General features: G+C 41.4%; 52 protein-coding genes (2 of these 52 cut by a window edge). 35 read left to right on the top strand and 17 right to left on the bottom strand.

The genetic code is table 11. The annotated features are described in order from the left end of the window. The 4 genes from BUB11_RS17130 to BUB11_RS27855 all read left to right on the top strand — a co-directional run. A protein-coding gene (locus BUB11_RS17130; protein WP_073030975.1) for an L-lactate permease crosses the window boundary here: on the top strand, positions 1–461 show its 3' portion. 1201 nt of this gene lie to the left of the window's left edge; the window shows 461 of its 1662 coding nt (coding positions 1202–1662); its start codon lies off the left edge, out of view; it ends in the stop codon at positions 459–461. A gap of 20 nt (positions 462–481) precedes the next feature. Continuing rightward, on the top strand, positions 482–2140 hold the full coding sequence (locus BUB11_RS17125) for an L-lactate permease (RefSeq protein WP_073030974.1): 1659 nt from the start codon (positions 482–484) through the stop codon (positions 2138–2140). A gap of 48 nt (positions 2141–2188) precedes the next feature. Next, positions 2189–2536, top strand: coding sequence for a cupin domain-containing protein (locus BUB11_RS17120; protein ID WP_073030973.1), 348 nt, complete (start codon positions 2189–2191; stop codon positions 2534–2536). A 352-nt stretch (positions 2537–2888) separates the two neighbouring features. Further along, positions 2889–3035 (top strand): hypothetical protein, encoded by a 147-nt coding sequence (locus tag BUB11_RS27855; RefSeq protein ID WP_200797943.1) that lies wholly within the window; start codon positions 2889–2891, stop codon positions 3033–3035. A 196-nt stretch (positions 3036–3231) separates the two neighbouring features. Here BUB11_RS27855 and BUB11_RS17115 read toward each other — a convergent pair whose 3' ends face one another. From BUB11_RS17115 to BUB11_RS17100, 4 genes are all read right to left on the bottom strand, one after another. After that, positions 3232–4149 (bottom strand): ribonuclease Z, encoded by a 918-nt coding sequence (locus BUB11_RS17115; RefSeq protein ID WP_073030972.1) that lies wholly within the window; start codon positions 4147–4149, stop codon positions 3232–3234. A 74-nt stretch (positions 4150–4223) separates the two neighbouring features. After that, entirely contained in the window at positions 4224–5348 is a 1125-nt protein-coding gene (locus BUB11_RS17110) for an NAD(P)/FAD-dependent oxidoreductase (RefSeq protein ID WP_073030971.1), read from the bottom strand. Positions 5349–5584: 236 nt separating this feature from the next. Continuing rightward, positions 5585–5758 carry a CDIF630_02480 family spore surface protein gene (locus tag BUB11_RS17105; RefSeq protein ID WP_073030970.1) on the bottom strand — a complete coding sequence of 58 codons (174 nt, stop codon included), beginning with the start codon at positions 5756–5758 and terminating at the stop codon, positions 5585–5587. Positions 5759–6104: 346 nt separating this feature from the next. Continuing rightward, on the bottom strand, positions 6105–6923 hold the full coding sequence (locus tag BUB11_RS17100; RefSeq protein WP_073030969.1) for a ParA family protein: 819 nt from the start codon (positions 6921–6923) through the stop codon (positions 6105–6107). 653 nt (positions 6924–7576) lie between these two features. On the opposite strand from BUB11_RS17100, the gene BUB11_RS17095 reads away from it, so the two are divergent. Beyond that, positions 7577–8071 (top strand): rubrerythrin family protein, encoded by a 495-nt coding sequence (locus BUB11_RS17095; protein ID WP_073030968.1) that lies wholly within the window; start codon positions 7577–7579, stop codon positions 8069–8071. A 325-nt stretch (positions 8072–8396) separates the two neighbouring features. On the opposite strand, the gene BUB11_RS17090 is transcribed toward BUB11_RS17095, so the two are convergent. Then, complete coding sequence (locus BUB11_RS17090; RefSeq protein WP_073030967.1) at positions 8397–8600, bottom strand: small acid-soluble spore protein Tlp; 204 nt, start codon at positions 8598–8600, stop codon at positions 8397–8399. A gap of 91 nt (positions 8601–8691) precedes the next feature. After that, positions 8692–9303: a spore protease YyaC gene (gene yyaC / locus BUB11_RS17085; protein ID WP_242947584.1), complete on the bottom strand. Its 612-nt coding sequence runs from the start codon at positions 9301–9303 to the stop codon at positions 8692–8694. A gap of 221 nt (positions 9304–9524) precedes the next feature. Between yyaC and spoVB the strand changes: the two genes are divergently transcribed. The 9 genes from spoVB to BUB11_RS17040 all read left to right on the top strand — a co-directional run bounded on the left by spoVB (position 9525) and on the right by BUB11_RS17040 (position 17931). After that, positions 9525–11108, top strand: coding sequence for a stage V sporulation protein B (spoVB, locus tag BUB11_RS17080; RefSeq protein ID WP_073030966.1), 1584 nt, complete (start codon positions 9525–9527; stop codon positions 11106–11108). Between the two features lie 136 nt (positions 11109–11244). Continuing rightward, complete coding sequence (locus tag BUB11_RS17075; RefSeq protein ID WP_073030965.1) at positions 11245–11880, top strand: HD domain-containing protein; 636 nt, start codon at positions 11245–11247, stop codon at positions 11878–11880. A gap of 94 nt (positions 11881–11974) precedes the next feature. Next, positions 11975–12295, top strand: a complete 321-nt coding sequence (locus BUB11_RS26635; RefSeq protein WP_084110358.1) for a DnaJ family domain-containing protein — start codon at positions 11975–11977, stop codon at positions 12293–12295. A 262-nt stretch (positions 12296–12557) separates the two neighbouring features. Then, the gene (locus BUB11_RS17065) at positions 12558–12767 is read left to right on the top strand and encodes a hypothetical protein (protein ID WP_073030964.1); all 210 of its coding nucleotides are present in this window, start codon (positions 12558–12560) and stop codon (positions 12765–12767) included. Between the two features lie 29 nt (positions 12768–12796). Continuing rightward, the gene (locus tag BUB11_RS17060; protein ID WP_073030963.1) at positions 12797–13003 is read left to right on the top strand and encodes a hypothetical protein; all 207 of its coding nucleotides are present in this window, start codon (positions 12797–12799) and stop codon (positions 13001–13003) included. Between the two features lie 107 nt (positions 13004–13110). Further along, positions 13111–15423 (top strand): acetate--CoA ligase, encoded by a 2313-nt coding sequence (gene acs / locus BUB11_RS17055; RefSeq protein WP_073030962.1) that lies wholly within the window; start codon positions 13111–13113, stop codon positions 15421–15423. A gap of 202 nt (positions 15424–15625) precedes the next feature. Next, positions 15626–16291: a hypothetical protein gene (locus BUB11_RS17050; RefSeq protein ID WP_073030961.1), complete on the top strand. Its 666-nt coding sequence runs from the start codon at positions 15626–15628 to the stop codon at positions 16289–16291. Between the two features lie 66 nt (positions 16292–16357). Beyond that, positions 16358–17095 carry a tRNA pseudouridine(38-40) synthase TruA gene (truA, locus tag BUB11_RS17045; protein WP_200797942.1) on the top strand — a complete coding sequence of 246 codons (738 nt, stop codon included), beginning with the start codon at positions 16358–16360 and terminating at the stop codon, positions 17093–17095. 203 nt (positions 17096–17298) lie between these two features. After that, positions 17299–17931 carry a fumarylacetoacetate hydrolase family protein gene (locus tag BUB11_RS17040; RefSeq protein WP_073030960.1) on the top strand — a complete coding sequence of 211 codons (633 nt, stop codon included), beginning with the start codon at positions 17299–17301 and terminating at the stop codon, positions 17929–17931. Positions 17932–18141: 210 nt separating this feature from the next. Here the strand turns inward: BUB11_RS17040 and BUB11_RS17035 are convergent, their stop codons facing one another. The 10 genes from BUB11_RS17035 to BUB11_RS16990 form a co-directional block, all read right to left on the bottom strand. Next, positions 18142–19116: a 2-hydroxyacid dehydrogenase gene (locus BUB11_RS17035; RefSeq protein WP_073030959.1), complete on the bottom strand. Its 975-nt coding sequence runs from the start codon at positions 19114–19116 to the stop codon at positions 18142–18144. Positions 19117–19285: 169 nt separating this feature from the next. Then, a complete protein-coding gene (dapA, locus tag BUB11_RS17030) occupies positions 19286–20185 on the bottom strand; it encodes a 4-hydroxy-tetrahydrodipicolinate synthase (protein ID WP_073030958.1) in 900 nt (299 codons plus the stop codon). 64 nt (positions 20186–20249) lie between these two features. After that, a complete protein-coding gene (locus BUB11_RS17025) occupies positions 20250–21422 on the bottom strand; it encodes a UxaA family hydrolase (protein ID WP_073030957.1) in 1173 nt (390 codons plus the stop codon). Between the two features lie 44 nt (positions 21423–21466). Beyond that, complete coding sequence (locus BUB11_RS17020; RefSeq protein WP_073030956.1) at positions 21467–21748, bottom strand: UxaA family hydrolase; 282 nt, start codon at positions 21746–21748, stop codon at positions 21467–21469. Positions 21749–21781: 33 nt separating this feature from the next. Continuing rightward, complete coding sequence (gene ilvD / locus BUB11_RS17015) at positions 21782–23431, bottom strand: dihydroxy-acid dehydratase (protein ID WP_073031010.1); 1650 nt, start codon at positions 23429–23431, stop codon at positions 21782–21784. 245 nt (positions 23432–23676) lie between these two features. After that, positions 23677–24948, bottom strand: a complete 1272-nt coding sequence (locus BUB11_RS17010; protein WP_073030955.1) for a nickel pincer cofactor-dependent isomerase, group 22 — start codon at positions 24946–24948, stop codon at positions 23677–23679. A gap of 18 nt (positions 24949–24966) precedes the next feature. Beyond that, positions 24967–26463: a tripartite tricarboxylate transporter permease gene (locus BUB11_RS17005; protein ID WP_073030954.1), complete on the bottom strand. Its 1497-nt coding sequence runs from the start codon at positions 26461–26463 to the stop codon at positions 24967–24969. A gap of 16 nt (positions 26464–26479) precedes the next feature. Next, the gene (locus tag BUB11_RS17000; RefSeq protein WP_073030953.1) at positions 26480–26926 is read right to left on the bottom strand and encodes a tripartite tricarboxylate transporter TctB family protein; all 447 of its coding nucleotides are present in this window, start codon (positions 26924–26926) and stop codon (positions 26480–26482) included. Between the two features lie 66 nt (positions 26927–26992). Next, complete coding sequence (locus BUB11_RS16995) at positions 26993–28012, bottom strand: tripartite tricarboxylate transporter substrate binding protein (protein ID WP_084110355.1); 1020 nt, start codon at positions 28010–28012, stop codon at positions 26993–26995. A 278-nt stretch (positions 28013–28290) separates the two neighbouring features. Beyond that, entirely contained in the window at positions 28291–30147 is a 1857-nt protein-coding gene (locus BUB11_RS16990; RefSeq protein ID WP_073030952.1) for a sigma 54-interacting transcriptional regulator, read from the bottom strand. A gap of 374 nt (positions 30148–30521) precedes the next feature. Between BUB11_RS16990 and BUB11_RS16985 the strand changes: the two genes are divergently transcribed. Continuing rightward, positions 30522–32468, top strand: a complete 1947-nt coding sequence (locus tag BUB11_RS16985) for a methyl-accepting chemotaxis protein (RefSeq protein ID WP_073030951.1) — start codon at positions 30522–30524, stop codon at positions 32466–32468. Positions 32469–32702: 234 nt separating this feature from the next. Here BUB11_RS16985 and BUB11_RS16980 read toward each other — a convergent pair whose 3' ends face one another. After that, entirely contained in the window at positions 32703–33575 is an 873-nt protein-coding gene (locus BUB11_RS16980) for a LysR family transcriptional regulator (protein WP_073030950.1), read from the bottom strand. A 246-nt stretch (positions 33576–33821) separates the two neighbouring features. Between BUB11_RS16980 and BUB11_RS16975 the strand changes: the two genes are divergently transcribed. The 20 genes from BUB11_RS16975 to BUB11_RS16880 all read left to right on the top strand — a co-directional run. Beyond that, positions 33822–35234: an NAD(P)H-dependent oxidoreductase gene (locus BUB11_RS16975; protein ID WP_073030949.1), complete on the top strand. Its 1413-nt coding sequence runs from the start codon at positions 33822–33824 to the stop codon at positions 35232–35234. A gap of 299 nt (positions 35235–35533) precedes the next feature. Next, the gene (locus BUB11_RS16970) at positions 35534–36565 is read left to right on the top strand and encodes a 4-hydroxythreonine-4-phosphate dehydrogenase PdxA (protein WP_073030948.1); all 1032 of its coding nucleotides are present in this window, start codon (positions 35534–35536) and stop codon (positions 36563–36565) included. Positions 36566–36595: 30 nt separating this feature from the next. After that, positions 36596–37477 carry an NAD(P)-dependent oxidoreductase gene (locus BUB11_RS16965; RefSeq protein WP_073030947.1) on the top strand — a complete coding sequence of 294 codons (882 nt, stop codon included), beginning with the start codon at positions 36596–36598 and terminating at the stop codon, positions 37475–37477. 42 nt (positions 37478–37519) lie between these two features. Continuing rightward, positions 37520–38332 (top strand): sugar phosphate isomerase/epimerase family protein, encoded by an 813-nt coding sequence (locus tag BUB11_RS16960; protein WP_073030946.1) that lies wholly within the window; start codon positions 37520–37522, stop codon positions 38330–38332. A 195-nt stretch (positions 38333–38527) separates the two neighbouring features. Continuing rightward, positions 38528–39523, top strand: a complete 996-nt coding sequence (locus BUB11_RS16955; protein ID WP_073030945.1) for a tripartite tricarboxylate transporter substrate binding protein — start codon at positions 38528–38530, stop codon at positions 39521–39523. Positions 39524–39795: 272 nt separating this feature from the next. Further along, complete coding sequence (locus tag BUB11_RS16950) at positions 39796–40611, top strand: DUF362 domain-containing protein (RefSeq protein WP_073030944.1); 816 nt, start codon at positions 39796–39798, stop codon at positions 40609–40611. Positions 40612–40624: 13 nt separating this feature from the next. Beyond that, entirely contained in the window at positions 40625–41254 is a 630-nt protein-coding gene (locus BUB11_RS16945) for a hypothetical protein (protein WP_073030943.1), read from the top strand. Between the two features lie 28 nt (positions 41255–41282). Next, positions 41283–41735, top strand: coding sequence for a tripartite tricarboxylate transporter TctB family protein (locus BUB11_RS16940; protein ID WP_073030942.1), 453 nt, complete (start codon positions 41283–41285; stop codon positions 41733–41735). A gap of 12 nt (positions 41736–41747) precedes the next feature. Further along, positions 41748–43253 (top strand): tripartite tricarboxylate transporter permease, encoded by a 1506-nt coding sequence (locus tag BUB11_RS16935; RefSeq protein WP_073030941.1) that lies wholly within the window; start codon positions 41748–41750, stop codon positions 43251–43253. A gap of 34 nt (positions 43254–43287) precedes the next feature. Next, positions 43288–44181 (top strand): dihydrodipicolinate synthase family protein, encoded by an 894-nt coding sequence (locus BUB11_RS16930; RefSeq protein ID WP_073030940.1) that lies wholly within the window; start codon positions 43288–43290, stop codon positions 44179–44181. Between the two features lie 332 nt (positions 44182–44513). Further along, positions 44514–46358, top strand: a complete 1845-nt coding sequence (locus BUB11_RS16925; protein ID WP_073030939.1) for a sigma 54-interacting transcriptional regulator — start codon at positions 44514–44516, stop codon at positions 46356–46358. A 610-nt stretch (positions 46359–46968) separates the two neighbouring features. Further along, a complete protein-coding gene (locus tag BUB11_RS16920; RefSeq protein ID WP_073030938.1) occupies positions 46969–47691 on the top strand; it encodes a DUF362 domain-containing protein in 723 nt (240 codons plus the stop codon). A 2-nt stretch (positions 47692–47693) separates the two neighbouring features. Next, a complete protein-coding gene (locus BUB11_RS16915; protein ID WP_242947583.1) occupies positions 47694–48113 on the top strand; it encodes a hypothetical protein in 420 nt (139 codons plus the stop codon). Positions 48114–48190: 77 nt separating this feature from the next. Continuing rightward, complete coding sequence (locus tag BUB11_RS16910) at positions 48191–49228, top strand: AbrB family transcriptional regulator (RefSeq protein ID WP_073030937.1); 1038 nt, start codon at positions 48191–48193, stop codon at positions 49226–49228. 55 nt (positions 49229–49283) lie between these two features. After that, complete coding sequence (locus BUB11_RS16905) at positions 49284–50339, top strand: Ldh family oxidoreductase (RefSeq protein WP_073030936.1); 1056 nt, start codon at positions 49284–49286, stop codon at positions 50337–50339. A 55-nt stretch (positions 50340–50394) separates the two neighbouring features. After that, the gene (nuoE, locus tag BUB11_RS16900; RefSeq protein ID WP_073030935.1) at positions 50395–50898 is read left to right on the top strand and encodes an NADH-quinone oxidoreductase subunit NuoE; all 504 of its coding nucleotides are present in this window, start codon (positions 50395–50397) and stop codon (positions 50896–50898) included. A 26-nt stretch (positions 50899–50924) separates the two neighbouring features. Continuing rightward, positions 50925–54014: an NADH-ubiquinone oxidoreductase-F iron-sulfur binding region domain-containing protein gene (locus BUB11_RS16895; protein ID WP_073030934.1), complete on the top strand. Its 3090-nt coding sequence runs from the start codon at positions 50925–50927 to the stop codon at positions 54012–54014. Positions 54015–54021: 7 nt separating this feature from the next. After that, positions 54022–55806, top strand: a complete 1785-nt coding sequence (locus tag BUB11_RS16890) for an NADH-dependent [FeFe] hydrogenase, group A6 (protein WP_073030933.1) — start codon at positions 54022–54024, stop codon at positions 55804–55806. Between the two features lie 206 nt (positions 55807–56012). Beyond that, positions 56013–56519 carry a 4Fe-4S dicluster domain-containing protein gene (locus BUB11_RS16885; RefSeq protein ID WP_073030932.1) on the top strand — a complete coding sequence of 169 codons (507 nt, stop codon included), beginning with the start codon at positions 56013–56015 and terminating at the stop codon, positions 56517–56519. 33 nt (positions 56520–56552) lie between these two features. Continuing rightward, on the top strand, positions 56553–57671 hold the 5' portion of the coding sequence (locus BUB11_RS16880; RefSeq protein WP_073030931.1) for an anaerobic carbon-monoxide dehydrogenase catalytic subunit. Its footprint extends 243 nt past the window's final position; the window shows 1119 of its 1362 coding nt (coding positions 1–1119); it begins with the start codon at positions 56553–56555; its stop codon lies off the right edge, out of view.

The following is a 57671-nucleotide window of genomic DNA, read 5'->3' as shown; positions in this document are numbered from 1 at the left end:
TGTATCCGATTATTACGATGGGATCTGTACTTGGTTTTGCTTACTTAGCAAATTATTCAGGGCTATCCTTCACACTAGGGCTATTATTTGCTTCAACCGGAAAAGCTTTTCCATTCCTTTCTCCAGTTCTGGGGTGGATGGGCGTATTCCTTACGGGTTCGGATACTTCAGCTAACGCTCTGTTTGGAAAGTTACAGCAAGTTACCGCTGAACAAATCGGGGTTAATCCCGTGCTTACAGTAGCGGCCAACAGCTCAGGTGGCGTTGTTGGGAAAATGATCTCTCCCCAATCGATTGCCGTCGCAGCTGCAGCTACCTCACTTGTCGGGCGGGAATCCGATCTGTTCCGCTTCACAATCAAACATTCCCTCATATTCCTAGTTGTCGTTTGTGTGATGATAACCCTACAAGCTTATGTCTTTCCAGGGATGATACCTACGGTGGCTTCAGCACTTAAATAAATCGCAGAGGAATGAAGAATATGCAGTGGTTACAGAATTATACATCTTTAGGAAATGCTGGTTTAACCGCATTAGTTGTGGCAATTCCGATCTTTTTCCTGTTTTGGGCTCTGGCAATAAAGCGAATGAAAGGGCATGTGGCTGGACTATTGACCTTGCTCATCGCGATTATTGATGTAGTCCTTGTCTATAAAATGCCGGTTGGTATTGCCGTTTCCTCTACAATCTTAGGGGCAGTGAACGGGCTGTTTCCGATTGGTTGGATTATTATTACGGCTGTTTTCCTATATAATCTAACGGTCGAAGCTGGTCAATTTGAAATTATTAAAAGCTCTATTTCCTCTATTTCCAGTGATCGAAGAATGCAAGCGTTGCTGATTGCCTTTGCATTTTCAGCCTTTATGGAAGGGGCAGCAGGTCAGGGCGCTCCGGTGGCAATTGCTGCCGCAATGTTAGTTGGTCTGGGCTTTAATCCATTATGGGCGGCAGTTATTTGTCTCGTGGCGAACGTTCCGCCAGTCCCTTTTGGACCAGTGGGAACGCCAACGATTATGATGTCTTCGGTTACAGGAATTAACGAAAATATTTTAGCAGCAGCAGTTGGGCGTGAGGTTTCAATCATTGCTATGATTATCCCATTTGCAATGCTAATCGTTATGGTTGGCTGGAAAAAGACTGCAGAAGTTTTGCCAGCGGTACTTGTGGCCGGAATTAGCTTTACGATTCCTTTCTACTTGGTAACCAATTACCTTGGACCTACACTGCCGAGTATCGTTGCTCCCATTGTTTGTCTAATTTCTCTGACGGTGTTTCTTCGTTTTTGGAAGCCCAAATCTATTTGGCGTTTCCCAGATGATCCTGATCTTTCAAGTACTTCAGAAATCAGCTATACCGGAGGACAAATCTTCAAAGCCTGGTCTCCCTTTTTAGTGTTGACTCTCATCATGGGCTTTTGGGGTACACCCTTGTTCAAGAATTGGGTTGCTAAAGATCTGCAGTGGTTTGTTAATATTCCGCATTGGCCGGGGCTGGATGGTCTTGTTTATAAGACTGCACCAATTGTATCCGAACCTAGCGTATATGCAGCGAGCTACAAATGGGATTTCTTTGCCGCACCAGGTACGGCGATGTTATTTGCTGCTATTATTTCCATGGTTATTTTAAAAATGAGTCCTCAAACAGGAATTAAAGTCTTTACAAGAACTTTAAAACAACTGGCTTTCTCTTTGTTAACAATTGCTTCGGTTCTTGGCTTGGCTTATTTAGCGAATTACTCAGGTATGTCATATACCTTGGGCTTAGCTTTTGCTTCAACCGGTGCCATTTTCCCTGTCTTTTCTCCAATCCTAGGTTGGTTAGGCGTCTTTCTCACTGGTTCTGTTACTTCTTCAGCTGCCCTATTTGGTAAACTGCAGCAGGTTACAGCGGGACAACTTGGGTTAAATCCTATTCTAACCGTGTCCGCCAGCCTTACAGGAGGAATCATGGGTAAGCTTATTTCTCCACAGTCAATAGCAATTGCCTGTGCTGCGGTAGGGTTAGTAGGGAGAGAAACAGATATTTTTAGACGTACCTTTAAATACTCGGTTATACTTTTAGCTATAGTAATTGTTATGATCTTAATATTTGCCTATGTTATACCTGGAGTTCTACCTGTAGTTACTTCTGCAGTTGGATAAGGAATCAATCTAAAATAGTTGCTTTGGAATTAGAAGGAGGTTAAACATATGAAGGACAGGGTATTTAATTTAGACCAACTGGCACAATTTGATGAGAATGTCCCGCAAAAAGTAGCAGTATATGAATCTGATAAAACATTAGCAGCGATGTGGTGCCTTGAGCCAGGCCAAGAAGTATTTTTACATTCACATCCTAATGCGGACGATGTCTGGATCTGCTTGCAAGGAGAATCTGGTCTTTACTTTGCCGGAGAGGGACAAGAAGTAGAAATTAAAAAAGGAATGGCTATCCTGGCTAAAGCAGGCCAAACTCATGGGATGAGAAACACTGGTAAAGAACGATTTATCTTTGTTGGGGTATGTGGACCCGTTCCTCTTGAAGTTATTAGACTTTAAAATTGAAGAAAATGTGCTCAGGTCCAATAAGTTGACCAGAGCACATTTTTTTATTTTTGCTAATTCGTAGAACTCTTTACAGAGAATACTCTGAGGACCTTTGTTGTTATAGGCTGGACTATTTGAAGTATTAGCTTGTTTTTTGAGTTGACTGGTGCTGTTTCGATCAAACATAAGGCAAGGAATACTAAGGCCGTCGCCGCTAAAACAAAATTTTACAGGGATTACGGAAGTTTCTGTGTTAAATCTAAAAGAAGATTTACTTAATTCATAAAAAATCCCAAACATCTTTCCGTCAATTAAGGAAATACTGTTAAGGTTACAAGTTAAATTTTAAGGAGGTTTAAAATTAATGAGCAATAAAGATGAATCTAGAAGAGAAGTTTTATCAGATAAATTTCCTGAAATGGATCAGCATTTTCAAGAATTAAAGAAACAAGCTTATGAACCAAAAATAGAACGATTAGGGCAAACTAAAAAGGAACAACGAAAAAGTTAGAAACTGGTTAATACGAATTATAAGAGGGTGCTGCTTAACAGCACCCTCTTATAATTCGTATTAAATTTTATGGGCAATAAAAAATACAGTGGATGGCAGAAAGTATTCTCTGGCTAGGGAAGATAATAAATGTCTTAACTAGTCATATTTACCTCAAGTCAACGTGGTATACTCTCGCAATGAAAGGATTTACTTATTAATCCGTATACTTTATAGACTTAATAAGTAAATCACTTCCTGCAAGTGTATTTTTGAAGATTGTTCTCACAGGCTCAATGTATTCCTCTGGCTTTGTCAGTGACGGACTATAATGAGTTAGCCAGAGTTCTTTTACGCTTCCTTGTTTTGCGAGTAATCCGGCTTCAGAAAACATCATATGTTTTTTTTGCTCTGCTTTGCATAAGTCGTCTTCATTGCCGTACATTCCTTCACAAATAAAGAGGTCTGAGTCTTTAATAAACTCTATTAAACCTTTTGTTGGCCTTGTATCAGTACAATAGGAAACCTTAATCCCTTTCCTCGTTTCACCAATAACCATTTCAGGACTTACAGTCTTTCCTTCAAAGGTAATATTCATACCTTTCTGAAGACTGTTCCAGTAGTTTACCGGAATACTCAGTTCCTTAGCGCGTTCTACATCAAATTCGCCCTGTCTTATAAGCTCAATAGAATATGACAAGCAAGGAAGAGTATGATCAACGGGTATACCCTTAATCTCCATTTCAATATGGCTTATGCATGTTTTAGTACTTTCAATGTCTGATAGCTCAATTAATGTCAACTCATAAGGTAATTCAGGTGAAATGACAGTTAAACCCGCAACAACTTTTTTTATGCCCGGAGGCCCCATCAAAGTTAACGGTTCTTTCCTTCCTGCATTGCCTATAGTAAGAAGCAGTCCGGGTAATCCCGCTATATGATCTGCATGATAATGGGTAAATAGAATGGCATCAATAGATTTAAAACCCCATTTAAGCTTCTTCAGCGGGATTTGAGTTCCTTCACCACAATCTATTAGAAGCATTTTTCCGTTATACTTTATCAGAAGGGATGTCAGCCATCTGTTTGGTAGCGGCATCATACCTCCTGTTCCCAATAGACAAACGTTAAGCATAAAAACTCCTCAACCAAAATTCATGAGTTCTATCAGTTAATTTGTTGTACCCTCAGTCCGTGTAGAGAGTGTAATCATTGAATTAAGTCTTTAACCATCTCTGCTAAAGTTAATGACGAGGTTAAGCCAGGAGATTCGATGCCAATCAGATTAATCAACCCCTCAAATCCGCGTTCAACTTCATGACAGACAATAAAATCACGGATGGGATCACCTGGGGCTTGAATTTTAGGTCTTATACCTGCCATATCCGGATGGAAATCTGTAGATTTTAAAAATGGCATGTAGGTATTGACCGCGTTATAAAACTCTTGGGCATGATCTTCATTTACATCGTAATCCAACGTTTCTGTATAGATTGCATTTGGACCAAATCTCAATCGGCCATCCAATGCTTTGGTAGCATGAATGCCTAAACCCTTTAGATCCTTTAATGGAGGCGGATAGATTAGCCGTGACACTAAAGCCGACTTGGTATTTGAAACGGAAAAATATTCCCCCTTACAAGGGTAGATGCGGTAACCAATGTCATCTATGTTAATTCCCAAGAATGAAAAGATTTGATCGGAGTTTAATCCTGCGCAATTGATTAACCAGCGACAATGAATCGATTCAAGTTGGCCTGTGGGATTATGGTAGGTCACATGATATCCATCGCCTTTTGAATCAATTCCAATTACTTCATGATTATAGGCAACGATGGCACCTTGTTCCAGAGCAAGCCATTCAAGTCTTAACATTAACTTGTGTGAATCAATAATCCCCGTTGAGGGAGATAATAGTCCGGCCGTGGCTCTTATATTTGGTTCTAATTTTGTAATTTGATCTTTATCCAATAGTTCCAGATCATTAACCCCGTTCTTGCGACCCTGAGTCAAAACTGATTCTAATGCCGGGATTTCTTCCTCATTGCGAGCAATAATTAATTTTCCGATACGTTTATGTGGTATTTCCCATTCCTGACAAAACTGATATAGTTTTTGGTTACCCTCAACACACAATTTTGCCTTTAGGCTTCCTGTTGGGTAATAAATACCGGCATGGATTACTTCGCTGTTGCGGCTTGAGGTTTCTTGTCCAAATTTACTATGCCGTTCCAGCAAAACTACTGAACCATCATCAAATTGTTTAGATAGCTCTGCGGCAATTGCTAAGCCTACGACCCCGGCTCCTATAATGAGTATTTCAACCTTTTCCACAGTTATCGTACCCTTCATTCTTAATTAATACTAGAATATCAAAACATATTTAGTATTATAGTATTATAAGCTGTATGTCAAGATATTTGTCGAAAATCGAAAAAGTATACCATCCCACATCTAGGATTATATTAAACATCCAATTCAAATAATTATTAGCATCCGAACACACTAAACGAAATGACTCCCGGACAACTATAGTTCGGGAGTCATTTCATTTAGGTATACGTTATTTGTTATGACAAGGAATTTGTATCGACCCATTCTTTGGCACTATTTACGGATTCTTCGCTGGGGATAGGTACATTCGATTGGGGTTTAACACTTTCGATATGCCCCCGCCAAGCGGCCGTGTCATGCTTTTCAATTGGGTTTGCTAAGAACTTATCTTTTGACTTATTTTCTGCCATCACAATACCTCCTTTAAGATTCATTCTTATTATTCCCAATTCTTTGTTCTATATTTTAGAGAGCGTCTTTCCTTTATACGAATTATTGGCATTGCTCCACGCAACGACAGAGTACATCGAACCCATGGCGTCTAGAGCCTAAATTGTTAAGTGTTAAATTTTGAAGAGTGCCCTCTCTCTGCTAGAATTACGACAAACAGACCATGTCAAAATAGTAGCGGAGATTGGCAGAACTTGTCGCAAACTTTAAAGTTCAATGTGTTTTAGATAAAATTCGATGTAAAAAAATTCGGTAAAGGCTTTTAATGCCCTTACCGGATTTTGAATCTGAAATGTTCTGTTTTTCTCATGCGATGGCAAGTACTTCCTTTACAAAAGAAAGGTACTCGGGGGCTTTTTTAATGTCCGGTTCACCGTGGGTCTGGGCTAGTCCATGCCGTATGGCTCGTTTGATTACTGTGTCAAAAACCTTTATGTCTGGGGTCTCTGCAAAACGTTTCCGGAGATCTTGAAGCATCACATGATGAAGGTTAGTATGGTCTTGGACCATCGTAGGCAATATACCTAAAACATTGACCTTTGCACCTTGTTCCTGGATATTCTTGATTAATATTAGTGTGTCGAAGATCCCATCAATGGACAGTCCTTCCGGAAGGACCGGAATGATAATGTCTGTAGACGCTAACAGAGAATTCATTGTGGGTATGTCATTGCTCGGAGAGGTATCAATGAGAATGTAATCGTACCGGGTTCTTATCTGACCTATCGCATTTCTCAAAAGGTATTTAGGAGTAGGGAATTGCTTGGAGTTAAGTTGAGCCATTACTTTTGGACTGAGATCAGAAAGAGAATTGTTTGATAAGTATAGATCCACCCCAAATGCAGTTTGCTTTATGTCTCTCATTTTTACTTCACCAATTAAAACATCATAAATCGTTTTCTTTAAGTTACTTTTTTCGATCCCAAACGAAAGTGCGATATGACCTTGAGCATCCATGTCGATGACAGCTGTCTTATATCCAAGACTAACTAGCCCTACAGCCATGTTTGTGACAGTTGCAGTCTTGCCAACCCCGCCTTTTTGTGAGGCAACAGAAATTATCCGTGCAGTTTTAACATTATTTGTGATATTAGCATTATTAGCAACTTTAGAATGTTTAGCCATATAACAATAACCCCTTTCTCAAATACGTATTGGTTAATTTTACCATATTATTCCAAAGTGGTAAATACTTAACTTTTATAATATGCTTAGTTTTCTGTATTAATGATAGAGACAGAGAAAGTTATCAAAGAAAAGCCCTGTGATCCGAAGGAAAGATCACAGGGTCCATTTTAGTTTTTAAGCTCATATCTTTGTTAATCATATTAATAGGATCTAGATTACCATCGCCAAGCAATCATTCATATATAAAGAAGTCTGTCATCCTGAATTATTGCCTTATTAGCTTTGATTTTTTTTGGTCTCATTGTTTTAAATGTAAAAATTATTGGTTCGAGAGTTTCGTGGGAGCTAAAGTATCCTGATTCATGATGGTTAGTCGTCTTTATAAAATTTGCTACCTATATAATGTTGATCTGAGAAAATCAATCTTTCCTTCTCTTTAGATTAAAAAGATTAATGCTTATCCTAAATCGATGTTTCAAGAATAAAGGGGCTCGCAGTAATTAGTCTATAAAGTTCCTTTGTGGTATATTATATTTATCAATTATAGTTTAATTATTATGCAGTTGAAATATCGTTTCTACATATTAGGCAAGAAATGATGACAGATCCTGCATAATGATTAGATTGAGAACTATATGGGAGGGAACATTATGAATAACAAAAAAACATTAGAGAACTTAATGGAAGCATTTGCTGGGGAATCACAAGCTAATCGGAAATATATCGCTTACTCAAAAAAAGCTGAGGCTGAAGGCAAAAAAAATGCTGCAAAACTTTTCAAGGCAGCTTCAGATGCCGAAACCATTCATGCCCAAAAGCATTTCGAGGTTGCGGGTAAGATCATGTCAACTGTGGAAAACTTAAACGATGCTGTAAATGGAGAGAATCACGAATTTCAAAGCATGTACCCAGAATTTCTAAAAGTGGCTCAAGAAGAGGGAAATCAAGCTGCAGTAAGAACTTTTACATACGCTCTAAAGGCGGAAGAGGTCCATGCAAGACTATATAAAGAAGCACTGGATAACCTGGAACAAGAGGAAGAAGTATTTTACTATCTTTGTCCTATTTGCGGAAACCTTGAGAAGGTTGTTCCTGAAAAATGTTTTATCTGCGGTACTTCGGGAACGAAATTCATAAAGTATTAAAAATTAACTTCTATGTTTAGACCCATCATTTCATTTAGTATCTAAGCTGTTGCAATAATCCTCACCTATTATACTAGGTGGGGATTAATTAATTTTTTATACTAAGATCTATTGATGAAGCTTCTTTATGATGTCAGCAAAGGATATGTGGAGAATAGACCAAGTAGTGGCAGTATTAAGCAAACAGGCGGATTAAAGACAATTGATGAAGAATAATGTGAGTTAACCAGGTATATTTTTAATCGACTTAAATTAAAGCAGCCCTTCCAAAATCGGAAGAAGCTACTTGTTCTTAGAGAAGTTAGATTATGGGTTGTCAACCGGCTTAGCTATTCTTTCCTGCAATGAAACCTTCGATACTTTCTTTGCGTCGATCATTTTTAGCTTCAATAATATGCTTTTTAACTGCCGTGATCTCACCTGCATGCTCATCCAAGTAATCCTCTGCTTCCTTAAGATTAGCTGCAGTGTGGTCGATGTGTTCTTGCAAGTGAGCCTTATAGTCCACCCGATTATCCGTTTTGGACAATTTAATCACTCCTATTCAGTCATTACATCTTTTTTAGGATGACCTAAAACTCGAAATGTTATGCGGGACGGAGAGTATCGGCAATCTATTCTTAGGAGCATTGACTGTGTTTGTTAAGGAGTTGAGTTTCCTTCCGAGAGTCAGGTACTGCCTGCCAAATTAGATGTGTAATATCTGAAGCCAGCTTCATCACTGTATGGAGACGGGTGCACTGGAGAACCTGAAGCTCAAGAAAGCCTCCCATATTAACAATTCCCATGATCGAGATATCTCCCACAGCGGGCAACTCCTTGTTTAAGGCTGCTCCTGGTGTTAAAGGAGAGTTAGACAAGGTGATCTTACCGACTTCGCCCGATTTTCCCAGGCAGGCATCAATCGCAACAACTGTATCAGGATTATGTATGGTCGAAACCCTTTTAAGTTCTTGAATCAGGTTTTGTGCGTGCAGAGGTTCATCCAGTGTCCCCAATACCGAATAACCCAGACGCTTTAAATTTGTACCGACTAGTGGTCCCAGACAGTCACCTGTTGCACGATCCGTGCCGATACAGGTAAAGAGGACCTTTTTCATGTAAGTAAGTTCTTTCAATGTGGCGACGAAGGAGAGTTTATCCCAGTAATTATTGTTAAACGAATTAACAGAGGCTAAGATGCGCCTTGAATTAGTTATAATAATTTCACCCCCATGAATCAGTCCAGTCAATTCCTGCCATGCGTTGCAACTGCATACGTACTTACTTGCGATTCTTTCTTATCAGAGAGGAATCCTAGAGCTGGCTGGCGATAGTGCTTTATAGCATTGTATAGATGAAAATGAAATATATGCCAAGTTTTCTGATAAGTTCTTAAAACGGAGAAGGGGTTTTGAAATGCTCTGAGCTGACATAGACATAGATCAAACATTGTTTAAGAAAGGTTAGCTTCATGAAGAAACAAAGTTTGGTCAAAGGAGCCTTTGTTCTAACGTTAGCCGCTTTTATAACGAAGGTATTGGTCTTCAGTAATTCTATTGTTCTATCCAGAGTTTTAGGTCCCGAGGGAATTGGATTAAAAAAGATGGTCATGCCCTTTATGGGCTTGATGATGACCTTGACGACCATCGGGTTGCCAGTAGCTATTTCGCGCTTAGTGGCGAAAGCAGATGCTCAAGGAAATAGGGGAAAGGTAAAAAAAATACTCGTTATATCCTTGGTCATAACGGGGAGTTTAAGTATCTTCGTTGTATTTCTTTCGATTTTTAGTGGGAAGTATTTATCTAGCTTCTTTTTGACCGATCCGCGGTCTTATTACTCCTTCATGGCTATGATTCCGATTATTCCAATTGGGGCGGTATCAGGAGTACTCAAGGGTTACTTTCGGGGAAGGCAAACTATGAATCCGATCGCCTTTGCGCAGGTGTTTGAGCAAATTGTGCGGGTTGGTTTAACTTATATTTTGGTACAGCGGTTGGTTCTGTTAGGTATTGAATATGCCGCGGCGGGAGCGGTGCTTTGCAGTGTGTTGGGGGAAGCCTGTTCCTTGATTTTCTTTATCATTATGTTCAGAATCTCACATCATAGTAAAATAAAGATTTCACGTCCTAGTTGGTGTCAAGCTTTTCGAGGGAAAAATGTACTGATTGAACTTCTACAGACAGGATTGCCTACAACAGGCAATGGTTTCGTTATTTCAATTACGAGGGCTATACAACCAATTGTGATAACTAAAAGTCTTGCCATGGCAGGCGTTAGCTCCGCCCTGATTACTAAACAATATGGGATGTTGACTGGTTTCGTTATGCCCCTTCTATTTCTCCCTGGTTTTATTAACCAGTCGCTGGGGGCTACTTTAGTTCCGGCTATCAGTGAGGCAAATGCTCAAAACAATCTCCGATTAATCAAACGCAGGTTAAATCAAGCAATTAGGGTTGCCCTAATTGTTGGCGTACCCAGCACTTTATTGCTATATCTGTATGCCCATGAATTAATGACGGCAGTATACCACGCACCGACTGCGGCCCCATTACTAAAATTGATTGCGCCGTTTTTTTTATTGAATTATCTTCAATCTCCACTTCAGTCTGTTTTGGTCGGAATGGGGCAAGCTAAGACCGTGATGTTTAACAATATCCTAGCAAGATGTACTAATGTTGCTCTAATTTACCCCTTGGCCTCTAATCCGTTACTGGGAATCAATGGCGTAATCTTAGCCATTAGCGTTGGTGTCATTTTAGAAACGATTTTACATTACTCTTCCGTTGTAAAATCAATTGGGTACGCGCTGGATATCCCCAATATAATCAAAATTTTAGTAGCAGGAATAACGATGGGATACATCGGAAGAGTGCTTTTTATAAATCTCAATAATTTAGCATCCCAAGGGGGAGCAACATTGATCCTGTTGACAGGAATAGTATTTTCTATATTTATCTATATGTTGCTATTGTTTTTTTTAAAGGTGATTAACGGGAGTGATATTGTAAGAATCCCTTTTGTAGGCAAGATGTTAGGCTTGATTTTTCTAAAGTGATGAAGTAATCAACAAGCAATTAGAACTGTTGACATGTTTGTGATGAAAGTGCGGTTATGGGCTAAGCTGAGTGCATTAATTCAGGAAGTTTGGAAAAGCATAGATACAAAATATTATTTTAATTGGAGCAAGTTATATGCAAACATATATTGAAATTGATGAACATTTGATGAATGATAGAAAACCTTCCAGCTATATTATTGAATTAAGTAAGACCGGATTATTCGAAGTAGAATATCCTTACACGTTACTCGGAGACTTAGTGAGAGTACCCCAATCTCCCAAACATCACCCTGAAGGCAGTGTTTGGAATCACACTTTGTTAGTGCTGGATAATGCTGGGGAAAGGAAACATCTCAGCCAAAATCCTAAGGTGTTCATGTGGTCTGCATTGCTTCATGATTTGGGTAAAGCGCCTGCAACAAAGATTATGAAGGGTAGAATAACCTCTTATGACCATGATAAATTGGGAGAGAGGCTTTCGGTTAAATTTCTCAAGGAGCTTACGGATGATCAAAAATTAATTAATGAAGTTTCCAAAATGGTAAGGTGGCATATGCAAATACTCTTTGTTACAAAAGGATTACCCTTTGCGGATATTCGAAGAATGGCTTCCGAGGTTTCTATTGACGAGGTGGCGCTTCTTGGCTTATGTGACAGGTTAGGAAGAGGAAATATGACCATTGATAAAAAGTTGATTGAGGAAAAAAGCATAATAACTTTTTTGGAAAAATGTAAAGAATATCTAAAATATCAGAAAGAGTCCACTTGAATCAATTAGGTGAACCGAAAGAGACCTGAAACACTTGCTGTTCTTCGTCATATAATACGAAAACAACTATTTTGTAATGTGAGGAGAGAGCAACATGAAGGATACCTTTAGTATTCTCACTGAACGGAGAATTCAGGAGGCTATAGTTAGGGGTGATTTTAAAAACCTTCCTGGGGCAGGGAAACCATTAAAGATTGAGGGTCTTTACTTTTTACCTCGAAAGCTTAGAGCGGCATATATTGTCCTGAAAAGTTCAGGCTATTTGGATCAAACCAACAAAGGGCAGAATGATTTTAAACCTTCTACATTAGCCGATTCAAACTTATCCGATGGGGACATAGCTATTTCGCGACAAGAACTTTCTGAAAAGATCTTTAATCATAACGTCATGATGGATTGCAGACGGAGAAGATAAAAGTACATAATTATTTTAGAGTTTCGAGAATTATAGGAATCGGTAAATGTAAAAAACATGAGTAAAATTGACAGGCAGAGACAGAGGCAAGGGGCCTGTCTTTATTTTAATGTATTGTTAGAAAATAAAAAAAATTGTTGATAGATAGAATGGAATGTGGTAATATATCCATAATAGATTATTTTAAAACAAGGTTTCATAATGCGAAACAAAAGTGTTTTTTGAATTTTATTATCGAATATATTTTAAGGAGGTGTTTAACATGGCTGTTAGTAATGTTGAAAAGCAAAGAGAGCAAGTTTTTACGGGACCGAATCGTCCATCGACAACCTCAGCGGGGTTGTTAAATGAGGAGCTAGGAAGTGCAATTAAGGCAGATCACGCAAAGCTTCAAGCGAATGTTAAGAAAGCTATTGAAGCAATTAATTTATGCTATAATTATGAAACAGGGTTTCACTATATAGAACAATAATTTATTAATACTTAAAAGGGGTGACCGATATGAATTCTGGTTCTGGTGTAAATAAAAAGGAGACGGTTAGACCTTACCATATATCAACAACTGCAGAAGAGCTCTCAAATGAGGGGCATGGAAATGCGGTCAACGCAAATTACACTAATGATTTCAAAGCCAAGGTTATAAAGGAGATCGAAGCAAATAATTTGCGCTACAACTGTGAAACACGGTTTCATTATATGGAACAATAGTTGACTGTTTTAGATTTATGTTGTACGAAAAGCCTAATTAAACTTAAATAACTCTGTCTGTCATGGTGAACTTGGTTGTAAAGAATAGCAAATAGGGGGATTGTTATATGGAAGAGAAACACCGTGAGGGATTAATGGAGGAAAGAAGGCTGTTTTTCCCTCCTGCAGGGTTTAGTTCAAATGCTGTTATTCAAAACCCTGAGATCTACGAACTTGGGCAGGACCGGACAAAGTTTTGGGGTGAACAGGGAAAACGGTTGGACTGGTTTAAGCCGTGGGACGAAGTGCTGGAATGGGAGCATCCTTTTGCAAAATGGTATGCTGGCGGAAAATTAAATGCAGCGTATAATTGCTTAGATCGGCATTTAAATGGGGCACGCCGCAATAAAGCAGCCCTTATATTTGAAGGAGAGCTGGGAGATCGAAGAGTCTTAACCTATCAGGATCTTCATCGAGAGGTATCCCAGTTTGCGAATGTTCTCAAATCTTATGGCGTAGAAAAAGGGGATCGTGTGACAATTTATATGCCCATGATCCCCGAGACTGTGATCGCAATGCTCGCTTGTGCCAGGATTGGCGCACCACACATTGTTGTATTTGGCGGATTCAGCTATGAAGCTTTGAGAGATAGAGTTTTAGATGCTCAGGCAAAGGTTATAGTTACATCAGATGGGAGTTATCGCCGCGGAAATATTATCCCTTTGAAAGAAAATGTGGATCAAGCTCTGCACACTGTAACTTGTGTTGAAAAAGTAATTGTTGTTCAACGGACAGGTCAGCCTGTAGAAATGCAAGAAGAACGGGATGTTTGGTATCACGAGGTTATCAAGAATGTCTCATTAGTCAGCCCAGCCGAACATATGGACGCAGATGATATGCTTTTCATTCTTTACACGAGTGGAACAACAGGTAAGCCTAAAGGTATTGTTCATACTGTTGGAGGTTACATGGTTGGGGTTTCAACAACGCACGAATGGGTTTTTGACCTTAAAGATGAAGATGTTTATTGGTGTACTGCGGATGTTGGCTGGATAACAGGACATAGTTACTTGGTATACGGGCCATTGTCTAATGGTGCAACAATTTTAATGTATGAAGGAGCACCGGATTATCCTGAAAAGGATCGGTATTGGGAGATTATCGAGAAATATAAGGTGACAATTTTATATACTGCGCCCACTGCAATTCGCACGTTTATGAAATGGGGTGAAAGCTATCCGCTGGGTAAGGATCTTTCAAGTTTACGGCTTCTAGGTTCGGTCGGAGAACCAATTAACCCAGATGCTTGGATGTGGTACTACAAACACATTGGGGAAGAACGTTGCCCTATAGTAGATACCTGGTGGCAAACGGAGACAGGTATGATAATGATGACACCAGTACCGGGGATTACTCCTCTTAAGGCAGGATCATGCACGATTCCATTCCCCGGTGTCCATATAGATATAGTCGATGCATTGGGTAACCCGGTACCTAAAGGTGAGAGCGGTTATTTAGTAGTTCGTGGCCCTTGGCCAGCGATGCTGAAAACGGTCTATGGCGATGACAAACGCTATGAGGACACATATTGGAGACAGTTTGAGGGTGTGTATTTTACAGGGGACGAAGCAAAATGGGATGATGATGGTTATTTTTGGGTGATTGGTCGAGTCGATGATGTTATAAATGTTTCAGGGCATCGGATCGGGACGGCAGAAGTAGAAAGTGCTTTGGTTGATCATCCCTTGGTGGCTGAAGCAGCCTGCGTGGGTAGAACCCACGAAGTAAAGGGGCAAGCGGTTTTTGCCTTTGTCAGTTTAAAAGAAGGAATAGTAATCCATGACGACCTAATTGCTGAATTAAAAGCGCATGTTGTTCTGAAAATTGGAGCCCTTGCAAGACCTGATGATATTTTTCTTACAGACGAATTACCTAAGACCCGTAGTGGGAAAATCATGAGACGTCTTCTGAAGGATATAGCCGAGGGTCGGGCCATGGGGGATACCAGCACTCTAGCAGATGTTGCGGTCATTGATTTTTTGAAAAAGAGTATTAATTTTGAAAAAGCCTCAGCACCACAGAATGTTGCGATACCAATAGGGAGAAATAAGATCTCAATTCCTGACACTGCTACGTTTAATCGCTGTAAGGATGAGTCCTATGAAGGGTACAGTTATACAGTATGGTACGCTACACCCGCTAAGGATGGATCACGTCATCCAGTTACCCATTTTTACTGCTTTCAGTGGATAGAAAGGTTGAACTCCATCTCCGAAGTTGTCACGGCCATCACAAATATTATGTTAAACATTAAGGATGCTTTTGAGGCAATATTCGCAGACGGGACACCAGATTTTAGCCATGCTGTAATTAATGAAGGAAATATTACGGATGATTTAGCAGAGGAAGGTCAAATCTGCTTTTGTGGTTCAGAAGGCTAGGAGAACAACTATTGTTCTATGGGTACACCCTTGGGAATTATTTATTCTCGGGGGTTTTTGTTTAGTTAATTATCTCGTCTTATTCTTGAAAAACAGGCAACCATAGAAAAAGGGATTTGTCCATGCTTCATTGAATATTATCATATAAACAAACAAACAAAAAATAATTTAATGATATTAATTTAATTGTATGGAGAGATTTATGAAAAAAAAGTTTTTGATATTTGTAGGTGCTATGCTTTTATTTATTGCCTTAATATGTTTTGGGGGATACAACAAATATTTCAAACCGAATCCGCAAATCCAACAACAACTTAATAGTCAATTTGGAGCGGAATTTTTTACTTCGTTTAATGATGCTAATGTTGCCAAAACTTTAGAGGACGCTGATACAGTGGAGGGTGCTAATTTCTTAGAAGTTCCTAACAATTCACAACCGAATAACAACTCAAAGTCAGTGGAGTATGAAGAAAGCGAAGTGTTGAGCAATTCTACTCCTGCGAATGAAAATATCGAGAAAAGAATCACGGAAAACCAAATTAGTGCTAAGTATAAGTCTCAGTTTAATAACCTGCAGAATATAGCCTTGAGCCGTTTGGATACTTTGTATTCAGCAGCAATTCAGGAGTATAGCCAACGCAGTAAAGCTGGCACATTAAATCGATCAGAGCTAATTCAAAAATATATGCAAGCTGCAACCATGCTTGAGGCTAACGTCGACAGCCAATTTTACAGTACATTAAACGGAATGCAGGCAGAGTTGATTGCTAATCATCTTTCGGTCGATATTATTGATATGACTAAGAGTCAATATGAAAAGGCTAAGTCCGATAAGCGATCACAGCTGTTCTCCAAAGTCCGTAAATGAGCAATACTGTATAACCAAAAAGTAAATGGGAAAATGATAAGAGAAAATAAATAAAAGGCGGAACTTATGAGAAATTTAAAAATGAAGATTAGCTATGATGGTTTCAAATACAAAGGGTGGCAAAAACAAAAGGATACTGATCTTACGATACAAGGTAAAATAGAAGCTGTATTATCTAAAATGACAGAGGAAGCTGTTCAATTAGTAGGGTGTGGAAGAACAGATTCAGGCGTCCATGCTGAAAATTACATCGCAAATTTTCATACGAAATGTGCTTTGAGTACAGACACTATGTTGGATTATTTATATGAATATTTACCTGAAGATATAGGGATCAAATCTATTGAAGAAGTAGCTGAGCGATTTCATGCAAGATATAATGTAAAATCGAAAACATATGTTTATAAAATAAACAACAATAAGTTTAGAGATGTTTTTAACAGGAAGTATACGTATCATCTTGCTGATAAACTAAATTTGATGAAGATGAGATATGCTTCTCAGGTCTTAATTGGCACTCATGACTTTCAGAGCTTTACTAACTTAAGAAATAGTGATAAATCGACAATTAGAACGATCAATTATATCAACATTGATGAGAAGGATGGTCTTTTAGTAATTGAGGTTAATGGCAATGGATTCCTATGGAATATGGTAAGAATTATTGTCGGAACTCTTATTGAAGCAGGTAAGGGTAATCTAAAACCAACCGATGTTGAAAAGATATTGAATGAAAAGAAGCGATGGGAAGCGGGACCTTTAGCCCAAGCAAAAGGCTTATTCTTAAGAGATGTCGAATATTAAGGTAATAGAAATTAAGAAATTATAAAAAGGAAAATTTTTCCTGTATGCTTCCTTTTAAAAATACTGTATTATGTTCTGTTAAAGTTTGTTCGCGAGAAGGTCGCGTGTTATATTATAAAGGGTATTTTTTTAGTATGTATAATTTCGTAGGACTTAAGGAGTCGAGAGAAGATTGACTCCAAAAATCGTTTAGGAGGCTACTCATGCTAGAATCTATTAAAAACATAATTTGCGTTGGCCGAAATTATGTACAACATGCTCATGAACTTAACAATGCCGTGCCACAAGTCCCGTTATTGTTTACTAAGCCAACCCATTCTTTAGCTGAGGCTAATGGAAGTGAGATAATTTTTCCGGGAGATCGGGGCGAAATTCAATATGAAGCAGAGCTCGTATTTCATATTAACAGACGATATGAGCCGGGAATTAAGGTGGATGACCTTGTAGATCAAATGGCTATAGGTATCGACTTTACATTGCGTGATGTGCAGACAGAGTTAAAAGGGAAGGGCTATCCTTGGGTACTTGCTAAAGGGTTTATGAACTCTGCTGTAATCACCTCTTGGCAACCTTTTGTTGGACTTAAGGCATTGATGGAACTTGACTTTTCTTTAGAAAAAAATGGACAAGAGGTCCAACGTGGCAATATGAAGAACGTTATATTTGACTTGCCGACAATTATTGAGTATACGGCTAGACACCTGGGACTGGATCGAGGGGATATCATTTTTACAGGTACTCCGGCGGGAGTTGGGCCGGTTCTTGACGGGGATCATTTTGTATGTAAATTAGCAGACAAAGAGTTAGGGAACTGCATTATTAAGCTTTCGAAGTGAGCTCGTTCAGCTAAAGCTGAACATCGAGACTTCGGTGACGTAAGTCCCCAGTGTAAGGAACACCCACTTGAAGAAGTGGGAGTCTCGAAATTGATAAAAAAATTCCTTAGACAGAGCTAAGGAGGAGTGCAGGGTTGTATTTTTACAACCCCATTTTTTTGCGATTAATTGTCCCGAAAAAAGACGGTTATTCACCTGGGTAGAGGGGACTTAAATATTCTTTAATTCTGGGACTAAATTTGCAGGTTCATTTTCTAAAAGTGCTTTGACGAGATTCTGGCCTGCAAGCATCGCCATATCAAAACGCGTCTTGGCCGTCGCTGATCCGATATGAGGGAGTGTTACAACATTTGGCATCTTTAATAGCGGATTATTAGGGTCTACGGGTTCTTTGTCAAAAACGTCCAGACCGGCTCCGCGAATTTTCCCCTCCTCGAGTACTTTAATGAGAGCACTTTCGTTGACTGTCTCTCCGCGAGAAGCATTAATAAAGATCGCTGTCCGTTTCATAAAGCCAAATTCTCTATCACTCATAATATTAATCGTTTGAGGTGTAAGGGGGGTCATAAGAACTACAAAATCTGACTCCTGCAGTAACTGTTCCAGGGAACAGTGCTCGGCACCCAATCTTTCTTCTGCCTCAGCTCTCTGCTTACGGTTACAATAGAGGACACGCATTTTAAACCCGAATTTTGCTCTTTCCGCAATGCATTCTCCAATCCTGCCCATTCCTATGATCCCGATTGTCGCATGATGAACATCAGTCCCATACAGTTCATTTCCAATAATACCCTGCCACTGACCTGTCTTTACATATCGATCTAGTTCGGAAATTCGACGTGCAGTTGCTAAAATCAAGCCTAGTACAAGATCAGCTACAGTCTCGTCTAAAACAGATGGAGTATTTGTTCCAATGATCCCTCTAGATTTCATGGCTTCTATGTTAAAATTGTTATATCCAACTGAGTTATTACTGACAACTCTTAATTTTGGAGCAGAATCCAGTAATTCCGGATCTATTAATTCTCTGTTAATTAAAAGCCCCTCTGAATCCCCTAAAAGCTTTAGGAGTTCATGACGAGGAATAATTCCTGGACCATTCCATTTCTCAATGTCACAATGTTGAGCAATATAATCTTCCACTTCTTTGGGAACTTTCCTAGCAAGAAATATTTTTGGCTTCATCGTATTCTCCCTTACTCATAGTTTATTATATTATAAATTAGAAACGCAGGGGCAGACAAGCAGTTGGTTTTCAATGTACGCAAACAATTTCAATGAATTTATGCTTAGTCCTTAATCAGAAAGAGCCGCCATGAGAGCGACTCTTTTAAGAAGGAGGGGATAGCGATTATTAGTTAATATTAGCAACGAATTGTGTACGGTTTAAGATATCTTTAAGATCTGCTTTTTCCACTCCGCCAATAGGCAGAAGAGGCAAACGAGGATCTCCTCCAAAATAGCCGAGCATATCCATAGCAGCTTTAAGTCCGGCAATCCCAAAGCGAGCAGTCACAGCGGTATTGCTCTCCATAAGCTTAAGCTGCAAAGCCTTAGACTCTTTCCATTTGCCTGCTTCAAATAATGATTGAACCTCAGCACACTCATTAGGGAATACATTAGCCAGGGCTAACGTTCCGCCTTTGGCCCCTAAAGCTAAACTGGCGTAGAGAAAACTTGCAGAACCCGCAAACACTGAAAAGTCTGAAGGGGTGTTGCGAATGACCTCAGTAATCTGAACAATGTTTCCTCCGCTATCCTTGATACCAATGATGTTAGGATGTTGTGCTAATTCAGCTACTACATTAGGGGATAAATTAATTCCCGTATTACCCGGCATATTGTACAAAATAACAGGGGCGGGGCTAGCCTCGGCCACATCCAGATAGAATTGGATCAGAGCCTTGTCCGACATAGCCCCTTTATAGTAATTAGGTGTTACCACCAAAACAGCGTCAGCCCCGACGGTAGCAGCCTGTTGACTTAAAAAAATAGTTTCTGCAGTGGACTCTGCACCCGTTCCGGCAATGACCGATTTTCGGCCCGTAGCTTTTTGACAGACAAACTTAATAAGTTGGATTTTTTCTTCAGAACTTAATAGTACAAACTCACCATTAGACCCTAACACAACAAGGCCCTCGAGCTTGGAGTCAAGCCAATATTCTAAGTTGCCCTCCAATTTATCGTAGGCGATTTTGCCGTCGACAAATGGTGTTGGAATAGGAGCATATACCCCCTTCAATTCAAACGACATACTTGAACCTCCCTATAATCGATGTATTAGTTCATTAAATTTACGGATGGCTGCGGCCTCTTGTTTAACCACCGTAACTGCGGGTAATACAAAACAGCTCATCATGCAGACCAATTTCTGCTTTCGTTGGTACGCCTGAGGCAGTTTCTATGACTGTCTTCAAGAGTCCTGTCCCAACTTCAGGGATGCTTAAGCCTTTGTCAATTATCTCCCCAGCGTTGAAATCAAGGTTGAATTTCATACGCTCATAGGTTGAAGTGTTTCCGGTGATTTTAACCACAGGTACTCCGGGGAAACCAGTGGGGGTTCCTCTTCCTGTGGTAAAAACGACGACTTGGCAACCAGAGGCCGCGAGTCCCGTCACAGCTTCTCCATCATGGCCAGGGCAATCTAAGATATATAAGCCATGCTCCACTAAAGGCTCCCCATAAGCAAGTACTCCAGTGATTGGCCCGGTTCCCCCTTTGTGAATTCCCCCCAAAGCTTTTTCAACCACCGTTGTTACTCCGCCATCTTCATTGCCTGGGGAGATCAATGCTGACCGATTTTGGAGATCGCAATGGGCTGTTCCGACCTTCAATTTATTTTCCATATTATGGATGGTCTCCAGGATCTTTTGTCCGACTTGTGGTGTTACCGCTCGTCGGGCAAGGACATGCTCAGCCCCAATCAGTTCTGTGACTTCTGTCAACATGGCACTGCCGCCTTCGGCAACGATTTGGTCTGTGACCCATCCAAGGACTGGATTGGCAGCAATTCCCGATGTAGCGTCTGTTCCACCGCATTTAAGGCCTAAACATAGCTCAGAAAGGGGAAATTCCTCTTTCTGTTGTTTAGCGGCTTGTTCTACTAACTTTTGTGCCAGAAGTACTCCTTTAGCTATTGCTTCTTGAGTATCACCTTCTTCTTGAATTACGAGCATTTCTACAGGTTTACCCGTTGCCGCAATACTGTCAGCTAATTCTTTAGCCCGAAATCGTTCACACCCAAGGCCCACCACCACAACTCCGTAGAAGTTCGGGTGTCTGCCAACTCCCTTTAATGCTTTTGCAGTAAGTTCTAAGTCTAAACCTACCTGACTGCAGCCGACCGGATGGGTTAGCTCAACCGTTCCAGCTACTTGCTGGGTAATCCGTCGTACGACTGTATTGGCACAAAAAACAGATGGAATAATGGCTACCAAATTCCTTACCCCAGGTAACCCCTGTGGCCGTCGATATCCATAAAATGTATGCATGTGTCTTTAATTCCTCTCCCTGTCTAAATTTATATATAGTTGAATCAGTCCTCACGGCCCCGTTCGCAATAGACATTTTCCAGATGAACCCACTCTCCAGGCTGGATAAGGGTTTTGGCATTTCCGATCTCTTCACCGTATTTGATAATAGGTTTACTTACGGGAAGGGTGGTTACCGCAATTTTATGTCCAAAAGGAATATCATTCTGGGCCGTTAAATGAACGGCGCCTGTATTCAAATTTACGAGAACATCTTCTCCCTTACGAACCTCTCTGAGTACAACAGCCACATTGTCACGAGGATGGATGCATAAAGCCGTAAGCATTTTTGTATCTCCTAACGTGTTAAATTTTGTTTTTTATAATAGGGCCCCGTGATTCGCTTGCCCAACATTACGACTGTATAAACCAAGGAATCCGGTATTCACAGGAGGCTTCCGAGGGGGCAGTTTTGCAAAGCGTTCCGCCATTTCTTCCGGACTAATCAGCAGATTTAGCTGTTTTTGTTCAAGATTAATTTCGATTGAATCACCGTCATGGACGATTGCGATAGGCCCTCTAACATGGGCCTCAGGAGTTACGTGGCCTATACAGAAACCTTTTGTGGCGCCTGAAAAGCGGCCATCCGTAATCATGGACACACTGTCACCCAGGCCCATCCCTGTAAGCAGGGCAGCCGGAATAGACAATTCTCTCATCCCTGGGCCTCCTGCAGGGCCTTCATACCGGATCACCAAGACGTCCCCTGGTTTGATTTCTTTATTCATAATGTGGTCCATCAAATCTTCTTCTGAATCGAAGGTTTTCGCTGTACCCACTTTGCGGTTTGGCGGATTCTTAATCCCGCTCACTTTAATAACGGCACCATCCGGTGCAAGATTGCCCTTAAGGATAACAATTCCGCCTTGGGGGTGATACGGGTCATTCAAGGAACGGATCGCATCTGAGTTTCTTACTTTTCGACTATAGGCAGAGATGGTTTCTCCTGTCACTGTAAGAACATCCTTTTGGATAAGTGGCGCTAGAACACCAAGTATGGCACCAACTCCCCCAGCTTGGAAAAAGTCCCACAGAGTAAATTTGCTAGATGGTTTAAATTTAGCAACGCAGGGTGTTGCACCAGACAGTTCATCGATACGATCAAGGCTTAATTCGAAACCTGCTTCCCGAGCAAGAGCGGGCAAGTGCAGGATTACATTGGTCGAGCCTCCGATGGCCATAAGAAAGCGAATAGCATTATCCAGATTAGCAGGCGTCAAGATTTGTCTCGGCCTCAGATTTTCTCGAATCATTTCTACGATACGTTCCCCAGTCTTTTTAGCCTGACGGCGCTTTTCAGCGTAGACTGTCGGAGTCGTCGCGGTCTCAGGTAAACTCATACCCAGAGCTTCAATGAGGCAACCCATAGTATTTCCTGTACCCATCATGCCGCAGACTCCAACCGTTGCGCAGGTATCGCTCTCAACAGCCTCAAACTGATCATCTGTGATCAGTTGCTTTTTAATAGCCCCCATGGCTTCTTTAATATCGGACATGATCCGTTGTTCTCCATTCTCATCGAAATGAGAGAGCATAGGGCCAGGCGGCAAAAAGATGGTTGGAATATTGAGTCTGGCCGCAGCCATGAGCATAGCGACCGGGGACTTATCACAAGACGGTAATAAGACCAATCCGTCAAAACCACCGGATCCCACCATTACTTCAATTTCGGCTGCCATAACTTCTCTGCTTGGTAAAGAATAATGCATACCCAAGCCTTGAGCGATCGCATCGCAGACTGCTATGGTATGGAACTCCACTGGAGTTCCCCCTGCGGCCCAAATTCCAGCTTTAACAAATTGAGCCAATTCCTTATTGCTGTAACTGCCGGGATGCAATTCAGACCAAGCACTTACGACGCCAATGATAGGTTTCCTTAGGTCTTCCTTCGTATAGCCCACTGATTTAAACATGGCCCGGGGATAAGCTCCTTTAATTCCTTCGAATAACTCTTGTGAGTCACGCAACATCTTTTTCAATGTATTTCCCCCTTATCCAAACCTGATTCTACTCTTGTTTCTAGTTCATTTATTCATACATCAGCCTGCTTCAACTGTCTTTATTGCAAGAAGTATGCCTAGTATGTTTTTTTTCGCGCGACTTGTAAAAGCGGGGGTATTATGCTTTGCATCTTGATTTAAGGGTTGTTTATAGACATTTCTAATGCAATAGATGCAACATTTGCAACAATAGACTTACAACAAACGAGGGGACTTCACTCAAAGAGGCTCCCTTGCTCGCATAAAGCCAGGTCAAATGGAGAACTCAGAATTTCCAGATTGGGATTTTGTTTAACTTCTTCAATAAGGCTTTCTGATACTTCAATTTCTCCGAGACACAAGGTGTTCTTAACTCTAACTATTCTGACCTTCGTTTTATCTAGGATATTACAAGTCTTGATAGCGGCTTGAATAGCCTGTTTATCATTTTTTAAGACCATCGGGATTTTCACGCTAAGTGGTACGGTGGAGGTGAGCGCATTCGGATAGGAGTGTTCAAAGCTAAATTTGTTAAACGCTCGTCTCGTTGTGAAGTCAAGAATTCCTAAACCATTGCCATTTCCGTGGGAGACATCTGTTATGTCGAGAGCGGCAATTTTTGAAATAGTTGGCCCACCACTGGCGTAGGGGGTATGGTAGCGGCCGACCACATTGTTATCGAATCCAGTGCCGCTAATGTTTTTGCCGATCTCATCAATAACCAAAACGTCTAAAGAATCAAAATATAGCTTAGGGGATAAGCGTTTGGCTTCCTTGAGTAAGGTCGGTTCTCCGTCTTCAATTTCACCATTTTTAAGAACTTCGATCTGGCATAATTCGTGATAAGCGTTTTCAAGCACTGCGACGCCAAAAACCAAGTTTGTCTTTTCCAAAATCACTCGGGCAATGGCAGGAATGTTTTCCGCCATTCTGCCAAAGCCTAACTCGTGACAGATATCGGCCCCTTTTTGTTTACCTAGACCGATGGTGATCATTTTCATTAAGCCACTTTCATACTCCCCTCGAAAGGCAATATGGGGTTTGATTCGGTTGATTATGACAATGGCATCTGCTTCATAAGCATATTTATCGATAAATACTGGGAGTCCATTTTCGGCAACTCCAATTTCTAATGTTTCCATCGTCGCTCGAATAGGTGCACCTACATACTCTTCCGTGACACCAAGTCCGCGGAGCATCTCCTTTTGCCCTTCGGCGGTTGCTCCGCCGTGGCTCCCCATGGCAGGGACAATAAACGGTATTCCGCCCTGATCCTTAATAAACTGGATAAGGGTTTTAACCATTTCGGGCAGGGCGGAGATGCCACGACTGCCGACTGCCACAGCCACAGATTGTCCAGGCGTAATCAAGAGTTTCGAATTTTTACCCTTAAGTTTAGCTAAAAGATCAAGCTCCACATTGTCAATTGCCGGGCGTTCAAAAACTTGTTTAACTCTCACCATTCTGGGAATGGGTATAGCATCCAAAAGTTGATCAATGGCACTCATCTGTTGTATTCTCCTCTTCTAAATAGTGGTTTTCTTAAGCCGCTTTTTGATAAAACCAAAAAGCGGTGTGGCTTGCAAAACTGAAATCAAAGCAATTAAGAGCAGAATTGCCGAAACAGGGGTTCGGAGGAAAATCATCCAACTTCCGTCACTCATAAGGAGTGACTGATTCATGCTATTGTCCAACATCATGCCCAGGATCATACCGACAACCATTGGTGCTGTGGGAATGTTGATCTTATCCATGAAATATCCCAAAATTCCAAAGAAGACCATGACAAACACATCGATTATACTGTTATTGATAGTAAAAGATCCTATAACACATAAGATTATAATGATAGGGGCCAGAACCAAATTGGGTATCTTGGTTACCGAAACTGCTGCCCTAGTCAAAACGAGACCTTCAAGAAACATGAAAACGTTAGAAAGCAGAACTGCCCAGATTAAGGTATAGGTGATCAAAGAATGCTCCGTCATAAGGGTTGGCCCAGGCATGATGCCGTGTACCATTAAACCGCCTAAGAGAACTGCTGTTGCAGAGCTGCCCGGGATTCCCAAAGTGATCGTTGGGATCAAAGCACCGCCGACAACGGCATTATTTGCCGCTTCTGCGGCAGCAACTCCTTCTGGATACCCCGTTCCGAACTTTTCCTTTTCTTTTGAGAAGCGCTTTGCTTCGTTATAGCCGAACCAACAAGCTGTATCTCCACCCGTTCCTGGAATCAATCCAGTGAATACACCAATAACACTCGAGCGCAAAATAGTTACAATCATGGACTTGAGTTCTTTGAAGGTTGGCAACATCTTATCCTTAATTGAGCTAACTGCTTTTTTAACAGCATCATCTTTTTCCACAAGACGAAGAGCTTGGGGAATCGAGAAGAGGCCAATCAAAGCAATAATAAAGGATATACCATTAAATAAATACATCTGTCCGAAAGTGAAGCGCGGCGTTCCAGAGATGGGATCCATCCCTACCAGGGCAATCATCAATCCAACAACTCCGGAAAGGATTCCCTTGATTGGAGAACCGGAAGATAAGGAACCAATAATCGTAATGCCTAGTACCGCAATCGCAAACAATTCGACAGGACCGAACGAAAGCGCTACCTTACCGAGCACCGGTGCTATCGTTAAGAGTGCAATACTGCTAATGACCCCTCCGATTAGGGAGGCGGTTAAAGATACCCCCAACGCTTTTCCAGCCCGTCCTTGTTGAGCCATAGGATATCCATCCAAGACGGTTGCTGCCGCAGCCGGAGTTCCAGGAGTCCTCAGAAGAATGGCGGAAATCGACCCTCCGTACATGGCTCCCATGTATAGAGACGCTAACATGCTTATTCCTGCAGCCGGATCCATTCCGAATGTTACAGGAAGGAGCAGTGCAATGGCCATAGTTGCAGAAAGCCCAGGCATGGCCCCTACAAATATGCCTAGCCCTGTCCCAGACGCAATCACCAACAAATTGAAGGGTGATACCACATTTAAAAGTCCTATCATAATCTCGTTCATTTATATATCACTCCTTTTAAGAGAATAGACCCATTGGAATTGGTAGATGCAGGAACATAACAAAGAGAAAGTAGCAAAAGAGTGTGAAACCAAGCGCAATAAGGACCGCTTTCCAAAGGCGGGTGGCTTTCAGATAGGCCATGCCAACGATGAGAAACAATGGAGTTACAAGAAAATAGCCCAGAGGTTTGATCAATGCAACATATAAAATAATCATGCTTGTAAAAACTAACACTCGGATAATGCGAATGGGTTCCTTTGTCTCTTGATTCACTTTAGCTTTCTTTCGTTCCTTGTACCAAGCCTCGGCAAACATAGCCATAGATAAGACAATAATAATCCAAGCTAGAGCACGCGGAAGGCTAGCAGCCGCTGGAGGCAGGTTGAAAGAATCAACATAGAGAACGATTGCAAGGATTAAGGTAATTGCAGAAGCGAGCCCTTGCTTTGCCAAATTGTTCATAAAATGACCTCCGTTTCACCATTAGAAAGGAGAGGGTCTTGCCTCTCCCTATAAATTCGAAGAGATTTACTTTTTAATTGTATCTTTTACTGAATCCCAGATGGCCTTAAATTCAGTTTCCTGATCCTTGAGATATTTTGCATACTCGTCCCCTACTTTTAGATCGATAGGGAGTGCTGCACCTTGCAACCCTTTTAAGAATGCAGGATCTTTAGCTATTGTTGTAAAAGAATCAATCAATTTCTTCTTCACATTGTCGGGAATCCCCTTAGGGGCACTGTAGCCACGAGAAGATCCAGCAACTAATTCCACACCAAACTCTTTTGCAGTTGGAACATCCGGTAAGAGGTCACTTCTCTTCTCAGAATAAATGGCCAAAGCCCTTAGATTTCCAGCTTTAACTTGGCTGTAAACAACTCCTAGGTTAGTGGAGCTGGCTTGAACTTTATTACCGGCTGCAGCTTGCCAAGATGGGCCGTCCCCTGTGAAGGGAATCATTTTAACACTCAAGCCCGTTGCTTTTTGCCATTGTAAAATCGTGAAAAAGTCGTCACCACCTGTTCCGGAATTGGCGATCGTAAGCTGTCCCGGGTTGGCTTTAACATAATCTATATAATCCTGATATGTTTTAAATGGACTGTCCTTAGAAACCACGAGGATACCAGGGTCAGTAACCACATTGGCGATAGGAGTTAATTCGTCAATAGTGTACTTGATTTCAGTGTTCATCAAATAGTTGGTCATCAGCATAGGCGTGTTCGTAATACTGAGCGTGTACCCATCTGCTGCCGTTTGCTTGGTTAATTGTGTCCAAGCGATAGCCCCGGTTGCTCCAGGAATATACTGGTTAACTAAAGTGTTGCCTAGTTCTTTTTGTAAATAAGGCCCGGTTAACATGGCAAGTTGGTCACTCCCCCCACCTGCTGCAAATCCTTGCAAAACCGTGATGGGTTTATTAGGATAATCTGATTCCACTTTCGATGTACCTGCAGGTTGGTTTGTCGTTCTACATGCGGTCATTGTCAGCATGAGCGACACAGCTAGTCCAGATATGACGGCTTTTTTCCATATCGATTTTTTAAACACTTGAATTATTCCCCCTCTTTAATTAGTGATTGTGGTATCCATAATCTCTGTTGTTTTCTTCCCTAAACCAAACCCTCCAATCCATGACCATAAACTTAAATATGTGAGAATTCAATTATTTGAGTTGCAAGAAACATGCCAAAAATCAAAAAAAATAAAACCCCTCAAATTTCAAGGGGTCTATTGTTTTTAATCTTCAAAATAAAGTACAAATGCAACGAATGCAACGTTTTATGCAACGGCCTTCAACACTTCGGGAAATCCCTATTTAATCCGATCTATTTATTCTCGATTTTCTTTAATCGTCGCCAGAGCGTGGAACGATTTATTCCTAAAATCTCACAGGCAGCAGTTTGGTTGCCATGACACTGTTCTAGAACTTCGAAAATTTCTGCGTCAGTAAGCCTGCCAGAAAAATTCCTTAGATTTTCAATGGCTGAAATCTCCTTGCTCCTCGTGTTCGAAGATAGAAATTTACGAATGTGCCGTTCATCCAATCTATCGCCTTCATGCAAAACAGCCAATTGCTCAATAAAATTATATAATTCACGAACATTCCCCGGCCAATTATGGTCTAACAGAGGAGTAAATGCTCCTTCTTCAAATTCGATGTTAGGTGCTAATTGATTTAAAAACTTCTCAGCTAAAAGTATTGAATCTTGGTCTCTTTCATATAATGGCGGAATCTCTAATCTTAAAACGTTAATTCGGTAGTAAAGATCTTGGCGGAAACGCCCATCGTTAACGGCACTCCACAAATCAACATTTGTAGCCGCAATAACTCGAATATCAACTGGAATAACACTGTCATCCCCTAGGCGAACAACTTCCTTTTCTTGAATAACTCTTAACACCTTGGCCTGTACTGATAAACTCATATCGCCAATTTCGTCTAGAAAAATAGTACCCCTGTGAGAAAGTTCAAACAGGCCCATTTTCCCACCTTTACGGGCATTCGTAAAACTGCCTTCTACATACCCGAATAATTCGCTCTCAAGAATGGATTCCGGAAAAGATGCACAATTAACTGCGACGAAAGGTCCGAGGGCACGCGGACTTTCGTTATGAATACTCTGAGCAAACATTTCCTTGCCAACTCCAGTTTGCCCTGTAATAAGAACAGTAGCATTAGACTTGCTAATCCGCTTAGCTTTTTGAATACACGCTGACAGGGTTTGGCTATTTCCAATAATGTTTTTAAAAGAAAACTTAGTCACCAAGCCCCGGCTATGTAATTTTTTTCTTAGTTTTGTTTCTAAGTCTTGTATTTCCTTTATAGGTTTGAACGTGAAAACTTCGCCGTTCATGACACCGCGGTTTTCGATACGTTCAAGATTTAAAATGTATTGTTGATCGCGAATAGTGATTAATTCATCGTTGTGATGCTTTCCAGGAAGAATAGCTTTAACATTTTGCCCCAACATTTCCGATATAGACAACCCCAGGTACCTTTCAGTTGCAGGATTGCTGTGAGTCACCCTATGTTCACTATCCGTTGCCAGAATCCCCTCGGATAAGTTGTTTAAGATCATATAGAGCCTTTGCTGAGATATGGCTTCCTTTCGCCGTAATACAGCTAAGTCTTGCGCTTGGGACAAGGCCTCATAAATAGCCCGCTTTCCTGAGGAAATTAAGATACTGTGGATACCAAGACTTGAGGCAAAATCAGTGGATATAGTATCCCCAACGATAACTTTTAAGCCTTTGCCAATTTCCTCAATTAGCCGCTCAGGGAAAACAGTAGGATCTTCAATGGCGATTTCTATAATTTCCAATCTGAGAAACTTGCCAATGGATGAGGCTTGATAAATCGTATTAGGATAACCGACAACGCCAACTTTGTTGCTGAAATTAGAGGCTTGATACAAGGCCTCTAATAAGTCGATTGTCGAGACGTTAATTTGAACGCAAGGAATTTCAGTAATCTCTTCCTTAATTCGCAAGAATGTTCCGCCCCGGCTGATTATAGCTTCAGCACCATCTTCGAGCGCTTGTTTAGCAAGTTCAACTCCTTGGTTTGTTAAGTTGCCAATGATAAATAAAACATCACTGTTAATTATGTTCTCATTAATAACCTCCTTTGCGACATTGGCAATTGTTTCATTGGGAGCGAGGAGACATAATTTAGGTCTCATTTTCACGATCACCTCACCATTATAATTGTAACTCTGAAGAGGAGAAATCATTGTCTTTGATAAAAGATAGCAAAAAAGACTTCATTATAAAGTATCCTATAATAATGGCAACTATATCACGGAGAGTCAAGGTACAATTGTGGAATTTACAAATATCCATAAAAAAAACACATGCAGGATTAACTTCTGGTAAGTTGCACGGCAAGTGATTAAATTTTGATTTAGTGTTGTGTGTAAACTTTATAGGGCAGTCGAAACCAATATTAGGATCTCGCTGTCTTCGTCGTATGCATCACATGTGCACTGAAGAATATGAAATATACAAAATTATGGCATAAGTCTTGCATATTACATATTACAGAGGAGGGATCAGAATGTTAAGCAAAGCAAAAACCATAATTAAAAGGGTGCGATTAATGGGGGCCTGCCTACGGAGATATTGTCTTCCGCAGTCTGTTATTAGGGGGGATATGAAGTTATTTAGCGGATTAAAAGTTTCATCTAAAATAGTAATTCTTATCATTTGTTCTTCTGTGTTTTTATTAGTAAGTAGCCTAACGGGCTACTATCAACTAACTAAAACAACTAATTTTGTGGATACGATGTATAACAAAGAGTTAAAGCAAATTGAGACGATCAGTGATCTTCGCAAACTAAACAGTGATAATCAAGCCGCTTTATTGTTATTTATTTTGTCCACAAAAGAAAAGCAGAACCAATTCTTGTTCGAGATAGAAGAAAACAAGAAGAAGATTATTGAACTTGTAGCTCAATATCAAAGCCTAAATTTAGATGAATTTCAAAGTAATCAACTTACAGCACTTAATGGTAATTTACAGGCTTTCGATTCTTTTCAAATGTTAGTCACTCAAGTTGCCGAAGGGAATGATACAATCACAACATTTGTCACCTTTAATTCTGGAAATATCATTTATGATGGATTAGATAGTGATTTGCTCAGTTTAGCAAATCATAGTTCGGAGAATGCTGAGGCACTAAAAGATCAGATACAAATAAACTCGGATCTTGCCTCGAAGATTATGATCAGTTTGCTTATTTCTTCTATCATTCTCTGTGTAATTATTGGCTGGTTAATTATAACATCTATTTCTAGACCACTGAATAAGGTTGTTGCCATCGCTAACGAAATAAGTAACGGACAACTAAAGTTGGAGCAAATCGAAACGAATCAAAGTAAGAATGAAATAAATATTTTAAATATTGCCATGAATAAGATGAAAGATTATCTGAGAACTATTATTAATGAGGTTTCCAGCAGTTCAGACAAAATCCTGGTTTTTTCACAAGAACTTGCTGATGCATCAGGCCAGATCGCGAATTCAACGAATCAAATTGCTATGACAATGAGTAATTTTGCTAACGGTGCTACTGAACAAACTGAATCAAGTGGACTCATCGTTAAGATGATGAAAGAGACTAGATCTCAAGTAGAAATCGGATATCAGGAAGCAACTGCGACAGTTAAGGAAGCTAATAACTCTACAATCGTTGCAATTGAAGGTCAGGAGGCAACTAATAGGGCAATTGAGCATCTTAATATCATAGCTGAATCGGTAGCAGAAGCCTCTGAATTAATTGATGATTTAGGTAACCAATCTAACCAAATCAGTGAAATTATCACTTTGATTACTGAAATATCTAACCAAACTAACTTATTAGCTCTCAATGCTGCCATTGAAGCAGCCCGCGCTGGCGAAGCGGGACGTGGTTTTGCCGTTGTGGCTGATGAGGTTAGAAAATTGTCAGAGGAGTCTAAAGAAGCATCGAATAAGATCGTAAATCTAGTAGATAGAATTCAGACCTCATCTAAAGCTAGCATGCATCTCATGCAAAACAATAAAAAGTCTGTTGAAGAACAAGTATCTTTAATTAAGATCAGTGGAGGTTCATTAGGGAAGATTGTCGAGCATGTTAGACGAACAGAATCCGATGCACTGCATATTAGCAAGATTTTTGACGGGCTAAACAAGGGTTCCTTTGAGGTGTTAAGCCTGACCCAGAGTATAGCGGATTTAATCCAAGAATCTGCATCATCCTCAGAGGAAATCGCCGCTACGACTGAAGAGCAGACTTCAATCGTGGAATATATGGCTGAGAGCTCCAAAGACTTGGCTAAATTGGCTAATAATCTTAAGGAAAATCTTAATAAATTCTCAGTTGAAATAAGTAACCCTTTCGTAAAAGAAAACGTCGAAGATCCAGTAAGAATGGCTAGTGCCATGCCTCTAGCTACGTACAAGAACGAACGGGATGTTCGGGTAGAGCACTGTCATGATTCGAATGAGGATGTTCGAGGGTAAAGCATCGCATGACTTGAACAAGAATGGTCGAGATCAGAACACCGCTATGGATGGCGAGGTGTCGTGATGGCTAGTGTCGTATGGTGAGAAAGGGCCGCAGGGGATAACCTTAGGTGCACTTATACTAGTCTAAAGTATATAACGATAAGTTCTACTTTCGACTAGTATAAAACAATACAGCTTATGATTCAGGCAGAGTCTGAACCTTAAGCTGTATTGTTTTATAGGTGAAAATCATTTTGTCGAATTGGTTTGGGTGCATACAAAATCTATAAAATTTCTGACGAAAGGTATTTTGCATGAATCATTGTTGAAAATCATCCACGTATTTCGCGTAAAAGGCTTTTTGGCTTTAGTCAGCATAGGTTGTTTATATAAACCAACAGCGCCCTCAATGAATTCTGGTACCAGGAAAATTCCGTAGCCTAGTCCATTGGCAATCATCTCACGACAGGTGTCTCCGTGATTTACGACCAATCCTTTGAGCGGTGGAACTGTAAAATGCTCATACCACCAGTGATCTAACAATTTAACGGTTAAAGGGTCTACTAGATATTCAATGCGGGGAATATACGGTAGATCTTCAAAGGGGATTTCCTTTTTGGAAACGATGTAGCTGGGATCAACCGAGATTAGTTGTTTAATTCCGTGGAAGTCATGATCTCCTCTAATAAATCCGATGTTAATCTCTTTAAGATTAACCATTTTCAAAACATCACTGCTTAAACCACTGGCAATCTCGAAATTAATATTGGGATACATGGTTTTATATTGATTTAACAAAGATGGAAGCCGAAAGCGGCCATAAGAATTGTTAACACCTACTTTTAGAGTTCCCTTATTGCCGTCGTTCATTTCCATAATCTGTTGTTGAATTTCTTTAAACTTTCGTAGCATCTCTCCAGCCTTAATGGCTAAATACTCTCCTTGTGCTGTGAGGACAATACCTTTCGGATTACGGATTGCAATGGTTGTGGTAAATTCCTTCTCAATTTGTTGCAAACGTTTTGTCAGGCTTGGTTGCGTCATAAATAATAGATCAGCAGCCTTGGTAATATTCGGTTCGCGATATAACGTATCGAGAATTGCCCAATCACTATCTTTCATAGAAACACTCCTTCACTTAAAGTCCTGCATTAACGTTCCTCTATGATACGCACGAGCGTGTAGTTATTTCGAATAATTGTTAACCAGTTAATCTTCATGAAATTTTGGAATGGTTTCTTATGACATAAAGCTATTATACATATAAGTGCTCCTACAATACAATACACATAAGCATAACGTTCTGAAAATTCCGTGGACATGGAGAAAGCTCATAGTAGATAATGAACCACAAAGGAGATTTGAAAAATGTTCTATCATCATCTTTTAGAAAAGTTTGCAAAGCAAAGTCATGTGAAAGTTGGGTTAATCGGAGGTGGAAATTATGGCACAGCAATTGTAACGCAATCCTTATTTAACAAATATCTTACCGTCAATATTGTTGCAGACCAAAACATTGAGAATGCCAAAAATTCATATCGGGAAGCGAACATTCCTGATGAAGAGATATGCATGTGCAATACTTTATCTGAAGCTAAAGCGGCCATTGAACAAGGGAAATATGTTGTTACCAGTTCGCCGGATATTATTTTTCAGCTAGATATTGATGTTGTCGCTGAAGCAACGGGAAATCCGGAAGCAGGCGCCCATCATGCTAAATTGGCACTGGAGAATATGAAACATATGGTCATGATTACCAAGGAGACTGACTCCGTGATTGGTCCTGTCTTACATGAGATGTTCAAACAAAAGGGGTTAGTATATACACCTGTAGATGGCGATCAACCAGCTATCTTAATGCAACTGGTGGAATGGGCACGGCTTATTGGTCTAGAGATTGTGAGCGCCGGCAAATCACGTGACGGAGAATACATTTATGATGAGAGAGAAGGAACAGTAACTCACCCGGAAGATGTGAAAAAAGGTATTCCGGACCCAGTCGTTGTAAAGATTTCACAGGAAGATGCCAAGTACCTCGAATTCATCCCTGAAGGCAAGGGGGAAGAGTATTTACAGAAGAGAAGAAAAATCTTGAGTGAGCTTCCTCAAACGGCAGGATTCGACTATTGTGAGATTGTAATGATTGCCAACGCCACCGGGCTGGTTCCGGATGTGGAAAACCTGCATCAGGGAAGTCTAAGGGTTAATGAAGTCCCTATAGTTTATTGCAGTACAGAAAATGGCGGCATATTTGCCGGAGAGGGCAGGATCGATATCATTACCTGTTTGCGACGGAAAGAGGAAGCCAGTATGGGGGGCGGGGTTTACCTTGTGGTAAAAAGCAAAAATGCTTATTCCCAGAACATCTTGACTTCAAAAGGTTTGATCGGAAATTATGATAATTCGGTGGCAGTTATTTGTCATCCCTATCATTTGTGCGGGGTGGAGTCGTCTACTTCCCTGATGAGCGCGGCAATGCTCGGCGTGGACACCGGAGCCAGAGAATACAAGCACAGCTTTGATCTTGTCCGAAGAGCAGTCAGAGATCTTCCCGCAGGTACTCTTTGCGGCAATGACCGGGACCGGAATATGTCATCGTTTATTGCCCCGGCAGCTGTCAAGTCTGGGACTAATCCCATTCCTGCCCATCTGCTTAACGGAAATAAACTTAAAATGGATGTGAAGGCAGGGAGTGTCATTACTTATGATATGGTCCAGGAACCTGAAAGTTCTGTCCTTTGGGACCTGAGGGGAAAACAGGAGAAATTTTTTCTGGAGTGAGTTAAAATTTAGTTTGTTCAATATTCCTATAAAATCTAAAATATTGGAATAAAAGATGGAACAAGTGAAACGAATTGAAACATATAAATGTTCTAAAGTTGTTTAAATGTTTCGCGCGTTTCTTGATAATCCACCTGCTTTTCTAAAGATTTCGTTTTTCAAAATTTATTATTGAGTGAGAATGCAATTTCTGCACAAAATTTTTTCTCTGTTTTAATATTTTCAAATTATTGGCATGATTATTGCACTTATAGAGATCAAGATCATCAATAATAATTTTAGATTTTACGGAGGTAGAAATGGCAGAGAATTACTTACATAGTAAACCGGTAATTGGCCTAACTTTAGGGGATGCAGCAGGGATAGGTCCAGAAATTGTTGTCAAAACTGCTGCCAAAGGGGTATTGCAACAGTATGCTCAACCGATCATCGTAGGGGATGAACGGGTCTTAAAAAGGGGCATGGAAATTGCCAAGGTGTCTTTCGATTATAAGGTTGCTTCCAGTATAGAAGAGGCTGTTAAGCTGAGTGGATTAGTGCTTTTAGATACTGGGAGTATTGATGCCTACAGTGTTGAACTAGGTGAAGTCAGTTCTGTATGCGGTAAGGATTCAGCAACCAATGTCGGTGCGTGTGTGGAATTTTGTAAACAGGGTCTGATCGAAGGAATATGTTTTGCCCCCAATAATAAAAAGGCGATGAAATTAGCAGGCTTTACTTTAAACGGCGCGATTGACCTTCTTTCGAATTTCTTTGAATTCAAAGGTTATCGAGGAGAACTTAATGTCTTGGATCACGTTTTTTGGACATCCAGGATAACCAGTCATATCCCTATCAAGGATGTAAGTCAGAATCTTACGATCAAGGGTATACTGAATTCCATTGATCTTGTTCATAAGACACTTAAGCGAGCAGGAATTGACAATCCGCGCATCGCAGTTGCGGCTTTAAATCCTCATGGAGGAGAAGGTGGAACTTGCGGGCTTGAAGAGGTTGAAATTATCAACCCTGCCGTCGAACAGTTAAAACAGGCTGGAATAAATGCCCAGGGTCCTTTTCCTGCGGATACGCTCTTTATCAAATTGTTCAAGGGTGAATTTGATGTTGCTGTCACGATGTTCCATGATCAAGGTCAAATTGCGATGAAATTAAAAGGTTTCGATAATGGAGTAACAGTCATGGCTGGGTTACCCCATCCTGTAACAACCTGTTCTCATGGCACAGCATTTGATGTTGCTGGAAAGGGAATTGCAAATCCTGGTGCATGGGAAAATGCCTACATTCTGGCTGCTAAAATGGCCGGTATCGATAGAATGAACAGGCGCGAATGAATTAATCGTTCTTTTGAGGAGTGATATATTATGAAGCTTGGTTTTATTGGTCTAGGACAGATGGGTAAGCACATAGCACTGAATCTGCTTAAGAGTGGTGCGGAGCTCACGGTCATTGATACTAGAGCAGACAGCTTTCTTGAATTTGAAAAAAGGGGAGCTAAAACAAGCACAAATTTGTTGGAAATCGTTCCAGCCGATATTATTTTTCTTTGTCTTCCTGACAGTAATGTAGTACATAAAGTGCTTCTGGGAGAAAATGGGATTATCCATCATCTCAGAAAAGGTCAGATCATAGTTGACTTTAGTACGATTAAGTACTCAACAACCTTAGAAATTGCTAAAAGTCTGGAAGAGAAAGGTGTTAAATTTCTTGATGCACCTGTTTCAGGCATGGAAGCCCGTGCCATGGAAGGCACCCTCACTGTAATGTGTGGAGGGAAAAAAGAAGTTTATGCTGAGATGATGCCTTATTTAGAATGTATGGGCACTAAAATTCTTTACATGGGTGACACCGGAAGTGGTCAACTTACCAAACTGATTAACCAACTATTGTTCGATATAAACGTCGCCGCACTGGCAGAAGTTCTTCCCATGTCTGTAAAGATGGGGTTGGACCCGGAGAATGTCGGTGAGGTGGTAAACAGTGGCACAGGGAAAAGTTATGCATCCGAGTTTTTCATTCCCCGCATTTTGAAGGATAGTTTTGTCGATGGATATCCTTTGAAAAACGCTTACAAAGACCTAATCAGCGCTGCGGAGATTGGAGCCAATCTTTGTATTCCTATGCCGGTATTGAGTTCGGCGACCACCACATACCAGATGGCCTTATTGAAGGGTCATGGCGAAAAAGACAAAGGCAGTATGATCGCGGTCTTTGAGGACTTACTTGGAGTCAGCTACAGAAGTTGAGAAATGGTTTGACTTTAAATAACAAAGACAGGGAGAAAAAGTATGAAGCTAGCCTACACTGTTTGCACACCTGACACAAAAGGTAAGTACTTGGCCTATCGGGGAGATCTTAAGGAAATGTTTGCTTCCCTCAAGGGGATAGGATACCAGGGAGTAGAAGCTTTCGTCCGTGACCCCAGGGAGATGGACCAAGATGAATTTTGCCGGTTGCTTATGAGTTATGATCTGGAGTTAGCTGCTGTTGGAACGGGACCAATCGTTGCAGAGGACAAAATTTCCTTTACATCGTCAGACGAAGGTGTAAGAAACGAGGCGGTTGAACGGACAAAGGCAGCAGTTGACTTTGCTGCAAGGCTTGGAGCTCAGGTTAACATAGGCAAATTGCGTGGGAATGTCAAGCAAGGAGATCAAGTTCAAGCTAAAGAATGGAGAGACCAGGCTTTTAAAATTGTATGTCAATATGCGGCGTTGAAGAATGTCACCATCACATTGGAACCACAGTGTCGATTTGCGATCGACAATCTCAACTCCACCCAGGAAGCCTTGGCATGGGTTAAGCAACAACAACTCTCTAATCTGTTCATCATGATGGATGTTTTTCATATGAATATTGAGGACAAGTCTCAGGCGGCAAGTTTTATTGAGGCTAAAGATTTTAATCTTCATATGCATTTTGCTGATAACGATCGTGGAGTGCCGGGAACAAGTAAAATTGATTTCGTCGATGCTGTAAGGGTCCTTAAAGCTTTAGGGTATAACCGTTATATCTCCATGGAGATTGACCAGTTACCTGATTGTTACAGTGCTGCAAAGGCATCATTTGATTACGTAAATCGGCTTATAAAAGAAGGTTAGGTTAAACTCTATAATTTTAACGTCAAATAACACAAATTTGTTATTGTGGATAATTGACCTATTTTGAATTATTGGTAATTAAAGAAAAGGGGGAGTGCTAACCACTATTTTAAAATAAGTCCTATAAGGAAGAGTTATTTCGGTATAAAACATTTTCTGGTGACGAATTAAAAAAGAACTGGAGGAGTTGGAGAGATGAAAAGAAATACTCGTTGGATGGCAATGATAATGGCTTGTCTATTCGCACTCACCACCGTAGTTGGTTGCAGCGGTAAAGCCGACGCACCTCAAGCTCAAGCAAATTATCCCGAAAAACCTTTTGAAATGATCGTACCTATGGGTGCCGGAGGTGGCAGTGATGTTTTTATCCGGACCCTGACAAAAGTTATTGCGGATAACAAACTTTCTCCAAAGCCCATAGTTGTCGTGAACAAACCAGGCGGTTCAGGGTCTATTGGTTGGTCATATGTAGCCAATGATCACAAGGGAGATCCCTATGAGTTGAGTACGGTTAGCTCTAGTTTCTATACAGGCCCTTTGTCTGGCCAATCTCCTGTATCTTATAAAGATTTTACTCATGTAATAGCCTTATGCGTTGATCCTAATCTTTTGCTGGTGAGTGCAGATTCCAAGTATCAAACCTTGGCAGAGTTACTGGCAGATGCAAAAGCTAACCCTGAAAAGATTAGTGCTGCAGGTTCAAGCGGCCTTTCCGTCGATGCCATTACATTCTATTCGCTTCAAGAAAAAAGCGGTGCCAAGATGAAGTATGTACCCTTCGGCGGCGGTGGAGAAGTAATGACTGCGATAATGGGACAACACACCACTTTCGGCTTCTTAGGACCCAGTGAAGCTGCTGCTCAGATAGAAGCAGGAAAATTACGAGCTTTGGCGGTTACTACGGAAAAACGCGTAAGCGGAGAACTGAAAGATATTCCGACTTTGAAGGAATCAGGATTTGACATTGTAATGGCTCAAACTCGTGGAATTGTGGCGCCTTCGGGTCTTTCTGCTGAAAATGTTAAGTATTTAGAAGATATGTTTGCGAAAGCTGCAGCAACCCCAGAATGGAAGAAGTTCGTTGCTGACAACTTTATGGAAGAAACAATTATGATGTCCGAAGAATTCACCAAAGAGAGTGAGACTATGAGTACAATGTTTGAGAAATATCTTGGCGTGATAGGAAAGTAGTTCTGGATTTAGGAAGAGGAGCCGATTCTCGTGGCGACTCCTCTACACTCTACTTCTAGACAGAAAGTATTACTTGTGTTACATACTTTCTGAAAGGTCCCTTCTCGCCATCCTTGGCTACAGGGACACTCGGCCATCCATGGCCAGCGCATAAGAGCGCTAAGGCGGCGCCTGCACCTGGAGGTTTGACGCCAAGCAAGTTTTCTTTATTATATTCTGGTGTACAGAGGATAGTATGAGATTGTCTAACTTGATCTAGGGGGAAGTAAGAGATGTTGATTGATAAGGAAAAATGTAGCGGTTGCGGCAGATGCTTGCCCTATTGCCCCTATAATGCAATAAGTATGGTTGATGAAGTTGCGGTTATAGATCAAGTCCTCTGTGTAGAATGTGGTAACTGTATCCGTCAAAGGTTTGCAAAATGCGCAGATAAGGCTGTTTATAAGGAATCATCAGATTCAGTGATCCTAAAAGGATCTTATAAAAGAGTTCATAAATGCCCTAATAACGCGATCTATGAGCCATTAGAACAGATTGAGGGAACACCCAGAGAAGTTCGACGGTTTTTCAGTAACCCTGCTACCTCACACCACCTTACAGGTGTGCCTGGCCGTGGAACTGAAGAAGTCAAAACGAATGATGTTACCGGCAGGATTTGTCGCGGCGAGATCGGAATTGCTATTGAAATGGGCAGACCATGTCTCGGCACTGATTTTAATGAGGTTGAAAAAGTCACGATGGCCTTGGCGAAACTTGGGGTAGAATATGAAGAAGGCAACCCGCTCACCCACCTGATGGAGGATCGCACAAAAGGAACTTTTAAAGAAGAGTACAAACAAGAGAGAGTGATTTCGGCGATTGTTGAGTGTCGCACTAAAATTGAAAATATGGAAAAAATCTTGGAAGCAGCTAAAGAAGTTGCCAAGGATTTAGACACAGTGTTTTCTCTTGATCTGATATGTTGTTTTGATGAAGATGGAACAATTCCTGTCCTTCCTAGACTTCAAAAGATAGGAATGGCCCATAGGGCGAATGCAAAAATAAATCTGGGAATGGGCAGGCCTTTAGTGATAACTAGAGAGGCTTAGGGGGTGTAATTATATGACGCATTCATTACATCGGAGAGGAACCGATGAATATCTAAAAAATGATTTTACCTTGCTGGTCACTGCCGCATCCGGAATCAACCATATCGGATCAAGGGAGGGGATGAGTAAAATTCTAGATGCGGTCTGGGAGATAGGGCCAACTAATATTGGATCGAATGAAACAGGTACCACTCTTTCAGGCGTAACCCTGGAGCAAATCCGCTCGAGATTCACGAAGGTCCCTCGTATACGGTGTAACTTTGCCAGCAAAGAAAAAGCATTTGCTGCCATTAAAAAGATGCAGGAATTAGACACAGGAATGTCGGTAACTCTTTCTGGTCCTATCGAACATACTTTGAATATGTGTAAAGAATACGGAATTAAACCACACTCCATAAACTTATCTTTGGATGTTTGGGGAAAAAAAGATAAGCTTCCTGCTGAGGAGGTTCTGGAATTGATGACAATGTGCGGACATGGCTTAGTCTCCAGAACTTTAATTGAAGAAACCATGGATAAAGTTAAACAAGGTAAAATATCTGCACAGCAAGCAACAGTAATAATCAGTCCTCTTTGTATATGTGGTATATATAATACCGAACGGGCAGAAAAATTATTTGAAAAATGTGTTCCTAACAAATAGTTCTTAAGCAAGGAGGGGGTTAAGTCAAATGCGTATTGCAAATCGTATTGTGAGTTTTTTAATTATCTTATCTGGACTTTTCTTAACATTTCAATCATCAAACTTAGATTACATGGTTGATGGAACTCCAGGGCCGGGGTTTATGCCTTATTGGCTAGGGATCAGCATAGCACTGGTTGCATTTATTCCAGCTGTGAAGACATTTACAAAATTTGCGAGCAAACTGGCTAATCCATTTAAGGCCGGTGATTTTACGAACTTCTTCATCGTCATCGGGAGCTCTACTCTGGTAATGATAATTACTCCGGTTACAGGACTTCTTGTTGCCTTGGGCCTAATGGTAGGAGTCATTGCGAAACTTATGGGAACGCAGAGTTGGAAAACAGTGATCGGACTAACAGTTTGTACTCCGGTTTTATTGTTTGGAATTTTTGTTAAGGTTCTCAGCGTTCCGTTGCCCAAAGGTATTTTTGGATTTTAAGGAGGTGGCAATATGGAAACATTACAAAATTTACTTTTTGGCCTGTCCGTAGCCAATGATCCTATGAATTTATTATATTGTCTGGTTGGAGTTGTTTTCGGCACACTCGTGGGAGCACTACCTGGCTTGGGACCTGCTGCTGGGATTGCCGTACTTCTCCCCTTAACTTTTGGAGCTAATCCAATCTCAGGAATTATTATGCTGACCGGAATTTACTACGGAGCAATGTATGGGGGATCTATTACCTCAATTCTCATTAACACACCTGGTGATTCTGCGGCAGTCATGACGACCCTCGATGGTTACCCCCTTGCTAAAAAAGGAAGAGCCGCGCAGGCTTTAGGGATGGCTGCTTTTGCTTCCATTATCGGTGGAACAATCTCTGTTATAGCCTTTATGTTCTTAGCCCCTGCGCTAGCAGTCTTTGCTGTAAGGTTTGGTCCGCCCGAATACTTTTCGCTGATGGTCTTAGGTCTAACAACCATTGCAGGTATGACAGGCAAGTATCCTTCTAAAGGATTTATATCCGCCTTGGTGGGTTTGTTCTTTGCGACAGTGGGTCTGGATTTGATGCAGGGTATTCCTCGCTTTACTTTTGGCTCCATGCATTTATATGAAGGGTTAGACTTTATTCCTGTGGCGATGGGCCTTTTCGGTATTGCGGAGATTCTTACCTGCGGAACGGAAGAATGTACCATTAAGATTGATAAGAAGGATGTTACCTGGCGTAAACTTCTCCCCTCCAAAGAAGATTGGAAGTTTTCCTTGCCCCATATTTTCAGAGGTACAGGTATTGGCTTTTTTATCGGGATGCTTCCCGGTGCTGGTGCTACCATTGCCTCCTTCATCTCGTATGGGGTAGCGAAGAAGACCTCAAAACGCAGTGAAGAGTTCGGAACTGGTGTGATCGAAGGGGTGGCTGCACCAGAATCGTCGAATAATGCTGCTTCTATTGGCGCGATGGTACCGATGTTGACATTGGGTGTTCCTGGCTCAGGAAGCACAGCCATTATGCTTGGGGCCCTAATGATGTTCGGCTTAAGACCCGGTCCTATGCTTTTTGAAAATAATCCTGACTTTGTCTGGGGTCTTATTGGCAGTATGTATATTGGGAACATCTTTCTGTTAATATTAGCGATTCTTGCTGTCCCCTTGTTTATCAAGATTCTCAATGTACCGAGACCGATTTTAAATGCAACGGTGATGAGCTTTATCCTGATTGGATCCTACAGCTTGAATAACAGCATGTTTGATGTCGGTTTAACCATAGGGTTTGGAGCCTTAGGTTTTTTCATGAAGAAGATGGACTATCCGGCGGCACCAATGGTCTTGGCCTTAGTACTAGGGATCCTTCTGGAAACTTCCCTCAGACAGTCTATGATTATCTCCGGCGGAAATCCTATGATCTTCTTCATGAGACCAGTCTCTGGAAGCATTTTAGGAATCTCGATTCTAGCAATCTTTTATCCATTAATTAAGAAGGCAATTCAGTCCTACCAGAAGAGTAGAACGGCGTAACTATAAAATTCTACATTTATTAGGGGGGTTAGTTTTGTTTAATCTGCAGGGAATATATGCTCCTATCCCGTCAACCTTTCAAAATGGTGAATTAGCGTTCGATAAATTAGCCCATAATATGACGTACTGGCTGGAGTCTAAATTAGCCGGAATTGTAGTTTTGGGTTCTAACGGAGAATTTATAGTCTTGAGTCCTGAGGAAAAAAGAAAGTCAATCAGCGCAGTTTGTAAATTATCCAACGGTAAAAAACCCGTCATAGCTGGGACCGGATGTGAATCGACCAAAGAAACCATCGAATTGACAAAATATGCTGCTCAAGCTGGAGCTGTAGCCGCCTTAGTCTTAAGTCCAAATTATTATAAAAGAGCTATGACAGATGAATTGAACAAGAAATTCTACATTGAAGTGGCTGATGAGAGTCCCATCCCCATTATCTTGTACAATATGCCAGGAAACTCTGGAATTAATCTTTCCTCCAAACTAGTCGCTGAGTTAGCCAAACATCCCAATATTATCGGTGTTAAAGATTCTGGCGGCAATATTGTGCAGATTGCAGAGATCATTAATGCTACTTCTTCTGAGTTTGCTGTTTTTGCCGGGTCTGCAAGTTTTCTTTATCCCAGCTTAGCACTGGGAGCTGCAGGAGGAACTCTTGCTTTAGCTAACGTATTACCCAATGAATGCGCGGAAATTCATGAACTTGTGCTGGCTGGAAAGCATCATCAAGCTAAGGAACTCCAGCTCAGACTGCTGGATATCAATCAAGCAGTAACAGCACGTTGGGGTGTTGCAGGTTTAAAGGCTTCACTTGAAATGCAGGGACTCTATGGCGGAGAACCTCGCAGGCCATTGGTGCCTTTGGGAGAACAAGAAAGGAAAGAACTGGCTGTTATTTTGGAAAAGGCTAAAAACCTTGTTTTGGCGTAATTTTTTCCATAGCAGACTGCAGAAGACTGCAGTCCTTTAATAAACATAATAGATTACCTCGAATCACTGGAATAGTGATTCGGGGTCTTATTTTTATGGTTAATTAAATTCTAAGAAGACTCAGCTATCCTCAGCACAATAGTATTCGTTACAAGCCATGTGCTTCGGCGATAGTCTCCACTGGAGACTATCGTACCGGAGACTTTCGTCACCGAAGCTTCGTGTTCTGCTTTAGCTAAAGCGAGTTCGCCGAAAAGCTCGTATAGAATATGGGTTTGAGTTTCCTTCTTTGCTATAATGTAATTAAGAGTATTGCCAATGGAGGAACTTGTATGATTAATATCATTTATGCTGTCCCTGAAAATCATGGAACAGTTGATCGAATTGTAAAAACTAAAGCAAATAAGGATGTTACCTTTGAATTGGTTGAGAAGGTAGATATTCAGCGCTTGATTGAGTCTGACTTCGAAAATAATATTGTCATTGCCCGTGGCATAAGCTATGCAACACTGAGTAAAAAATTTAAACATGGCCGCGCTATTGAGCTGGCAGTCACGGGTTATGACATCATGCGTGGAATAGAGGAATGCAAGAATAAATTCAATGCTAAAAATATTGCTGTCATGGTATCGGAAAGTATTGTGGTTGAGAAAGAATTTATTGAAAACATCTTAAAGGTAAAGCTTACGGTATTTGGGGTTAGGGATCATGCCCATGTAACAGAAATTTTTAAAAACATTAATAAGATGGAAATTGATGCGATCTTAGGCGGACTGACAGTGTATCGACATGCTGTTCGAGACGGGATTAATTGTTTAGGAATTACCGTGGGCTACGAAGCGCATAAGATAGCAATTTATGAAGCATTTAGTGTAGCCAATGCCATTATTGAAGAACGTAAGAAAAGTGAACTATTCAAAATCATTTTGGAGAATGCCAATGATGGGATCTTAGCGGTGGATAACAAGGGGATCATTACAGCTCATAACGAGGCAGTCTTTAAAATCCTCAATATCTCCCCCGATACAATCCTAAAAGGGAATTGTATTTCCGCAGTTTCTCCAAAATTTAATGAATTTGAATTTATGTCAGATGAATACCGAGAAGTAAATATTTTAAAAGATATCGATAGTAAAATGATAGTAATCAATACTAGGCCAATCAAGGTAGATGAGAAAATTCTAGGTACAGTTTTACTGATTCAGAATGTCGATAAATTACAAAAAACTGAGATTGAGATACGTCAAAAACTTTCTAAAAAAGGACTTGTGGCGAAATACGATTTTGAAGATATCCTAGGCAACAGTGACGGTATAATGAAAACCATTACGATCGCCAAAAAGTATGCTGATGCCAATCCTAATGTTCTGATTATTGGGGAAACTGGTACAGGAAAGGAACTTTTTGCTCAAAGTATTCATAAAAGAAGCAAAAGAAAAAATCAGCCATTCGTGGCGATTAATTGTGCAGCCTTACCGGAACAATTATTAGAAAGTGAACTTTTTGGCTATGTAGAAGGGGCTTTTACAGGAGCAACTAAAGGAGGGAAGGCGGGGCTATTCGAGTTAGCGCATAAAGGGACTCTTTTTCTCGATGAAATAGCTGAGCTTCCAATGGGTCTCCAAGCAAAGCTTTTAAGGGTGCTACAGGAACAAGAAATACGAAAATTAGGGGATGATAAGATCATTCCCGTTGATGTAAGAATCATTGCGGCATCCAATGTGGATCTTCAGCAAAAGGTAGAAGACAATAAGTTCAGGCAAGACCTCTTATATCGGTTAGATATTCTGAGGCTTAATATTCCGCCACTGCGCTATCGCAAGAATGATATCAAAGAAATTACCAAAGTATTTCTATCTGACTATGAAGATCACGATAAACTCCGTATTAACATGACTGATGACGCGATTATTGAACTCATAAAACACGACTGGCCAGGAAATATCAGGGAATTAAGAAATATTTGTGAGAGATTGAGTGTATTATCTACCAATAATCAAATAACCGGCTTGGATGTAAAAGAAATATTTCATAGTTTGCTTCGCAATCAGATAGTAAGACCTGACAATGGGAGCGAGCTGGTTGAAAAGACAAAAAAGCTAACACGTAAGGAGACGGCTGAAATGCTTGGCATAAGCCGTACTACCTTGTGGAGAATGTCTAAATCGAACCAATGATTTAAGACATCCTTGGTTTTAAAGGCAATTACAATATAGATATAAAATGAACGTGTTGAAATCTGGAGAAAATCGTTAAGATATTCTTGATTTCAACACGTTTTATTATTTAACTTGTTATGACAGGGTACTAGTATTATGTGTTCAACAAGAATCAGAGTTGATGGACTACTGTCTCATGAAATTTTGGAATGCTTTCTTATGACATAAAGCTATTATACATATAAGTACACCTGCCATACAATACAGATATGAATTTAGGATCTGAAAATTTCGTGGACATAAGCTCAGGTGATACTTCATCTTTAGTTGAATGAGTTCACTAACACTTATGAAAAAAACGCATGGAACAAATTGAAACAAAATTTGTGTTTTAAAGTTCCTGAAACGTTTCACTTGTTTCGTAATCCTTTCCTGATTTTCTGAGTTTTATTATTTCTAGCAAGTTATTATTGAGTCAGGAGGCAATCTTTAGATAAAATATTTTCTCTGTTTTAATATTTTCAAACAATTGGCATGAATATTGCACTCGCTATAGGCTATTAACAATACTAATAGCTTGGCGAAGGGATTATTTAAATAAGTCAATCGTCAATCGAGGAGGACCTAAATGAAAATCAACCAGGAATTATGTGTCGGGTGTGGACAATGTCTGCCCTATTGTCCTATGGGGGCAATAGAGAGGAGAAAAGATACTTCCCAAATAAATTGGGACGAATGTGTAGAATGCGGAATCTGTATCCGACAGGTTAAATGCCCAGTCAATGCAATTTATGAACCGAAAGAGACCATGGAATGGCCGCGTTCAGTAAGGAAAGTATTCAGTGACCCCACGTCCAAACATGAGAACACGGGTGTTCGAGGGAGAGGTACGGAAGAAGTAAAGAGCAATGATGTGACAGCACGTTTCAAACGTGGATTCTTTGGTATCGCCTTAGAGTTTGGCCGTCCTGGCGTGGGAACTCGTCTTGGGGATGTAGAAGTAATTACCAAGGTGTTAGCAGAGGAAGGGATTGCATTTGAAGTAGCTAACCCACTTACTTTCCTCATGGAAGATGTGCGGACTGGGATTATAAAAGCAGAGGTCAGAAACGAAAAGGTTCTCTCGGGGATCGTAGAGTTCGTCATTCCCCAGGAGAATCTCGAGCAAGTCTGTACGAAAATATATGAAAGTGCTGGTAAAGCCAATTGTATTTTCTCTTGGGCGTTGATTTCCCGTTTTGAACCAGATGGTAAATTGCCGGTCATTGAGAGATTAAAGAAAATAGGCATCAAGCCTTCCCAGAATATGAAAGTTAATGTTGGACTGGGACGGCCTTTAAGGGAGGACTAGAAATGACTCATTCACTTCACCGTATCGGATCAGAAGAAACTTTTCAGGATGATTATGTTCTGATTTCCAGACCTGCCATGGGTATAAACCATGTGGGGTGCAGTCCCAAAATCCGGCGCACCTTGGAAATGATTTTTGAAGAGGGTCCGACCAATTTAGGCTCACTCACTACTCAAGAGAATATGACTATGGGCCTTGATCCTCAAAAGATGATAGCAAAAACAGAAGATAACTCTCCGGTCATGTGTTGTTTTCACGAACGGGAAAAGGTGGTCAATGTTTTAACGCGTCTTAAGGAAGAAGAAGTAGGGCTGTCCGTAGTTGTGACCGGCCTCATTGATAATGTCCTAGGTATTTGTCAGGAAGTAGGGTTAAAGCCACATTCGGTGAATATCTCTCTCGGGATTCACGGTAAAGGTTAAGTACTTAGAAAATCTGATGTTCTAATGGGCGAAATACAATAGATCATGGTTATTCAGGAAGAAGGATTATAAGAAGAATGAATCTAATTGCGCAAGTCGGTATGATTATTGGTTTAGCATTGGTAAGTTATTGGGTGTTTACCATGCTTCATCTTCCTGCTCCTGCCATTTTAGGTCCAATGGTCTTAATTGGTGCTTGCCAGATACTGGGCGCAGGGTTGCATGAATTGCCGATGAGCATGATTAATGGTTTTCAGATCATCATCGGTTTATCTGGTGGAGCAAAGATTAATCATAAAAATGTTCGAAACATCAAAAATATTTGGAAAGTTTCTTTAGTGATTGCTGTCTATACTTTGGCGTCAACTGCAGTCTTTACCTTTCTGATACGAAGTTTTACAAATGATTTTGCAACTGCTCTTTTCTCTGCAGCTCCCGGTGGAATCACTGAAATGACCGTGATGGCGCTTTCTTATGATTCCGAGGTGGCAATCGTATCTACCTTCCAATTTGTACGTCTGATCGTGATCGTCAGTCTTATTCCTGTTATTGCAAAATATGTAAAGGGTAAACACATTCCTTCGGAAATAGATGGTTCACAGGTTTTGACAGTTGCGAAATCTGATTATACTTTGCGAAGAATCTTGATCTACGTTGCTGGGATCACGGGAGGAGTGATTCTGCTTGCTGTGGGTTTTCCCGGAGGGGGAGTGATCGGAGCGATGCTAACCGTGGGATTTGTAAATGTCCTTTTGTGTGAGGAATATAAATTCCCCGGCAAGGTAATGAAATTTGCGCTGATCGGCGTAGGGGTTACCATTGGACTTGAATTTTCCCCCGCAATGATTCAAAAGATTCAGGAGATGATGCTGCCCATCGCAGGGTATTCTTTGATTGTTGTACTGGGTAATCTGATGGTTGGCTGGTTCATACGCTATACGACTCATTGGGATACCATCACCTGCATCCTTGGCTCGGCTCCGGGAGGACTCAGTCAGATGTTGGTGGTTGGGGAAGAAATGGAAGCAGATATGCTAAAAATTAGCATTATGCAATTGGTGCGGGTATTAACCATTATCCTAAGTATACCGATTATTGCCGCTTTACTGACTTAGGTTTAATAAGTAAAGTCCCCAAAAAATAATGCGCAGATAAGAAGGAGAGAATCATATGCAAACTTCAAGGACAATTGCAGTTGCTAAACTAGAAAAATTTATGCGTGTAGCCTTCTCTTTAAGTGGGGTTCCTGAGCTAGACGCCGAAATCGTAACAGAGAATCTCATCACAGCAGAGATGAAAGGGATTGCAAGCCATGGTCTGAGCCGTTTCCCTGTCTATCTGAAACGTATCCAAAAAGGATTAGTGAATCCAAAACCCCAGATAACCTGCAAGCGGGTATTGCCGGGAGTGCTTGCTATCGACGGGGATAATGGATTGGGGTCTGTAGTAATGCTCCAGGGTTTGAAGGAAGGTATGGCAGTCGCCGAGGAGATTGGGGTTTGTGCCCTGGGAGTCAGGCACAGCAACCACTTTGGAATCTCTACGTATTATTGTGAAAAAGCGGCCGATCACGGATTTATTTCTATCCTCCTTTCCAACGCTCCACCTGCAACCCCTCCATTTGGTGGCAAGGAACCGTATTTTGGCACAAATCCAATTGCCTTTGGAATGCCTAGAAAGAACAGGCCACATCTTATTGTAGATATGGCGACCAGCGTAGCAGCTCGAGGAAAAATCATTAGGGCAGCTCAAAGAAATGAGTCAATACCGGAAGGCTGGGCTCTAGATAAGGATGGTTATCCGACCACGGATGCTAAGGCTGCCCTCGAAGGGGTGCTGCTTTCTATAGCCGGGCCAAAAGGATCGGCCTTAAGTCTGGCAGTTGAATTCTTGGCAGGGGTGCTTACCGGAGCCGGTTATGGTAAAGGGGTTGCTTGGCAATACGGTCCAAGCGAAGAGCCGGCTAATGTAGGTCATTTTATGGTGATTATCAAAGCAGATAGTTTTATTGAAAGATCTGAGTATGAAGAACGGACGGAAACTTTCATTTCAGAGCTTAAAAACCTGTCTCTGGCACCTGGATTTGAGAAGATTAACTTACCGGGCGAAAGGGAATGGGAAAGAGAACAAGCTGTCTTTGTCCAAGGCCTTTCCCTGGATTCGGAGTTGCTGGAGCAGTACTCCTTAATAGCGGAAAGTTTAAACTTAGAAATAATGCTCAAATAATCAGCTCACAGAGAAAGCGATGCTGGAAGGCTTGATCATAAAGGAGGAGTAGAAGATGGACTGTGAAGCGACAAAAAGCCAATGTTGTTGTGGTGAAGAAACAGATCAACAAAAGTATGATAAAATTGCCGAAATTATTGATCAATATAAAAACAGAGAGGGCAGCCTTATCCAAGTTCTTCATATGGCACAAACTGTTTATGGCTACTTGCCAATGGAACTGCTGAAATTCATTGCCAAAAGAATGGATATACCTCTCTCTGAGGTTTCAGGGGTTAGTACCTTCTATCCTGTCTTTTCGATGCAACCCAGAGGGAAACACACGATTAAGGTTTGCATGGGTACGGCCTGCTATGTAAGAGGAGGTAAGAAGCTTGTGGACCGATTGGAAAACATGCTTGGCATTCAAGTCGGAGAGACTTCGGAAGACAGGAAATACAGCTTGGAAGTTGTGCGTTGTCTCGGTGCCTGTGGTCTGGCTCCTGCCATGATGATTGATGAGACAATTTACAAACAGGTGAATCCTGATAAATTAAACTCCATTTTGGCTAAGTACTAAGAAAAGTATAGGGGTGAAGATGTAGTATGACTGGTCTTATAAGCCTTGCGGATCTTGACGGAATTAAAAGACGATATAGAGAAGAACTTTCTAACTATCAATACCAGGTGTTGGTTTGTGGCGGGACAGGCTGTATTTCATCTCAATGTGGTGCAGTAAAAGAAGCCCTTCTCAAGTTAGTCGCTGATCATCAGTTGCAAAACCAAGTAGCTGTGATTGAGACAGGGTGTATGGGAATCTGCGTTGTTGGACCTGTTCTTCTGATCCTGCCGGATGAGATTCTGTATACGGAAGTAAATCCTGGCAAAATGGCTGAAATATTCTCCTCTCACATTATTGAGGGAAAGGTTAAAGAAGAGTATACCTTCTTTGATCAGGCCTTGGATCAGTATATTCCCAAAATAAGTGAAATTAGTTTCTTTAAAGACCAGATGAAGATCGCCTTGAAGAACTGCGGACGGATTGATCATGCTTCCCTAGAGGCTTACATTGCTCAGGATGGCTATTCTGCCGTTGGCAAAGCAATGCATAGTATGAGCGGCAAGCAAGTGACTGAAGAAGTTAGAAGATCTGGACTAAGAGAATGTGGAGACGGATTTCTGGCAGGTATTCGCTGGGAAGCTGTTAGGAACGCGAAGTGTAACCAAAAGTATATTGTCTGTAATGCCGCCGACGGAGACCCGAAAGCGATTATCGACAGGAGTATTTTGGAAGGGGATCCTCACTGTGTAATTGAGGGTATGCTGCTGGCAGGCTATGCTATGGGAGCCACCTTTGGGTATATCAATATGAATGTCGAGTATCCATTAGCAGCCGAGCGTCTTGGAGCGGCAATTGAAGAAGCACGCCGCTGCGGATTATTGGGCGCAAACATTATGGGAACGAATTTTAGTTTTGACCTTGAAATATACCTGGGTGCAGGTGTTTTTGTGGGTGGAGAAGAGACCTCGCTACTGGCCTCAATAGCAGGTAAACGAGGGGAGCCCAAAGAGCAGCCACCCTTTTCCTTTGAGAAAGGACTATTTGATAAGCCGACGATAGTCCACAACGTTGAAACGTTCTCACATGTACCCCAGATTGTGCTTAATGGAGCGGACTGGTATACCCAGAATGGCACAAATACTTGTAAAGGTACTAAAGTCGTGGCGCTGACCGGTGATTTAGTCAACCAGGGTATTGTGGAGGTGCCAATGGGGATGAGCTTGGGAGACCTTCTTTTTAAACTGGGAGGAGGGGTTCCGGGTGGCAAGTCCTTTAAAGCAGTACAGGTTGGAGGTCCTTCGGGAGGATGCATTTCCAAGGAGTTTTTAAACACCCCCCTGGATAATGAGGCTTTGTCTAAACTTGGTGCCATGATAGGTTCAGGCGAACTTCAGGTAATGAACCAGGATACCTGTATGGTGGATACGGGAAGAAGGCTCATGGAATTCATTCAAGATCAATCCTGCGGAAAATGTCTGCCTTGTCGTGTAGGAACCAAAAGGATGCTGGAAATTGTTGAACGCATCATAAAGGGCGCAGGTCAAGAAGGGGACATTGAACTCCTGGAAGAACTCGGCGATTCTATTCGACTATCGGCTATGTGCTCGTTAGGTCAAACTGCTGCGAATTCCTTTCTAAGTATTATTCGGAATTTCCGTGAGGAATACAATGAGCATGTTCAAGCTAAGTTATGCCGCGCCGGGGTCTGCACCGATCTCTTTATTTCCCCTTGTGAGAATGCTTGCCCTGCAGGGATCAACGTTCCGGGATATCTTGCTTTGATTTCAGTTGGAAGATATAGAGAGGCCTATGATCTGATTAAGCGAGAAAACCCCTTCCCGGCGGTTTGCGGCAGAATCTGCACCCGCCCTTGTGAGAGCAAATGTCGAAGAGGTCAACTCGATGAGCCGATTGCGATTGCTGATTTGAAGAGATTTGTCTCGGATTATGCCTTTGATCAGGGGGTTACTGTCAATAATGCGAGCGCACTTCCCAAAAACGGGAAGAGTATAGGGATTATTGGAGCAGGTCCATCTGGTCTGACCTGTGGATACTATCTGGCGAGACTTGGCTACGAGGTAGATATTTACGAAGCACAGTCACTTGCTGGTGGAGTCCTAGCTTTTGGAATTCCCGAATATAGGTTGCCAAATAAGATTTTGGCCTATGAGATCAACCTGATTGAACAGGTTGGGGTTAAGATTCACCTCAATACGGAGGTCGGACAAACTATTTCGTTTACAGAGTTAAGGGAGAAGCATGACGCAATCTATATTGCATCTGGAAATCAGATCGCTAACAAGATTAATCTTCCTGGCGAGGATTTGCCTGGAGTAATTCATGGGCTTGACTTTTTACGCAAGGTAAACCTGGGTCGTGAAGTCCAACTAGGGAAGTCTGTTGCCGTAATTGGCGGCGGAAATACGGCGCTTGATGCAGCGAGAACAGCTCTGAGAATGGGCGCTAAAGTTAAATTACTCTATAGAAGAACGCTTGAAGATATGCCTGCTGATCTTAGAGAAATCCATGAGGCTATCGAAGAAGGGATAGAAATCATGCCTCTGGCTACCCCGGTTAAGTTTATCGGTGTGGATAAGGTTAAGGTTAGTGAACTTGAATGTGTCAGGATGGAGCTCGGATTATTTGATTCGGGGGGAAGAAGGAACCCCATCGTCAAAGAGGGATCCAATTTCACGATCCAAGTTGATACAGTGATTCCGGCAGTCAGCCAATCAGCCGACTTGCAGTTTGTCGATCCTAATCAAGTCGGTATTACGGAATGGAGTACTCTGATTACAGCTAAGGATAGTCTGATGACTGCTCTGCCAGGCGTATTTGCCGGCGGTGACGTTGCGAGAGGGTCTGATGTTGCCATCACAGCGATCGCCGATGGTAAGAAAGCAGCTGTATCGATAGATATTTTCCTAGGCGGTAAAGGAGTCCTAAATAAAGGGGAAGTCGTTAACTTTCCAGCGCCTACGGATGATGCTGACCTCTTGGATCATGAGAGATATGCCATGGAAATTCTTGCACCGGAGACGCGGAAAAACACCTTTGCAGAAATTGGAAAAGGTTATCACAAGCTTAAAGCAATTGCCGAATCAATGCGGTGTTTGCGCTGTGACAGGAGGTAGGTCAACTATGATAAACCTAAGCATTAACAATAAACTCGTTTCTGTTCCGGAAGGATCAACCATACTAGAAGCAGCTAAGCATAATAAAATTGATATTCCAAACCTTTGTAACCTGGATGGAGTTCATAAATTTGGATCCTGCAGATTATGTGTCGTAGAAGTTGAAGGGGATAAAAACCTGCAAGCTTCATGTATGGTTCAAGTAAGGGACGGGATGGTTGTTCATACCAATACAGATAAAGTCCGTAAAGTCAGAAAGAATCTCTTTGAACTTATGCTTTCCAATCACCGTCAGGATTGTCTGAAATGTCAACGCAGCCTGAGTTGCGAACTGCAGAATATGGGAAAAAGGTTAGGGGTTACCGAGGCTCGTTACACAGGACAGACTTCCGGTGGAATCGTCGATATTTCTCCTGCCATTTCCCGTGATATGGCGAAATGTATTCTTTGTCGCAGATGTATTACTGCTTGTAACGATATTCAGAAGGTTGGAATTCTTAACGCCCAGAACAGTGGATTCAAGACCGTTGTTGGCACAGCGCTGGATCTGCCAATCAATACCGTAAATTGCACCTTCTGCGGCCAATGTGTGGCAGTATGTCCGGTGGGAGCGCTCAAAGAGACTGATGCCATCCAAAATGTCTGGGGTGCCATCAGCGATAAGTGCAAGCGGGTTGTTGTTCAGATTGACCCAGCGGTAAGAGTCGCAATTGGGGAAGAGTTTGGTTATGAACCTGGTACTCAGGTTACAGGACAATTAATCGCCGGTCTGCGAGAAATAGGCTTTGATGTTGTTTTCGACACGAATTTTGCCGCTGACCTGACGGTCATCGAAGCAAGTTCAGAATTCTTGACCAGAATGAAATATTCGCTGGAGGACATGGAAGCACGCTTACCACTGATGAGCAGCTGCAGCCCGGCCTGGATTAAGTATGTAGAACATACTTATCCCGAAAAGCTTGATCATCTATCCACCTGTAAGTCACCGCATACCATGTTGGGTGCTTTAGCTAAATCCTACTATGCTGAAAAACTAAAGGTTGAGCCGAAAAATATGGCAGTCGTTTCTATCATGCCTTGTACTGCCAAGAAATTTGAAATATCCAGACCGGAAATGACAAACAATGGTCTGCCCAATGTTGATGCCGTTCTGACAACTAGAGAAATTGCCAGGATGATGCAGGAAGCTGGGGTTGATCTCCGTAAGGTTGGAAAAAGCCAATTTGATCAACCATTTGAGCTGTCTTCCGGTGCGGCAGAACTGTTTGGATTGAGCGGTGGAGTTATGGAGGCCACTCTGCGTACGGTTCATGAAATGGTTACCGGACGAGAGCTTGCCATTGACAAACTTCAGGCTGCTCCTCTGGAAGAATGCGATCAGGTTAAGGATGTAGAGCTGAGATTTGATAATCCGCTGGAAGCCTATCAATACATGGCAGGGATTACTATTAAAGTTGCGGTTGCAAGCGGACTCCGAGGTGCTGAGTTTCTAATGGATCAAATCACTAAGCAAGAATCTCCCTATTCCTTTATCGAAGTAATGGGATGCCCGGGCGGCTGTATTAGCGGTGGAGGTCAGCCAAGACCTGCAACGTCTGAAACCCTTCAAAAACGTTTGCAAGCGATTTATCAAGAAGATGAAGTCAAACTATTTAGGAAAGCTCACCAAAACGAGGGGGTAACTAAGCTTTATAAAGAGTTTCTTAAAGAACCAAACGGCCAGAAGGCTCAGGATTTGCTTCATACTCAGTATACTAAACGTGGCAAGTTTAACGAATATCTTTGTGACTAGTAAACTCCTTCGACTAAAGTTGAAGGATCACTCTCATTTATAGAAGAGAAGTCGCGTGATTGGATCAAACCGAGAGAGTGTTCACATAATTAGGCCAAAAGATACTTCGAAGCCGCCTAAAACCATAATTTAGGCGGCTTTTCCGTAAGAAGGTTCACTGACTAAAAATGAGGAACAAAACTCAGACCCAAAGGGGGGCAAATTTAATGACAAAACAAAACGATCCTAAAAAGCGTCTATTTGTAGATGACAGTCTCTGCCTAGGATGCAAAACCTGTGAACTGCGTTGTTCTGTAGAAAGATCTTCGCTTAGTAAAACGCTGGCCGGGGCTGTATGTGAGGATGTACTTCCCAGGCCTCGGCTCTATGTCCAATGGCAACAGGGAAAATCAATGCCCATCCAATGTCGTCATTGTGCAGAGGCACCGTGTCTGGAGATCTGTTCAACCGGAGCGATGAGACGAGATGAAGAAAGCGGATGTGTATATATTCAGGCCAAACAATGTATTTCCTGCTGGATGTGTATCATGGTTTGCCCTTATGGGGTTATAGCACCGGCCATTGAGAAGCAGGCAGCTGATAAATGTGACCAATGTTTTCAAATGCTTCAGCCATACTGTTTAGCATCTTGCCCTACAGGGGCTCTGCAGTTACTGTCAGCTGATGAGATCGAACAACATTTGCAAGAAAAAAGAAGAGGAATAAGCTTCTAAAAGATGTTGAATGGATATAGGAGGAAAGAAGTCATGCGCCAAGTAAGAAGAAAAACAGTTGATCCTTTTGTTCGAAAGTATTTGCTAAAGGCAAAAGAAGAAGGGATTAGATTATCTTGGAACAGATTCGAGAAAATGTTGCCGCAAGACGGATTTGGCAGGTTAGGCTTAACTTGTTTTGACTGTTTGCAAGGGCCGTGTCGCTTAAATCCCTTTAGCAGGGAGGAAGAACGAACGATTTGTGGTCGAACACGCGAGGAACTGGTTTTTAAGGGGCTCTGTCGATTTTTGGATAATAGCGAATTTAAGCTTAATCAGGAAGACTTGGTTCAAGCCATGGAGAACAATACGGGCCTTTTAGGTCTGGCGAGAGGCCAGATCGAAAAAATGAAAACAGCATGTGCTTCACGTCAAGTTTCAGGAATTACCAGACAGATAGGGCTGGGAGTACTCAAACAGGATTATATTAACCTTTGCCTTGAAGAGGTATCCCCTGTGGTTATGAAGATGGTCCAGACCTTAACCCAAGACCTGTCAGAAGAGGCAATCAGCCGCGGAGCGAAGGGCTTTAATGTTGTAATCGCCGGAGATATTGCCCCTGCTTTTCCGTTTGCCTCTGTGAGTAACACTGGAGGGGTAGAATTCGCAGTCCTTACCGGCTTGCTTGATTTATATGTTGTAGGACCAAACGGATTAGGGCTGGGCAAAAATGTAGTTACTCACTACCATACGATCTATGCTGAAGCAGACTATGGGGCAAGTAAAATCAAAGTGAAAGATTGGTTGCTTCAAGCTGCAATTGCCTATACCAAACGGGACAAAAATAAGATTCTTCCCTCCGAGGAGATCAATGAGGTTGAACTCATTGGCCTAGATAATGAACAGATTAAAACAAACCTGGAAAATGGCGAAATTAAAGGAATCTGTATTTTGGGAGGCGGGACCAATCTCAAAGTCACCCAGGATGCTTTAGTCTGTGAAGCCGTGACAAGTATTGCCCTCAAGGATGTCTTATGTCTCTCATATGGCAATACTGCTGTAACGCTAGGAAAATATGGATATCTTAGGGGTTCGAGTCCCAGAGATTCAGTTCTCGTTGGCAAAGGTAGGTTTCCCCAGGTAGAGTGTGTGGGTGGGGAAATAGATGTTGTT

The organism is Desulfosporosinus lacus DSM 15449, from assembly GCF_900129935.1.
Taxonomy (GTDB): Bacteria; Bacillota; Desulfitobacteriia; order Desulfitobacteriales; family Desulfitobacteriaceae; genus Desulfosporosinus; species Desulfosporosinus lacus.
This window is presented reverse-complemented; position numbering and strand designations above follow the sequence as displayed.

Coding starts and splice junctions, on each gene's coding strand:
- BUB11_RS16970 (WP_073030948.1), top strand. CDS start 35,534: ATGGCAGAGAATTACTTACATAGTAAACCGGTAATTGGCCTAACTTTA.
- BUB11_RS16910 (WP_073030937.1), top strand. CDS start 48,191: ATGAATCTAATTGCGCAAGTCGGTATGATTATTGGTTTAGCATTGGTA.
- BUB11_RS16940 (WP_073030942.1), top strand. CDS start 41,283: ATGCGTATTGCAAATCGTATTGTGAGTTTTTTAATTATCTTATCTGGA.
- BUB11_RS17040 (WP_073030960.1), top strand. CDS start 17,299: ATGCTAGAATCTATTAAAAACATAATTTGCGTTGGCCGAAATTATGTA.
- BUB11_RS16890 (WP_073030933.1), top strand. CDS start 54,022: ATGATAAACCTAAGCATTAACAATAAACTCGTTTCTGTTCCGGAAGGA.
- BUB11_RS17060 (WP_073030963.1), top strand. CDS start 12,797: ATGAATTCTGGTTCTGGTGTAAATAAAAAGGAGACGGTTAGACCTTAC.
- BUB11_RS17075 (WP_073030965.1), top strand. CDS start 11,245: ATGCAAACATATATTGAAATTGATGAACATTTGATGAATGATAGAAAA.
- BUB11_RS17120 (WP_073030973.1), top strand. CDS start 2,189: ATGAAGGACAGGGTATTTAATTTAGACCAACTGGCACAATTTGATGAG.
- BUB11_RS17125 (WP_073030974.1), top strand. CDS start 482: ATGCAGTGGTTACAGAATTATACATCTTTAGGAAATGCTGGTTTAACC.
- BUB11_RS17115 (WP_073030972.1), bottom strand. CDS start 4,149: ATGCTTAACGTTTGTCTATTGGGAACAGGAGGTATGATGCCGCTACCA.
- BUB11_RS16925 (WP_073030939.1), top strand. CDS start 44,514: ATGATTAATATCATTTATGCTGTCCCTGAAAATCATGGAACAGTTGAT.
- BUB11_RS16980 (WP_073030950.1), bottom strand. CDS start 33,575: ATGAAAGATAGTGATTGGGCAATTCTCGATACGTTATATCGCGAACCG.
- nuoE (WP_073030935.1), top strand. CDS start 50,395: ATGGACTGTGAAGCGACAAAAAGCCAATGTTGTTGTGGTGAAGAAACA.
- truA (WP_200797942.1), top strand. CDS start 16,358: ATGAGAAATTTAAAAATGAAGATTAGCTATGATGGTTTCAAATACAAA.
- ilvD (WP_073031010.1), bottom strand. CDS start 23,431: ATGTTGCGTGACTCACAAGAGTTATTCGAAGGAATTAAAGGAGCTTAT.
- acs (WP_073030962.1), top strand. CDS start 13,111: ATGGAAGAGAAACACCGTGAGGGATTAATGGAGGAAAGAAGGCTGTTT.
- dapA (WP_073030958.1), bottom strand. CDS start 20,185: ATGTCGTTTGAATTGAAGGGGGTATATGCTCCTATTCCAACACCATTT.
- BUB11_RS17065 (WP_073030964.1), top strand. CDS start 12,558: ATGGCTGTTAGTAATGTTGAAAAGCAAAGAGAGCAAGTTTTTACGGGA.
- BUB11_RS16920 (WP_073030938.1), top strand. CDS start 46,969: ATGAAAATCAACCAGGAATTATGTGTCGGGTGTGGACAATGTCTGCCC.
- BUB11_RS16985 (WP_073030951.1), top strand. CDS start 30,522: ATGTTAAGCAAAGCAAAAACCATAATTAAAAGGGTGCGATTAATGGGG.
- BUB11_RS16965 (WP_073030947.1), top strand. CDS start 36,596: ATGAAGCTTGGTTTTATTGGTCTAGGACAGATGGGTAAGCACATAGCA.
- BUB11_RS16895 (WP_073030934.1), top strand. CDS start 50,925: ATGACTGGTCTTATAAGCCTTGCGGATCTTGACGGAATTAAAAGACGA.
- BUB11_RS17000 (WP_073030953.1), bottom strand. CDS start 26,926: ATGAACAATTTGGCAAAGCAAGGGCTCGCTTCTGCAATTACCTTAATC.
- BUB11_RS16885 (WP_073030932.1), top strand. CDS start 56,013: ATGACAAAACAAAACGATCCTAAAAAGCGTCTATTTGTAGATGACAGT.
- BUB11_RS17105 (WP_073030970.1), bottom strand. CDS start 5,758: ATGGCAGAAAATAAGTCAAAAGATAAGTTCTTAGCAAACCCAATTGAA.
- BUB11_RS17050 (WP_073030961.1), top strand. CDS start 15,626: ATGAAAAAAAAGTTTTTGATATTTGTAGGTGCTATGCTTTTATTTATT.
- BUB11_RS16905 (WP_073030936.1), top strand. CDS start 49,284: ATGCAAACTTCAAGGACAATTGCAGTTGCTAAACTAGAAAAATTTATG.
- BUB11_RS16935 (WP_073030941.1), top strand. CDS start 41,748: ATGGAAACATTACAAAATTTACTTTTTGGCCTGTCCGTAGCCAATGAT.
- BUB11_RS16950 (WP_073030944.1), top strand. CDS start 39,796: ATGTTGATTGATAAGGAAAAATGTAGCGGTTGCGGCAGATGCTTGCCC.
- BUB11_RS17035 (WP_073030959.1), bottom strand. CDS start 19,116: ATGAAGCCAAAAATATTTCTTGCTAGGAAAGTTCCCAAAGAAGTGGAA.
- BUB11_RS16945 (WP_073030943.1), top strand. CDS start 40,625: ATGACGCATTCATTACATCGGAGAGGAACCGATGAATATCTAAAAAAT.
- BUB11_RS16915 (WP_242947583.1), top strand. CDS start 47,694: ATGACTCATTCACTTCACCGTATCGGATCAGAAGAAACTTTTCAGGAT.
- BUB11_RS17100 (WP_073030969.1), bottom strand. CDS start 6,923: ATGGCTAAACATTCTAAAGTTGCTAATAATGCTAATATCACAAATAAT.
- BUB11_RS16990 (WP_073030952.1), bottom strand. CDS start 30,147: ATGAGACCTAAATTATGTCTCCTCGCTCCCAATGAAACAATTGCCAAT.
- BUB11_RS16975 (WP_073030949.1), top strand. CDS start 33,822: ATGTTCTATCATCATCTTTTAGAAAAGTTTGCAAAGCAAAGTCATGTG.
- BUB11_RS17010 (WP_073030955.1), bottom strand. CDS start 24,948: ATGAGTGCCATTGATCAACTTTTGGATGCTATACCCATTCCCAGAATG.
- BUB11_RS17095 (WP_073030968.1), top strand. CDS start 7,577: ATGAATAACAAAAAAACATTAGAGAACTTAATGGAAGCATTTGCTGGG.
- BUB11_RS16955 (WP_073030945.1), top strand. CDS start 38,528: ATGAAAAGAAATACTCGTTGGATGGCAATGATAATGGCTTGTCTATTC.
- spoVB (WP_073030966.1), top strand. CDS start 9,525: ATGAAGAAACAAAGTTTGGTCAAAGGAGCCTTTGTTCTAACGTTAGCC.
- BUB11_RS17020 (WP_073030956.1), bottom strand. CDS start 21,748: ATGCTTACGGCTTTATGCATCCATCCTCGTGACAATGTGGCTGTTGTA.
- BUB11_RS26635 (WP_084110358.1), top strand. CDS start 11,975: ATGAAGGATACCTTTAGTATTCTCACTGAACGGAGAATTCAGGAGGCT.
- BUB11_RS27855 (WP_200797943.1), top strand. CDS start 2,889: ATGAGCAATAAAGATGAATCTAGAAGAGAAGTTTTATCAGATAAATTT.
- BUB11_RS17005 (WP_073030954.1), bottom strand. CDS start 26,463: ATGAACGAGATTATGATAGGACTTTTAAATGTGGTATCACCCTTCAAT.
- BUB11_RS16960 (WP_073030946.1), top strand. CDS start 37,520: ATGAAGCTAGCCTACACTGTTTGCACACCTGACACAAAAGGTAAGTAC.
- BUB11_RS17025 (WP_073030957.1), bottom strand. CDS start 21,422: ATGCATACATTTTATGGATATCGACGGCCACAGGGGTTACCTGGGGTA.